Source organism: Hymenobacter sp. UV11, assembly GCF_004684095.1.
GTDB lineage: Bacteria > Bacteroidota > Bacteroidia > Cytophagales > Hymenobacteraceae > Hymenobacter.
In genome coordinates, this window is record NZ_SRII01000017.1 from 1 (window position 1) to 57,671 (window position 57,671).

General features: G+C 47.8%; 50 protein-coding genes and 7 pseudogenes (1 of these 57 running past the window's edge). 42 read left to right on the forward strand and 15 right to left on the reverse strand.

Features of this window, described 5'->3' with window-relative positions; translation table 11 throughout:
- A pseudogene (locus tag E4631_RS22680) lies at window positions 1-346 on the reverse strand (hypothetical protein); the annotation flags it as partial.
- A 246-nt stretch (window positions 347-592) separates the two neighbouring features.
- Window positions 593-760 (reverse strand): annotated as a pseudogene (locus tag E4631_RS22685) (integrase core domain-containing protein); the annotation flags it as partial.
- A 64-nt stretch (window positions 761-824) separates the two neighbouring features.
- Between E4631_RS22685 and E4631_RS22690 the strand changes: the two are divergent.
- Together E4631_RS22690 and E4631_RS22695 are read left to right on the forward strand one after the other, a co-directional pair.
- A protein-coding gene (locus E4631_RS22690; RefSeq protein WP_133656225.1) for an IS3 family transposase occupies window positions 825-1,933 on the forward strand; the annotation gives its coding sequence in 2 pieces (ribosomal slippage) (window positions 825-1,077 and window positions 1,077-1,933; 1,110 coding nt in all).
- 535 nt (window positions 1,934-2,468) lie between these two features.
- The gene (locus tag E4631_RS22695) at window positions 2,469-3,551 is read left to right on the forward strand and encodes an acyltransferase (protein ID WP_135318644.1); all 1,083 of its coding nucleotides are present in this window, start codon (window positions 2,469-2,471) and stop codon (window positions 3,549-3,551) included.
- A gap of 267 nt (window positions 3,552-3,818) precedes the next feature.
- On the opposite strand, the pseudogene E4631_RS22700 reads toward E4631_RS22695, so the two are convergent.
- From E4631_RS22700 to E4631_RS22715, 4 genes and pseudogenes are all read right to left on the reverse strand, one after another.
- Window positions 3,819-4,409: pseudogene (locus tag E4631_RS22700) on the reverse strand (IS630 family transposase); the annotation flags it as partial.
- 13 nt (window positions 4,410-4,422) lie between these two features.
- Entirely contained in the window at window positions 4,423-4,788 is a 366-nt protein-coding gene (locus tag E4631_RS22705; RefSeq protein ID WP_133656228.1) for a hypothetical protein, read from the reverse strand.
- Between the two features lie 79 nt (window positions 4,789-4,867).
- Window positions 4,868-6,772, reverse strand: coding sequence for an acyltransferase family protein (locus tag E4631_RS22710; protein WP_166647972.1), 1,905 nt, complete (start codon window positions 6,770-6,772; stop codon window positions 4,868-4,870).
- A 277-nt stretch (window positions 6,773-7,049) separates the two neighbouring features.
- A pseudogene (locus tag E4631_RS22715) lies at window positions 7,050-7,572 on the reverse strand (integrase core domain-containing protein); the annotation flags it as partial.
- Window positions 7,573-7,802: 230 nt separating this feature from the next.
- Here E4631_RS22715 and E4631_RS22720 point away from each other — a divergent pair.
- A complete protein-coding gene (locus E4631_RS22720) occupies window positions 7,803-8,402 on the forward strand; it encodes a transposase (protein ID WP_133656231.1) in 600 nt (199 codons plus the stop codon).
- On the forward strand, window positions 8,403-8,864 hold the full coding sequence (locus E4631_RS22725; protein ID WP_133656232.1) for a transposase: 462 nt from the start codon (window positions 8,403-8,405) through the stop codon (window positions 8,862-8,864).
- Window positions 8,865-8,995: 131 nt separating this feature from the next.
- Here E4631_RS22725 and E4631_RS26675 read toward each other — a convergent pair.
- From E4631_RS26675 to E4631_RS26685, 3 genes and pseudogenes are all read right to left on the reverse strand, one after another.
- Window positions 8,996-9,579 (reverse strand): annotated as a pseudogene (locus E4631_RS26675) (transposase); the annotation flags it as partial.
- Between the two features lie 317 nt (window positions 9,580-9,896).
- Entirely contained in the window at window positions 9,897-10,340 is a 444-nt protein-coding gene (locus E4631_RS26680; RefSeq protein WP_240735188.1) for a transposase, read from the reverse strand.
- An 83-nt stretch (window positions 10,341-10,423) separates the two neighbouring features.
- Window positions 10,424-10,603: pseudogene (locus E4631_RS26685) on the reverse strand (transposase); the annotation flags it as partial.
- A 333-nt stretch (window positions 10,604-10,936) separates the two neighbouring features.
- Between E4631_RS26685 and E4631_RS22745 the strand changes: the two are divergent.
- The 25 genes from E4631_RS22745 to E4631_RS22865 all read left to right on the forward strand — a co-directional run bounded on the left by E4631_RS22745 (window position 10,937) and on the right by E4631_RS22865 (window position 39,790).
- On the forward strand, window positions 10,937-11,707 hold the full coding sequence (locus E4631_RS22745) for a polysaccharide biosynthesis/export family protein (RefSeq protein ID WP_133656235.1): 771 nt from the start codon (window positions 10,937-10,939) through the stop codon (window positions 11,705-11,707).
- A gap of 37 nt (window positions 11,708-11,744) precedes the next feature.
- Window positions 11,745-14,087 carry a polysaccharide biosynthesis tyrosine autokinase gene (locus E4631_RS22750; protein ID WP_133656236.1) on the forward strand — a complete coding sequence of 781 codons (2,343 nt, stop codon included), beginning with the start codon at window positions 11,745-11,747 and terminating at the stop codon, window positions 14,085-14,087.
- A gap of 104 nt (window positions 14,088-14,191) precedes the next feature.
- Window positions 14,192-15,496 carry a polysaccharide biosynthesis protein gene (locus E4631_RS22755; protein ID WP_133656237.1) on the forward strand — a complete coding sequence of 435 codons (1,305 nt, stop codon included), beginning with the start codon at window positions 14,192-14,194 and terminating at the stop codon, window positions 15,494-15,496.
- Between the two features lie 17 nt (window positions 15,497-15,513).
- Window positions 15,514-16,440: a hypothetical protein gene (locus tag E4631_RS22760; protein ID WP_133656238.1), complete on the forward strand. Its 927-nt coding sequence runs from the start codon at window positions 15,514-15,516 to the stop codon at window positions 16,438-16,440.
- 2 nt (window positions 16,441-16,442) lie between these two features.
- The gene (locus tag E4631_RS22765; protein ID WP_166647975.1) at window positions 16,443-16,949 is read left to right on the forward strand and encodes a DapH/DapD/GlmU-related protein; all 507 of its coding nucleotides are present in this window, start codon (window positions 16,443-16,445) and stop codon (window positions 16,947-16,949) included.
- A 110-nt stretch (window positions 16,950-17,059) separates the two neighbouring features.
- Complete coding sequence (locus E4631_RS22770; RefSeq protein WP_133656240.1) at window positions 17,060-17,893, forward strand: glycosyltransferase family 2 protein; 834 nt, start codon at window positions 17,060-17,062, stop codon at window positions 17,891-17,893.
- Between the two features lie 689 nt (window positions 17,894-18,582).
- On the forward strand, window positions 18,583-19,662 hold the full coding sequence (locus E4631_RS22775; protein WP_133656241.1) for a glycosyltransferase family 4 protein: 1,080 nt from the start codon (window positions 18,583-18,585) through the stop codon (window positions 19,660-19,662).
- Window positions 19,663-20,019: 357 nt separating this feature from the next.
- Window positions 20,020-20,880: a hypothetical protein gene (locus E4631_RS22780; protein WP_133656242.1), complete on the forward strand. Its 861-nt coding sequence runs from the start codon at window positions 20,020-20,022 to the stop codon at window positions 20,878-20,880.
- An 82-nt stretch (window positions 20,881-20,962) separates the two neighbouring features.
- Window positions 20,963-22,093, forward strand: a complete 1,131-nt coding sequence (locus E4631_RS22785) for a glycosyltransferase (RefSeq protein WP_133656243.1) — start codon at window positions 20,963-20,965, stop codon at window positions 22,091-22,093.
- Window positions 22,090-23,070, forward strand: a complete 981-nt coding sequence (locus tag E4631_RS22790) for a glycosyltransferase family 2 protein (protein WP_133656244.1) — start codon at window positions 22,090-22,092, stop codon at window positions 23,068-23,070. Before E4631_RS22785 ends, E4631_RS22790 begins: the two co-directional genes overlap by 4 nt.
- Window positions 23,057-24,172, forward strand: a complete 1,116-nt coding sequence (locus E4631_RS22795) for an acyltransferase (protein WP_133656245.1) — start codon at window positions 23,057-23,059, stop codon at window positions 24,170-24,172. The genes E4631_RS22790 and E4631_RS22795 overlap by 14 nt, the downstream gene beginning before the upstream one ends.
- Window positions 24,126-25,340, forward strand: a complete 1,215-nt coding sequence (locus E4631_RS22800) for a glycosyltransferase family 4 protein (RefSeq protein WP_133656246.1) — start codon at window positions 24,126-24,128, stop codon at window positions 25,338-25,340. Before E4631_RS22795 ends, E4631_RS22800 begins: the two co-directional genes overlap by 47 nt.
- 5 nt (window positions 25,341-25,345) lie before the next feature.
- Window positions 25,346-26,578, forward strand: coding sequence for a glycosyltransferase family 4 protein (locus tag E4631_RS22805; protein ID WP_133656247.1), 1,233 nt, complete (start codon window positions 25,346-25,348; stop codon window positions 26,576-26,578).
- 48 nt (window positions 26,579-26,626) lie between these two features.
- On the forward strand, window positions 26,627-28,021 hold the full coding sequence (locus E4631_RS22810; RefSeq protein ID WP_174805439.1) for a hypothetical protein: 1,395 nt from the start codon (window positions 26,627-26,629) through the stop codon (window positions 28,019-28,021).
- A gap of 90 nt (window positions 28,022-28,111) precedes the next feature.
- The gene (locus E4631_RS22815; protein ID WP_133656248.1) at window positions 28,112-29,245 is read left to right on the forward strand and encodes a glycosyltransferase family 1 protein; all 1,134 of its coding nucleotides are present in this window, start codon (window positions 28,112-28,114) and stop codon (window positions 29,243-29,245) included.
- A 21-nt stretch (window positions 29,246-29,266) separates the two neighbouring features.
- Complete coding sequence (locus E4631_RS22820) at window positions 29,267-29,929, forward strand: acyltransferase (RefSeq protein WP_133656249.1); 663 nt, start codon at window positions 29,267-29,269, stop codon at window positions 29,927-29,929.
- Between the two features lie 303 nt (window positions 29,930-30,232).
- A complete protein-coding gene (asnB, locus tag E4631_RS22825) occupies window positions 30,233-32,053 on the forward strand; it encodes an asparagine synthase (glutamine-hydrolyzing) (RefSeq protein WP_133656250.1) in 1,821 nt (606 codons plus the stop codon).
- Between the two features lie 71 nt (window positions 32,054-32,124).
- Window positions 32,125-33,360, forward strand: a complete 1,236-nt coding sequence (locus tag E4631_RS22830; protein ID WP_240735190.1) for a glycosyltransferase — start codon at window positions 32,125-32,127, stop codon at window positions 33,358-33,360.
- Window positions 33,361-34,014: 654 nt separating this feature from the next.
- A complete protein-coding gene (locus E4631_RS22835; RefSeq protein ID WP_133656252.1) occupies window positions 34,015-34,302 on the forward strand; it encodes a transposase in 288 nt (95 codons plus the stop codon).
- Window positions 34,299-35,186 (forward strand): IS3 family transposase, encoded by an 888-nt coding sequence (locus E4631_RS22840; protein ID WP_133656253.1) that lies wholly within the window; start codon window positions 34,299-34,301, stop codon window positions 35,184-35,186. Before E4631_RS22835 ends, E4631_RS22840 begins: the two co-directional genes overlap by 4 nt.
- A 52-nt stretch (window positions 35,187-35,238) precedes the next feature.
- A complete protein-coding gene (locus tag E4631_RS26995; RefSeq protein WP_133656254.1) occupies window positions 35,239-35,814 on the forward strand; it encodes a putative colanic acid biosynthesis acetyltransferase in 576 nt (191 codons plus the stop codon).
- 92 nt (window positions 35,815-35,906) lie between these two features.
- Window positions 35,907-36,749 carry a glycosyltransferase family 2 protein gene (locus E4631_RS22850; protein ID WP_133656255.1) on the forward strand — a complete coding sequence of 281 codons (843 nt, stop codon included), beginning with the start codon at window positions 35,907-35,909 and terminating at the stop codon, window positions 36,747-36,749.
- Entirely contained in the window at window positions 36,742-37,263 is a 522-nt protein-coding gene (locus tag E4631_RS22855; RefSeq protein ID WP_133656256.1) for a VanZ family protein, read from the forward strand. The genes E4631_RS22850 and E4631_RS22855 overlap by 8 nt, the downstream gene beginning before the upstream one ends.
- 48 nt (window positions 37,264-37,311) lie before the next feature.
- Complete coding sequence (locus E4631_RS22860; RefSeq protein WP_133656257.1) at window positions 37,312-38,553, forward strand: WcaI family glycosyltransferase; 1,242 nt, start codon at window positions 37,312-37,314, stop codon at window positions 38,551-38,553.
- Window positions 38,554-38,731: 178 nt separating this feature from the next.
- Window positions 38,732-39,790 carry an acyltransferase gene (locus E4631_RS22865; protein WP_133656258.1) on the forward strand — a complete coding sequence of 353 codons (1,059 nt, stop codon included), beginning with the start codon at window positions 38,732-38,734 and terminating at the stop codon, window positions 39,788-39,790.
- A gap of 327 nt (window positions 39,791-40,117) precedes the next feature.
- Here the strand turns inward: E4631_RS22865 and E4631_RS22870 are convergent, their stop codons facing one another.
- From E4631_RS22870 to E4631_RS22885, 4 genes are all read right to left on the reverse strand, one after another.
- Window positions 40,118-41,080, reverse strand: coding sequence for a tyrosine-type recombinase/integrase (locus tag E4631_RS22870; protein WP_133656259.1), 963 nt, complete (start codon window positions 41,078-41,080; stop codon window positions 40,118-40,120).
- A 612-nt stretch (window positions 41,081-41,692) separates the two neighbouring features.
- A complete protein-coding gene (locus E4631_RS22875; protein ID WP_133656260.1) occupies window positions 41,693-42,106 on the reverse strand; it encodes a hypothetical protein in 414 nt (137 codons plus the stop codon).
- 189 nt (window positions 42,107-42,295) lie between these two features.
- A complete protein-coding gene (locus E4631_RS22880; RefSeq protein ID WP_133656261.1) occupies window positions 42,296-42,565 on the reverse strand; it encodes a transposase in 270 nt (89 codons plus the stop codon).
- Window positions 42,566-42,769: 204 nt separating this feature from the next.
- Window positions 42,770-44,197: an RNA-binding domain-containing protein gene (locus E4631_RS22885; RefSeq protein WP_133656262.1), complete on the reverse strand. Its 1,428-nt coding sequence runs from the start codon at window positions 44,195-44,197 to the stop codon at window positions 42,770-42,772.
- Window positions 44,198-44,317: 120 nt separating this feature from the next.
- On the opposite strand from E4631_RS22885, the gene E4631_RS22890 reads away from it, so the two are divergent.
- The 3 genes and pseudogenes from E4631_RS22890 to E4631_RS27110 form a co-directional block, all read left to right on the forward strand.
- Window positions 44,318-44,614: a transposase gene (locus E4631_RS22890; protein WP_133656263.1), complete on the forward strand. Its 297-nt coding sequence runs from the start codon at window positions 44,318-44,320 to the stop codon at window positions 44,612-44,614.
- Window positions 44,615-44,641: 27 nt separating this feature from the next.
- The gene (locus E4631_RS22895; protein WP_133656264.1) at window positions 44,642-45,355 is read left to right on the forward strand and encodes an IS3 family transposase; all 714 of its coding nucleotides are present in this window, start codon (window positions 44,642-44,644) and stop codon (window positions 45,353-45,355) included.
- 16 nt (window positions 45,356-45,371) lie between these two features.
- Window positions 45,372-45,560: pseudogene (locus tag E4631_RS27110) on the forward strand (integrase core domain-containing protein); the annotation flags it as partial.
- Between the two features lie 72 nt (window positions 45,561-45,632).
- On the opposite strand, the gene E4631_RS22905 reads toward E4631_RS27110, so the two are convergent.
- A complete protein-coding gene (locus E4631_RS22905; protein WP_166647977.1) occupies window positions 45,633-46,643 on the reverse strand; it encodes an IS3 family transposase in 1,011 nt (336 codons plus the stop codon).
- A 26-nt stretch (window positions 46,644-46,669) separates the two neighbouring features.
- A complete protein-coding gene (locus E4631_RS22910; RefSeq protein WP_133656267.1) occupies window positions 46,670-47,188 on the reverse strand; it encodes a helix-turn-helix domain-containing protein in 519 nt (172 codons plus the stop codon).
- 140 nt (window positions 47,189-47,328) lie between these two features.
- Between E4631_RS22910 and E4631_RS27115 the strand changes: the two genes are divergently transcribed.
- The 10 genes from E4631_RS27115 to E4631_RS22960 form a co-directional block, all read left to right on the forward strand.
- The gene (locus E4631_RS27115; RefSeq protein ID WP_368027863.1) at window positions 47,329-47,532 is read left to right on the forward strand and encodes a transposase; all 204 of its coding nucleotides are present in this window, start codon (window positions 47,329-47,331) and stop codon (window positions 47,530-47,532) included.
- Window positions 47,533-47,740: 208 nt separating this feature from the next.
- Window positions 47,741-48,715: a glycosyltransferase gene (locus E4631_RS22920; RefSeq protein ID WP_133656268.1), complete on the forward strand. Its 975-nt coding sequence runs from the start codon at window positions 47,741-47,743 to the stop codon at window positions 48,713-48,715.
- Window positions 48,716-48,794: 79 nt separating this feature from the next.
- Window positions 48,795-49,649: an ABC transporter permease gene (locus tag E4631_RS22925; RefSeq protein ID WP_240735192.1), complete on the forward strand. Its 855-nt coding sequence runs from the start codon at window positions 48,795-48,797 to the stop codon at window positions 49,647-49,649.
- A gap of 5 nt (window positions 49,650-49,654) precedes the next feature.
- On the forward strand, window positions 49,655-50,935 hold the full coding sequence (locus E4631_RS22930; protein ID WP_133656269.1) for an ABC transporter ATP-binding protein: 1,281 nt from the start codon (window positions 49,655-49,657) through the stop codon (window positions 50,933-50,935).
- 8 nt (window positions 50,936-50,943) lie between these two features.
- Window positions 50,944-52,209 carry a glycosyltransferase family 2 protein gene (locus E4631_RS22935; protein WP_166647978.1) on the forward strand — a complete coding sequence of 422 codons (1,266 nt, stop codon included), beginning with the start codon at window positions 50,944-50,946 and terminating at the stop codon, window positions 52,207-52,209.
- An 8-nt stretch (window positions 52,210-52,217) separates the two neighbouring features.
- On the forward strand, window positions 52,218-53,834 hold the full coding sequence (locus tag E4631_RS26695; RefSeq protein ID WP_133656271.1) for a glycosyltransferase: 1,617 nt from the start codon (window positions 52,218-52,220) through the stop codon (window positions 53,832-53,834).
- A gap of 64 nt (window positions 53,835-53,898) precedes the next feature.
- Window positions 53,899-54,855: a polysaccharide deacetylase family protein gene (locus E4631_RS22945; RefSeq protein ID WP_133656272.1), complete on the forward strand. Its 957-nt coding sequence runs from the start codon at window positions 53,899-53,901 to the stop codon at window positions 54,853-54,855.
- 9 nt (window positions 54,856-54,864) lie between these two features.
- Window positions 54,865-55,788 carry a glycosyltransferase family A protein gene (locus tag E4631_RS22950; protein WP_133656273.1) on the forward strand — a complete coding sequence of 308 codons (924 nt, stop codon included), beginning with the start codon at window positions 54,865-54,867 and terminating at the stop codon, window positions 55,786-55,788.
- Window positions 55,788-56,783, forward strand: a complete 996-nt coding sequence (locus E4631_RS22955) for a glycosyltransferase (RefSeq protein WP_133656274.1) — start codon at window positions 55,788-55,790, stop codon at window positions 56,781-56,783. The genes E4631_RS22950 and E4631_RS22955 overlap by 1 nt, the downstream gene beginning before the upstream one ends.
- Before the next feature lie 428 nt (window positions 56,784-57,211).
- Window positions 57,212-57,671, forward strand: the 5' portion of a protein-coding gene (locus tag E4631_RS22960; RefSeq protein WP_133656275.1) for a class I SAM-dependent methyltransferase. The gene runs 410 nt beyond the window's last position; only the first 460 of its 870 coding nucleotides appear in the window; its start codon is at window positions 57,212-57,214; its stop codon lies beyond the right edge, outside the window.

Sequence of the window (57,671 nt, forward strand, 5' to 3'; positions counted from 1 at the left end):
TTTTTTTTCGCCGCCAGTCCAGCCTCTGCACGGCCCGCCCCACCGCCGACCGGCTCACGGCCGGCGCCCCGGCTGCGAGCAGTTCTCCGCGCAATTCGTCTAGGGTGGCGTCCGGCGTTTGGCGCAGGCAGGCCGTGAGCTGGACCAGGGCCGTTGCGTCCAGGCGCGGGGCCGGGCCGCGGCCGGGGGGAAGCGCCGCCACCTGGCCGCTGGTGCGCTGCCGACGCATAAGCTTGGCCACAAACGAGAGCGAAACGCTAAACTGCGTTGCTGCTGCCGATTGCGTCAAACCCGTTTGGCAGGCCGCTGCAACCCGTTCGCGTAAATCGAGTGAATAGGCTTTCATGCCGAAAAGTAATACAAAATGTGTACACTGACCTGGGAATTGCTCTAAACCTGCTATTAGGGTTTTTGGGTACATCATGCATAAGATGAAGCCCAAATCGGACAAGCTGGAATTCTTCATTGATGAATGTATGGAATACACTCATTACAAAAGCATTAAGCCGATATATGCTGCTATTGCGAGCTTGATAGAGGCCAAAATCATTGTGTAGGCTTCCCCTCAAAGTGAGCCAGTAAAAAGTAGAGGTCAGGCAGCTTGGCGAAACTCAATGGGGGTTAAGAAGTTAAGGGCCTCGTGCGGCCGCAGGTGATTATAATCGTACTGCCAGCTTTGGCATTGTTCCCGCACCTGACGCAGGCTGGTAAAGAGGTAAGCGTTGAGGAGCTCGCGGCGAAAGTGACCTGCTCCCACAAAACTGGACCAGGCTAAAGTAGAGAAATCAGGCACTTGTCGTACCTTAAAACCCCAGACAATTGCCATGAAAAAAACCAAGTTTACGGAGGCTCAAATCGTGTTCGCCCTGCGCCAGGCCGACACGGGTGTGGCCGTCGCCGAGGTGTGCCGGAAGATGGGCATCAGCGAAGCCACCTACTACAACTGGAAGAAGAAATACGGGGGCCTGGGCGTGCCGGAGCTACGTCGGCTCAAGCAATTAGAGGAGGAAAATCAGCAGCTTAAACAGCTCGTAGCTGACTTGAGCCTCGACAAGCAGATGCTGCAAGATGTGCTCAAAAAAAAGCTTTGAAGCCCGTGCAGCGTCGGCACGCGGCTCAACACCTCATCGACGCCTATCGTATCTCCGCCCGGCGAGCCTGCCAAGTAATTGGCTTGCAGCGTTCCAGCTGGTCCTATAAAGCGCATGGTCGGGACGATACCGTGTTACGTCATCGTTTACGCGAACTGGCCCAGGTGCGGGTCCGCTACGGCTGTCACCGGCTCCACACGCTGCTACGCCGCGAGGGCTGGCCTGATAACCACAAGCGTGTACATCGACTTTACTGCTTGGAAGGCTTGAACTTACGCAGCAAGCGCCCGCGGCGTAACAGGGCAGCGGCTCACCGTCTGGAGCGCGTGGCGTTGACGCAGCCGCACCAGGGCTGGAGCATGGATTTCGTGGCCGACAATCTGTTTGACGGTCGTAAAATCCGGGCCTTAACGATAGTCGATAATTTTAGCCGCCAATGCCTGGCCATTCACGTCGGGCAATCGCTGAAAGGCGAAGACGTCGTAGCAGTCATGACCCGCTTGCAGCAGGAACTCGGGGTGGTGCCTACCCGTATTCAGGTCGATAACGGTAGTGAATTCATCAGCAAGGCCTTAGACCGCTGGGCCTACGACCAGCAGGTCACGCTCGACTTCTCCCGACCAGGCAAACCGACTGATAACCCGTATATTGAATCGTTTAACGGCAGCTTCCGGGACGAGTGTTTGAACACGCACTGGTTTTTGTCGCTGACCGACGCGCAGGAAAAAATTGAACGCTGGCGGCAGGAATACAATGGCTTCCGACCGCACAGCTCGTTGCAGAATTTAACGCCCGACGAGGTAATGGCTGCGGCTCTTACTGTCGAGCTTCAGAACGCCTGATGCTCTACTTTCAAGCGGTCTAGAAAATGGGAGCAGGTCATCTGCCCTTGGTCCTGTTAGCGCAAAATGCCCAGAATCTGGGCTTCGCTGAATCGACTCTTTTTCATGAACAGCTAATTTTCATGAACAGCTAAAAATAGAGAAAGTGAAAAGTTACTACTTCTCTCTACTTTTGACTGGCTCACTTACCGGGGGAGCCTACAATTGCTAGGGGCTATAATGAGAACGTGTACTTCATCAACCCCATGATAATGTTCAACGGAGACCGGGTAAGCTTTGTGCGTAGCTACGTCAAAAAGAAGTTAAAGCAAGGTGACCCACAACAATTGTCGATATTTGATGCCATTCCCCCGTTCAGCATAGGATAAGCAAAAGCACCGTTTCGCTGAACCGTAGCTTTTGGTTAGCGAAGTCTAGAAAACGTGATTTCGGTGTTTTCTACATCTGATCACACCGAATGTATAAATATTTACTATATAATATATTATATATTTATGTTGTAAGTTTAAACTAAATCCACTTTAGTAAATCATTTTTGAAAACACATAGAATCCCTGAGCTAGATGGCCTTCGGGCTTTTGCCGTCATGTTTGTGGTTTTACACCACTTGATGAATTTTGCTGGCTTTTTTCCTAAAGTAAGCCCTGCCGTTCACTTGATAGCTGCCGCTTTGGGCGAAGGTGGGGTCCACATATTTTTTGTGATAAGCGGGTTCATCATAACGACGCTTTTGTTGCGCGAGGCAAAAACAAAAGGGGGCGTATCACTAACTTTCTTTTATCGAAGACGTTTTTTTCGCATAGTTCCTCCATATGCTGTTTACTTAATCGTGCTGTTTCTACTATGCCAATTAGGATATATTTACGTTAAGCCAATCAATTTCCTGTGGAGTTCCTTTTTCCTAGGAAATTTGGGACTATTTGGAAAAATTGGCCCAAGTAATTGGTTTGTTAGTCACACTTGGTCCCTTTCAGTTGAGGAGCAATATTACCTCATCCTCCCGCCTATCATGGTGCTTGTCTTTAGGCTTCGAAGGAAACCAATCAATATTTTACTTATTGGCTTATTTGTTTTATGCATGGTTGCCAATAAGTTGGCAAAAGAAGCTTCTGCACATATCCATCCGTCCTTGATTTCACTCACAGCACTCTATTCATTCAGGTACATCATCGTCGGAGTCATGCTTGCATTGCACAAAGACTTTGTTATTAAAACCTTAGTAAAGAAGTCACTATTAATTCCAGTTTCTTTAATAGGAATACTATTGGCTTTGCCCTTTGCGGGGCATGTGCCCGCAACTGTTTCTCTACTGTTCGCTAGCATAGAAGCTATGAGCTATGGCGTTTTAGTGCTGTGGTTTGTAGAAAACCCGGAGAAGTGCGGCATGTTACGCTGGGGCTGGGTTCAGTGGGTAGGCTCTTGTTCGTACAGCATCTATCTATGGCAGCAACTCTTTACGGCCGCACCCGATGCTTACAAAGGGTGGACTATAGCCCAATCCCCATTTGCAATTGTAGCAATCCTTACCTGTTCTGCACTGTCGTATTACTTCATCGAATTACCGAGTATTAGATTAAGTCGGTCGTTCACACAAAAATTCGGACAGGGGTTGCATTAGTATCCGGGCCAAGAGTAATTCTACTACGCGTCCAGCTTAAGAGGGCCGAACAAGAGCTCCTTTTCTTGAACGGCAGAAATCAGTCCAGCACCAAGTGGCCGGCTGGCCCCAATAGAGCGGGGCGAGTTTAAGAAACCCGTCTACGATTCAAAGTTTACGAAACGTGCCGAGGGGACGAGTTTTGTAAACTCCTAGCGAGAGGATGAAATGTGGTCGATGCCATCCTGAACAATAGGGAAAAAGGACTTATAGCGGATTCGCAAACGCTTAAACCACTTTTTGGGCAGGTTTGGTATGGTAGCCACAATGGTCAAACCAGTTTTGGGCGTCCTGGCTGCTAATCCAGTCGATGGCCTCCAGCACGGCTTCTTTCAGGGACTCATCGGAACGGGCGGCGCAGGTGCGCAGCTTGGTTTTGAGCTTGCTCCAGGCCTGCTCGATGGGGGAAAAATCGGGGGAGTAGGGGGGCAAAAAGACCACATCCACGCCGCGCTTGGACAGCCACTCGCGCAGCCCGCTGAGGTGGTGCACGAGCAAGTTGTCGAGCACCAGCACGTCGCCCCGGCGCAGGGTGGGGGCCAGGCACCGGCCGACGTAGAGGGCGAAACGGTGCTTGTTGAGGGGCTGATGGAGCAGTTGCAGGGCCCTAAGTCCGCGCACGGATAGCGTACCAAGGAGGGTGTAGGAGCGGCCCCGACGCAGCGGTACGGCCCCCCGGACGCGTTGCCCGCCCACGGCCCGGCCGTGGGTGCGGACGTAATCCAGGCGCAAGCCCGTCTCGTCCAGAGAATGGAACCGGGCAACATCGGGGCGGGTGCAGACCTGTTCGACCTGGTCCTGGCGGGCCTGGCGTACGCGCTCGGTAACGCGTTCAGCCGCGTGGGGGCTTTTTTTTTCGGCGCAGGTGGTGTTCGTCCAGCACTTGCCAGAGGCAGGTCTGGCCCACGGGCCGGCCGCCGCTGGCCTGCCAAGCCTGGTTTAGCTCGGCCAGCGTGGCGTCGGCATGTTGCGCCACGTAGGCCACGAGCCAGGCTTGGGCGGCGGCATCGAGGTAGCGGGCCCGGCCGCCACTGGCCGGTTTGGGGGCCAGTGAGCCGATTTGTTGCTGCGGGCGAACCAGGCTTTTGACAAAGGAGCGGCTCACGGCGAAGCGGCGGGCAACGGCGGCTTTTTTGGCTCCCGGCTCTTGGCAGGCCGCCGCCACCCAGGTACGTAAATCAAGTGAGTAAGGGTTCATAAATGCGCATACGACAAGTAACTGATAGCGGCTCAACTGTTAATTTACTATATCTGCTTATATAGTTTGTTGGCCTCAATTAATGCTGCTTCTCAGCAATTGAATGCAAGAACCTGGTTGCTATAGAATCTGATAATACTTTATTGACAATCAGATTGGCCCCATACCTGCTAGCGTGATTTGTGTCAAACATGTAAGGCTCATTAATAGACGACAAATCAGGAAGAGTATTCGTGTTAATTATGTTGATGTAATAAGGTCTTAAATTATTGCTTAAAAAATCGTTCATCTCATAGTCATGTTTATTTAAATATTTTCTAGTAATATTTATGTTATATTCCATATTTTTTGCTGCGATCGTCGGATAGGGGATTGTATAGCTTTCGTTTTGACCTATAATAATAGCTTTTATTCCGTATTTTTCTAGATACGCTATAGCTTCTTTCATGCCGTTAAGAACTGCATCTTTTCCATAATCCGAATAGGTGTCGAAATAGGCGCTAATAATAACCCCATCTATTTTATTTGCATTTTTAGGAATAAAATCTTGGTAAACATATTCAAGAATTTTTTGAAGTTGAGGCTTGGAGGAGTTGTGAGGATTAATTGTGGGAAAGGTGGCACCAACAGTGGCTTGTAGTAAATGAATATTTTTATCATACAACATTGTCTTCAATGACTCTGATAGTTGAGCAGCATGGCTATCGCCAATCAGCAAAATGTTCTTTCTGTTATCATCAAAACATAAGCAGTTCTTTTTGTTGAATGATTCTTTATCTGGTTCATTAATAAAACATGTTCCTCTACTTAACTGCTTGTCAATAATATCTTTATGACTTTTTTCATAATCTGCTATTTCTAGTGTTTTCTGTTTGAAAACGGCATTATTAACATTTAAATGTCCAGAAATGGCGGTGGTAAATAATAATATTATTGTTAATGATATCATTGGTTTAATATTAATGAATTTAATATTTTCGATATGTATAAACGACGCATAACCTACAAGTAGTGAAGCTAATATCAATAGAGCTATCGTTTCAAAATTTCTCTCTATTCCGAAATACTGGGCAATAACGTAAACGGGCCAATGCCATAAGTAAACAGAATAGGATATTTTGCCAATAAACTGAACGCTCGAGCTTTTAATAAACTTAGAATTATTATAATTTGCTATTATAACTAAGAAAGTGCCCGTTACAGGCAATAGCGTGTATCCTCCTGGCCAAAATAAGGATTCTTTCAAAAATATAAATGAAAATAAAATTAAAGTATACCCGATGAAGGATATGATTTTCTTATATCTATTATGATTAATAAATCCTTCAGATAAAAATGCTAAACCTCCGAATAACATTTCCCAAGACCTAGTAGGTAATAAATAAAAAGATGCGTTGGCTTTGTAGTTAGTTGTAATGATTGAAGCTACGGCGATACTAAGAGTTAATAGTGTAAAGGCAGTTAAGTATACTAACTTATTCTTGCATATTTTACTTAATATTAATAAGATTATAGGATATAACAAATAAAACTGCCATTCGATAGATAAAGACCATGTGTGTAGAAAAATATTAGTGTCTGAAGATGGTGCAAAATAGGAGTCTGCACTTTGCCAGTATAGTATATTTGACAAAAAAAGAATGCTTCCTGTCGCATTTCGTTGATTAACCTTATAGTCTTCTGGTAAGTATATGAAAAAACATACTATGCTGAGTGCCAAGATGAGAAACAATAATGCAGGCAATATCCTTTTTACTCTCTTCTCAAGATATCTCCAATAAACAAAATCATTATTATCAATTGAGTTTATTACAATTTTGCTCATCAAGTATCCGGAAATAACGAAGAATACGTCAACGCCCGCGAATCCTCCAGAAAAAAAATTGAGCTTATAATGGAAAAGAAGTACCCCGAATATAGCAATTCCTCTTAATGTGTTTATATCGTATCTGAAGCCTGCAGTGGAGCCAGTATTGATTGGCATAAAGTATTTTGATAAGGTCATAAGCGGGCTCCTTGCGAGAACGTTAGCTGCAAAGTTGTTGGGATGGGTTATGGTCCAGCAAAGCAAACTGGCAAAATGCGTGTTAGCAATTAATTGCCCACAAGGGTAAGTTACTTTGGTAGTGTGAATAGGTTAGCTGGTGCATTATGGTCTACATCAGGCACAAAAAATACGACCAAGGATTCACACACTTGTGAAGGATGACCTCCTCCTGACTGACCTCCTCCCAAATACTGAGCCGGTTGAAAGTAGAGCATTAGGCGTTCTGAAGCTCGACGGTAATGGCGGCAGCCACTACCTCATCGGGCGATAAATTCTGCAACGAACTGTGCGGCCGAAAGCCATTATATTCCTGGCGCCAGTGCTTGATTTTCTCCTGTGCATCGGTCAACGATAGAAACCAGTGCACATTCAAGCACTCATCGCGGAAGCTGCCGTTAAACGATTCAATGTACGGATTATCTGTCAGTTTGCCGGGCCGCGAGAAGTCCAGCGTGACGTGCTGGTCATAAGCCCAGGGGTCGAGCGCTTTGCTGATAAATTCGCTGCCATTATCGACCTGAATGCGCTCGGGCACTAGGCCCAGCTCTTGGTGTAAGCGTTGCATCATGGCCACCACATCTTCGCCTTTCAGCGACTGGCCTACGTGAATGGCCAAGCACTGGCGACTACAACTTATCGACTATCGTTAAGGCCCGGATTTTACGGCCATCGAAGAGGTTATCGGCTACGAAGTTCATGCTCCAACTCTCGTATGATTGTATGGCCTCAAGGTGAGGCTAGCCAGACAAGGAGACGGGGACATCATCCAACTCTAAGCGCGGGGCCCTGGTGGCTTTGACGCTGAGCACCAGAAACGGTGCCCCGTTTCCCGTTTTGCCTGAAGACTGCACAGTATGGAGGGAGCTGCCGAGTCGCAAGGCGAGGAGCATCCCGCATTTGCACGAGAAAAGTTGCGGTAAAACCTAGCCTGGCTACGTCTATTTCCCCTTTTTATTCCTGTTCGCGTATGGCTGCGCTCCCTTCCCCCACTGCACCCCTTAAATGCGTCGTCGGCATCGACATTGCCAAAAATAGCTTCGTGGCCTGTGTGGGCCACGCGACCCTTAACCAGCAGCTGCACTTCGGCAAAGAGACGACCTTCGCTAACTCGACAAGCGGCTTCGTGGCCCTACTCAGCTGGGTAGGCAAACAGCACCTTAGCGGTAGCCCACTCTGGTTCGTGGTGGAAGCCACCGGCGTTTACTACGAAGAGTTGGCTTACTTTCTAGCCGATAACCAGCAGCTGCTGAGTGTACTACTGCCCAATAAGGTGAAGCATTTTGCCCGCAGCACCGAACTCAAGAGTAAGACCGACCAACTGGATGCGCGTTTGCTTTGCCGCCTGGGTCTGGAGCGGGCGCTGCCGGCCTGGCGGCCGCCCACGCCTGCCCTGCGCCAGCTGCGTGCCCTGGCCCGTGAACGGCAAGTGCTGGTGCGGCAAGCCGCCCAACTCAAGATTCGGGTCCACGCCTACCAGCATAGCTATCAACCGGATAGCCGGACCTTAGCACGGCTAGCAGCTCAGCAACAACTACTGGTCAACCAACTCAAGTCGCTAGACCAGTAGTTGGCTGACCTGCTGAAAGCGGAGCCCGAGCTGGCCCGCAAACTAGGCCACCTGACCAGTATTCCCGGTGTCGGGCTGACCACGGCCATCGTAGTAGTGGCCGAAACCAACGGCTTCATCCTGGTGGAAAACGAGCGACAACTGGCCTCCTATGCCGGCCTGGATGTGGTGCAGCGTCAAAGCGGGCTCTCGGCCCAGGCTACGCGCATCTCGCGCCGAGGTAATGTGCGTTTGCGCACCGCTCTGTATCTGCCGGCGGTCAGCAGCTTACGCTATAATCCGCAGCAAATGGCCTTTTACGCCCGACTGCGGGCACGCCAGCCTAGTGGCAAGCCGGGCGTAATTGCCGTCATGCGGAAACTGCTCGTGCTCTGCTACTCGCTTTGGAAGAATGATTGCGTCTATGACCCGCATTACCATCCGGCGCACCTGGCTGAAAACGAAGTAGCCCCGACCGCGTGAACGGGCCGAGGCTACACAGGATGAACCCGAAGGTTCTCCTTTTGAAAGGCTAAAACTACAGAAATTTTACCCAACAGGCAACCCTTTTATCACAGTATCTGGTGCAGCCGACCCAGTGGCAGACGTTCTAGCCGATGAGCAGCGGCGCGATTACGTCGGGGGCGCTTACTGCGTAAGTTCAAGCCTTCCAGACAGTAAAGTCGATGTACGCGCTTGTGATTGTTTGGCCATCCCTCCCGGCGCAGCAGGATATAAAGGCGCTGACTCCCGTAGCGCACCCGCACTTGCGCCAGTTCGTGCAAGCGCTGGCGTAAGACCGTATCATCTCGACGGCGGGCCTGATAAGCGAAGCTGGCGCGTTGTAAGCGTAGCACTCGGCAGGCCCGGCGAGCCGAGATGCGGTAGGCGTCGATGAGGTGTCGAGCCGTGTGCCGACGCTGCACGGGCCTTAAAACTTTTTTTTGAGCACGTCCTGCAACATCTGCTTGTCGAGGCTCAGGTCAGCCACGAGCTGTTTGAGGTGCTGATTTTCTTCCTCCAACTGCTTCAACCTGCGCAGCTTAGGCACGCCCAAGCCGCCGTACTTTTTCTTCCAGTTGTAGTAGGTAGCCTCGCTGATACCCATCTTTCGGCATACCTCCACGACGGTTACGCCCGTGTCCGCTTGGCGCAGGGCAAACACGATTTGGGCCTCGGTAAACTTGGTCTTTTGCATGGTAATTGTCTGGGGTTTTAAGGTACGACAAGTGCCCGATTTTCTCTACTTTAGCTTGGTCTAGTTTAGTGGGAGGAGGTCAATACTTACTCCACCTTATCGACGGGTTGCTCTGCCTATTCGAACAAGAATACAACCGCTCCCGGCTTCAGCCCGCCGGTCATTCTGATCAGCACTTCATATGTAGAAGCTGTTTAGGAAGTAGGAGGCGGGGCAATTTTACGCAGTAGCAGTACGGTAAAGGCTAGCCAGTGCAGGGCTAGCCAATTTTGCAAGCTGGTTTCATAGCGCACGAGTAGGGCCTTGAAGCCGTCGAGCTAGGCGTTGAGGCGCTCGATGGCCAAGCGTCGGCGATAGAGTTCGGGGTCGAGCGGCGTGTCGTCGTCGGTCTGCCAGTCGGCCGAGCGCCGGTTGCGCGGGATGTTGGCCTCGATACCGCGCCGCGCGTAGGCCTGCCGCAAGTTGCTGACATCGAAGGCCTTGTCAGCGTTAAGGAACAGCCCTTCCAAGCGTAGTTCGGCCGCTTTGAGCAGGTCGCACAATTCCGCAAAGACGCGCTCTAACTCGAACGTATCGTGCTGGTTGCCCGCCTGGGGCGTAGCCACGGCCAGCGGCAGGCCTTGGTTGTCGGCCAAAAACAGGGCTTTCGTGGTACGCCCCGCCTTGCGGCCCTGGTAGCTGATGGCTGCCCCGCCGTTCTTGGCCAGCGTGTGGCTGCCGTCGAGTTGGACGCTGGAGAGGTCGAGGGCACGCCGATGCAAGCGTAAGCTAGTGAGCCACAGATTTTCCAAGCATCCTGCTTGCCCCAAGCGTGAAAGTGGTAGTACACCCCCTGCCAACTCAGCGGCTCGCCCGTGAACAAGGCCTTGACCGGTAGCCAGCGCCATTGGCAGCCGGTTTTGAGCTTGTAAAAGATGGCTCCCACCACTTCGGCCGGGTCGACGGCAGAGCGGCGGCCACCCATGCGGGTGGGGAGGTGAGGCAGGAGCCAGCGGGTAATCATATCTTTGCTCAGGACTTCCATGAGGGAGGGAAAGGAGATGGGTCGCACCTCAAATTTCCCGCTTTTGTGTGAGTCTTTTCTGTTTTGCGCTCGACGGACTACTTCCTAAACAGCTTCGTAGTATATTAGCAGCCGGTGAGTCCTGCCTTTATAAGAATTTAACAAGTCTTATAAAAACTATGCTGTTCGACCTAACTGATTTTGTTACCACGACTCATTGTTTAATAAACATTTACTCTGATAATAAATGCTGGCAGGGGCTGCTTAATGAATTGTTGTAAGCGTCAAAAAATCAGCGTAACAATTGGTAGAGTTTAAAATAATTTTTGATACTAAATAGAGCACAGGCCAAAAATGAAAAGCATTTTTTTTCAACTCCTCGTTTTTTTAGCATTAAGTTCATGTGCCCCGACCAGAAGCCTAGTTTACTTCAAAGATTTGAGGGATGCTGATTATAAGGAGGTAATTAAAAACAAAACCGACCCAGAAATTCAGCCGGACGATTTATTGAGCATCTCGGTCAGTAGTCTGAATCCAGAATCTAATGTCCTGTTCAACAACGGTGTTCTGCAGACAGTTGGTAGTACTTCGAGTGCTGTGGCCACTCCCCGCACCAGTGATGGCTACTTGGTCAATACCGATGGTACTATAAATTTTCCCGTTTTGGGGAAAGTTACAGTAGCTGGACTGACGAAAGACCAAGTAACGGAAAAATTAACGCTGGAGATAAAGAAAAGCGTTAAAAACCCAATAGTGAATATTCGGCTTATAAATTTTAAGGTTACAATAGTCGGTGAAGTGGCTCGTCCATCCACCTTTAATGTTCCGAGTGAAAGAATCAATTTAATAGAAGCACTGGGTCTTGCAGGAGACCTTACCGCTTACGGGAAAAGAAACAATATCTTGGTCGTAAGAGAAAAAGATGGTACCCGAAGTACCTTCAGGATTAATTTGGAAAGTAAGGATGTATTTAATTCGCCTGTATTCTACTTACAACAAAATGACATTGTTTATGTGGAGCCTGTTAAATCACGGATTCAGCAAACTAATGGTGTTACTTTTTACCTTCCCTTTGTTTCACTAGTACTTACTATTGTAACCGCGTTAATCGTATTTACAAAATAGAGGTATATTGATTTTAAGCTAAAAAAGTGTTATCTCTATGACAAACGACGAGTTATTTCCATTGAAAACAGAACAACCTGAGACAGCTGATCTAAAAAGTGTTTTGCTTTCCTATGCCCGCTATTGGTATTTATTTTTGATTGCAGTCGCCCTTTGCTTAGGAGCTGCTTTTATATATTTGCGCTACTATACTGTATCAGTATACAGTGTATATAGTACGCTTTTGATTAAGGATGAAAAAACCGGGCAAAACTTATCAAATGCAGACGTGCTTAATGATTTAAGTACTTTCAAAGCAACCAGAAACATTGATAACGAAATTCAGGTACTACGGTCAAAAAGTTTAATGACCAGGGTAGTTACAGAATTAGGATTGTTTACTAAATACTCTATAGAGGGAAAAGTTAGGGATACAGAAATATATGGGAATGAATTACCTATCAAAGTAATATTAGGTAAGCTGGAACCAACGGCCGGAGGTGTAAATTTTACGGTTCGCCCAAAGTCAGTCGATACTTTTGAGCTAGACGATTATTCGGGGCATATGTATAGCTACCATTTTGGAGAGCAAATACAGAAACCTTATGGTACATTTTCCATAATTGCAGGCGGCGCAAATAAATGGTTGGGTACCAAAATTATTGTTCAGTTCCAAGACATTAATCAGGTAGCTAATTATTATAATTCTGCTATTGGGATAGCTCCGGTTAATACGCGTGCCAGTGTATTGAACTTGACCCTCACAGACCCTATAGCTGGCAAAGCCAAGGATGTTCTAAATAAGTTAATGGATGTTTATAATAGGGAAGCGATTGAAGAGAAAAATCTGACAACAGCTAATACCCTGAAGTTCCTTGATGACCGGCTTGAAAAACTTGCCTATGGATTATCTGGTACTGAGAAAGTCGTGGAGAAGTTTAAGAGTGCAAATCAGTTGACCGATATCACCACCCAAGCCTCAAACTACACATCTCAGGCAAATAGTTATGACAAGCAGTTGTCGGAATGGGCGATCCAAATTGACGTATTGGAATCAATAGAAGGGTATTTAGAAAAGAATGCTGGAAACTATTCGGCGGTTCCCAGTACGTTAGGTATTAAAGATGAAACTTTATTGGCGCTGATAGGAAAATTTAATGAACTGCAGCAAGAGCGTAAACGAATGCTCCGTACTACGGAGCCAAGTAACCCGATTGTGCAGAATATAAATGAGCAACTGGCCAGCTTGCGGATAAGTATATTAGAAAACCTGCGGAACATCAAAAAAGGCCTTCAAATTACCAGTAATAGCTTAAAAGCAAGCTCCGGCCAGTTTCAATCTAAGATAAAAAAGGTGCCTGGTATGGAAAGGGAGCTGTTGGAAATAAATCGGCAAAAATCCATAAAACAAAACATTTATTCTTACCTACTACAAAAGCGCGAAGAAGCAGCTTTATCGCTGGCAGCCACCACTGCCATCGCCCGGGTCATTGATCCCGCTACGGGCGGTGATTACCCGATCAGCGCTAATAGTCGAACGATCTATTTGATGGCACTACTGCTGGGATTAGCAATTCCTTTTGGGGGAATATACACCAATAATTTGCTCGATAACAAGGTGCAGTCACAGCAGGATGTATCTGCAATGACGCCTACCCCTATTCTGGGGGAGATTTCTCATAATAACTCAAATGAATCGGTAGTAGTCACTAATGGCAATCGCAGCCCTATTGCTGAGATGTTTCGTCTTATTCGTACTAACCTCCATTTCGCGGCAGTTGGCCGGAAAAAAACTGTTTTTCTGATCACCTCGAGTATGAGTGGAGAGGGTAAAACTTTTTTCAGTATTAACCTCGGTGCCAGCTTAGCTATAACGGACAAGCGTACCCTTCTCCTTGATTTGGACCTGCGAAATCCTAAAGTCGCACAAAGACTGGCACTGCCTGCTGGGCCGGGCATTACGGACTATCTTGTTTCGAGCGATATATTAATAAGCGATATCATTCGGGAGTCGGAGCAGGTGCCAAATTTATTTATTATCAGTTCTGGTCCTATTCCTCCCAATCCTGCTGAATTATTGCTGAGCTCAAAGTTTGCTCAACTCATTGAAGAACTAAAGGAGAACTTTGATTATATAATCATGGACACTCCTCCAGTAGGACAGGTAGCAGATGCTTTTACATTTAGTGCATTCGCCGATATAAGTATCTACTTGGTTAGGTACAATATGACTATAAAGTCGCAGTTGAAAATTATTCGTAATATTTATAAGAGCAAGTCGTTGATTGCTCCTATGATTGTTTTAAATGATGCAAAGCAATCAAATGGAAATAATTACGGTTTCGGATATGGGTATGGTTATCCAGTAAAGGAAAAAATGAAAAAGAAAGCCACGGGGTAAAGCGTCGAAATGCCTCCCAATGTAACCATATCATTAAACTGCATAGTAGCAGGTGAATCTAGTTATGGCTTCGAACGATAGCCAACTAAAATAAAGCGTACTTAATGGGACTTACCATTCACCAAATTAAAACAAACCCGAGATATAGTAAAACGTTTCAATGGGCGAAACTCATTGCTATTACCAGTGGTACTCAGGTTTTGGTTCAAATAGCTGGGTTGATTGGTGGTATTTTAATTATACGTTTAATTCCGGTACAAGAATACGCCTATTACACAATTGCGAATGCTATGCTTGGTACCATGACGATATTATCGGATGGTGGCATTTCCACTGGCGTTATGGCTCAGGGAGGTAAGGTATGGCAGAACCGAGAAAAACTGGGCGTAGTACTATCGACAGGGCTAGATTTAAGGAAGAGGTTCGCTGCGGTGTCGTTTCTGATATTTACTCCAGCGTTGTTGTATTTGCTATTGCATCAGGGAGCCAGCTGGCTCACCAGTATCGTGATTGTACTGGCTTTAATCCCTGCTTTCTTTGCAAACTTGTCTGACTCGCTTTTGGAAGTAGTTCCTAAATTACACCAGGACATCAAATCATTACAGGTAAATCAATTTGTGGTAAGCGTAGGTAGACTGATACTAACCTGTCTAATGATTGGCGCTTTTCCCATGACAGCAATTGCCTTGCTTGCCAATGGTTTGCCAAGAATCTATGGTAATGTAAAGTTGAAAGTGCTGGCTAATAAATTTGCTTTATTGGACGCTGCCCCCGGCACTCAAGAAAGAAAGGCCATTCTGGAAACTACAAAAAAGATATTGCCAGTTGCTATTTTCTACAGTTTTTCCAGCCAGATAACTATTTGGCTTTTGTCAATATTCAGTGATACCTCAAGCGTAGCAGACATGGGGGCTTTAAGCCGGCTGACGCTTTTTACCTCATTTATTTCAGTTTTATTGTCACATTTAGTGTTTCCTAGGTTTGCAAGGATACCAGCCGAACGAATAAAATATATTGCCATATTCTTTTCGACTATTCAAGGGTTATTAATCTCTTTGTGCTTTGTTATAACAGGTATTACCTGGGCGTTCTCTCCATTGCTGTTAAAAGTATTAGGTACAGCTTATACTAACTTATCTCATGAGTTAATCTTAAGTATTTTTTCTGCCTGTGTAGCCCTATTGGCAAGTTGCGCGGGAAGCTTATTAAACAGTCGAGGATGGATAATTAACCCTTTTATTGTAATTGCCATTAATATTATTAGCTTTATTGTTTCTGTTTTCCTATTCAACTTTAGTCATTTGACGGGCGTGCTTTATTATAATATATTAATGAATTCTATTTTCTATGTTTTTATTTTGGTATATGCTGCTTATAAATTTAGTAATTTAAATAAAAACCCTAATTAAAAACGTTTTTTCATTCTATGAAAAAGATAAAGGGGCAAGGTACTTTGGTGAAGCTATTAGCTTCTAAAATTGCTGATTCGCACAGGAATGAGTTTGGAAAGCATATTAATATTATGGGCAACTTAGGGCAATTGGCCAGTTCTGTGGCTAAAAGTAAATGTCTCGACATACAAATTATTTCGTTTTCTTCAACCAAGGATTTTAACGAGCAAATTTTTTCGATTCTATCCTTTATTAGATACGTTGGCACGCCTGCATCATGGATAATCTATTCGGATGGAACGCACATTAATACTCAAATTCAATTAATAGAATCTGCCTTTTCATTTATAAAGATAATCAAAACTTCCTTTGATAACACCTACTTTCAAGCTAATGTAAAGCCAAGCTTACTTCCTTACTTGGATGAGTTAATTCATTATTGCCGGACTGCTCCTTTAGGTAAGCGGCTCTTTTTGTACTTGAACTTCGAAATAATCAAGCCAACTATTTTTCTTGACTCTGACGTAGTATTTTATGAAAAATCATCTTGCTTAGAAAGATTATTAGGTGAAGACAGTAATGGTTGGTTTTTACCAGACGAAGTTTGGGGGACGCTAGATAGCCGCTATACGAAAATTACGCCACCTCAGCATTATCAAGTGAATGCTGGTTTTTTTATAGCTAACCGCAACTTTACTGAGGTTTCACAAGGCTTATCTTTTTTAAAAAGTCTAGGATCTGACTACGAATATTTCAGCGAGCAAACGGTTATACATATTGTATTGCATGCAAATAAATTCATGCCACTTGACCCAAGGACTTTTATTCTTAATAACGCAGACCAATTCGATTTCCTTAATCTACGACCTTTTAAGCAAATAGCGTTAAGGCATTATACGAGTCCAGTCCGACATAAAATGTGGCAGACAGAATGGCGAACACAACTCGGTATAATAAAGTAACCATGTTAACAATTATTTTTAAGCTCATTTCCTTTGTGCAAAGAAAATATGAGCAGCGTCGCAAGTATATACTCAAGACAAGATTTGCCACATGTGGCAACAATGTTGATATCCATTTGAGTTGCAATATCTTAGCACCTGCTTACTTAAGCATTGGTAATAATAGTTCTGTTGGTGCTTATACTACTATTTTCGCAGGTTTTGGCGTGAGTATAGGCAAAAATTGCCTCATATCCACTAACTGCGGCATCTCTTCTGTCAACCACATCCAAGAAGCGTACATTAGATACGAGGGTGATTCCGCGGAAGCAACGGGCTCCAAGCCTGTCATTATAGGAGATAATGTTTGGCTAGGAATGAATACCTGTGTATTACCCGGAATTACAATTGGCGACAACTCGATTGTCGGTGCTGGAAGTGTAGTAACTAAGAATATCCCCTCAAATGAGATTTGGGTTGGTAATCCAGCTCGGTTCGTTAAAAAACTAGATATGCCTGCTCAGCAATAACGCTCAATGTTCTGCAACGGGTTATTTTCTTGAGTGAGTTGTTTTACTAGAATTAGATTGGAGAAATCCTTTTTTATAAAAATCCTGGTCATTCTCCTTAATAAGCGAATATGATATCAATAGTCATTCCTACTTGTAATCGCAATGATTTACTAAGCAAATGTCTTGATTGTCTTAGCCCGTCATTCCAAACCGCAAATGCTTTCTCTTATGAAGTAATAGTGACCGATGATAGTATTGATAACAGAGCCAAAAAGCTGGTTGCCGAAAAGTACTCATGGACTACTTGGATAGAAGGGCCAAAGAGGGGACCCGCTGCAAATAGAAATAATGGTGCACGTAACACTAGTGGGGAATGGTTGCTATTCATTGATGATGATTGCCAGCCTAACCCACAACTCCTGAAAGAGTACTCTGATGCAGCAAATAGCAATATGGAGGTACTAGTATTTGAAGGGAGCATTTCTGTTGATAGACCACAGCGAAGTTTTAACGAAGAATCCCCAATAAATGAAACCGGTGGTTATTTATGGTCTTGTAATTTTATGATAAAGAGAGAAGTGTTTTTTCATAATCTTGATGGATTTGATGAAAAATTTCCTTATCCTGCCATGGAGGATGTGGATCTTCACTATCGATTAAAAAGGTTAGGGATAAAACCATTATTTTTGAAGTCAGCTTCGGTAGTACATCCATGGCGAGAGCAAAAAAAAGTTCTTTCAACAACTTTAAATAGGTACAAATCGACATTGTACTTTCTGGATAAACACCCTGAGATGAAAGCTGAAATAAATAGCCTATATTATCTGAGAGTATTTTATCATAGATTTATAAAAGAAAATATTATTAATTGTAGAAAATACCGGCTCCGAGGTATATTATTAAAGTCAGAATCGGATTTTATGCATTTACTATTTTCAATTCACTTGTTATTTAGAAGGTAATTTATTTAGGAAGCAATGGAAATTAATTTTGACTTAATTATTGCTAGCTAATACAGTTAAACAGAATTCATTTCTTTAATAGCTGAAGGCCATACCTTAGTGTATTGTAATGAAATGGGAAGTAGCAAAAAGGGGTTTGCTACTATTCTGTATCCAGCATTAGCTTGCTCTGGGTTAAAATCCTCAGAGGGGCAGCTAAGCTAAGGGTTGCACCAACTGCTGATAACGCACGAACTTGCTGAATGCTAAATATGAATTGGTATCCCACGGCGTAACGTCCCTTCTATGTTCGTTCTACCTGTACTTATTGCACGGAGCAGCCAGTCAGTTACCTTCTAGACATCTACTAAGTTTCTTGATTATCCAGCTCAAGCAAACCGGAAACAAAATGCTTTGTCTGAAAGTGGCTGGTCCATATTTAACACCTAGTCGAAGACTCCCCGGACCAGCTTTCTGATCCTAGTAAGGAGGCTTGTCACCACATAGCTGAGTGATAGATCGCTATTACAACGCCCAAAACTCTAGTCCATCCATCATTAAATACCCTTCAAAATCTAGGTTATCGTTATGTCTGGTTCAACCCAGCTATCTTACATGCTTGCATAGTACATAGCAGTACAATTTTTTATCACTCGCATGCGCCTCTTTCAGCACGTGTTTTGAATTTGTTGTAAATTGAATTCGCCAAGATGAATAGAGTAATAATCCATGTTTCCGAAGTTGACATCAATCCTCAAGCCGGGATGGGTCGTGTGGAATATCATTGGAAGGAAGCATTTCAGGACAATGGGTTTGTTTTTATACACATAGGGCCTAAGGAAGTTGGTCGATTATGGCATAAGGCTTTATTCCCAATGAAGGCGTACAATTATTATAAGAAACTCGGCATTGTCCCGGACGCGTTCATTGTTCATGAGCCTGCTTCTGGGTATTTTGTTGATAATGAGATACCTTGTTTTGTAGAAAGCCATGGAATAGAGCGAAGGTATTGGGAGCCTTCTAAAAATAATTTAATTAGTAATGAAAAGGTATCCTTAAAATCAAAAATACTTTATCCTTTATGGCGGCTCTCTGGTTGTGATAAGGGGCTCAATAGAGCGAAGAAACTATTGCTCATTAATAATGATGATAAGCAATTTGCAATCAATTATTATCATCGACTTCCTGAAGATATTCTGGTTTTTAGGAATGGCATCACGCCATTGCGATTAAAAAATGTAACTGGAAACATAGGCAAGTTTACTGTTCTATTTAATGGAAGTTGGATTGATAGGAAAGGAAAAGCAATTTTAATTAAATCTGCTGAGATTCTTTATATGAAGAAAATTGCTGTTTATTATTTATTGATTGGTACTGGCGCTGGTACTAATGAAGTACTTATGGACTGGCCTAAGTATTTACGCCCTTTCGTTACTGTTGTGCCGCGTTTTCATGAAAATGACGAGCTTAAGTATTTAGAAGAATCTTCCTTGTTTGTATTGCCAAGCTTTTATGAAGGTCAACCATTAAGTCTGTTACAGGCGATGGCTGCCGGTAAATGCTGTATAACAACTGATTGCTGTGGACAAAAGGATCTAATCATTGATAACGATACTGGGCTGCTTTTTATGCCGGGTGATTATGTCAAGCTTTCTTTGCTAATAGAACAATGTTATCATAATAAATCGCTGACTGATACAATAGGTAACAACGCAATGAACTATATCCGTGAATTTACATGGGAAAGCGTTTCTTCAGAAGTTGTTCAGTATGTGCTAGCAAATTTATAAAAAGTTAAATTTATGATAGTGTAATGCGTTTGCATTCTGGGGCCTAATACTTGTGCCTAGATGTTATATAGTGTTTAAATAAAGTCGCATTGATGAATAATTATATACAATGAAATCAAGCGTTGTTTGTAACTAGCAATTATATAAAATGTTTTTAACAAATTTGTTGCCAAACAATGAGTAACTCTCATGCAGAACTGTTGAATTTATAATGTTAGATAATTGATAAAAGCATTTTAAATAGACTCTAATGTCATGAAGTTCATGATTTTTAAGACATATTCATTTGTCATTTATTAACACATGAATATGTCTTAAAAAATCGTTCCTTTTTCACTATCATACATACATTAAATAATGAAGCTTCAGCGCATTATATCTCTAGCAAATAAAAATAGTGAGCTTCAGTTTCTTGCGATGTGCAGATCTTTGAGAGCAACTGGCTGTGATTTGCCGATTTGGGTCATCCCCTACAATGATAAGAAATTCGAATTACCAGAAAATTGTATTTGGTGGGAAGTTTTGGAGATTACAACTTGGATAGATAAAAATAGGTTGTGGCCAGCTTTTAAGAAAATACAATGCTTTCTAACAGAAAATTACCAATATGTTGATAGCGATGTAATATTCTTAAAAAATCCTGCTTTGGTTCTACAACCATTAAGCGGCTTTATTACATCATGTACTCATTGGAATAATCCCAACGAAACTTTAACTTCCGAAACAAAGATTTATTTTAAAAACAAATCCACTTTATGGCCGAAATTAGTTTTCAATAGTGGGCAATGGGCTTGCGATACCCAACTGTATAACTTGTATAAATTAATATCTTTTTGTGAAACAAACTATAAAGATACCCTTTTCCACAAAAATTATTTATATAAAGATCAAGCTGGGATAAATTTGTTGGTCAACTATACTAACATTGAAATAACAAATCTGACATTACCACCTTTTAATATGGAATCAACGTGGGCAGGGGACTATTTAGAAGAAGCATCTTTCAGACGCTTGGACGGCTGGAGAGAAAAACCATACCTGATTCATTGGGCAGGGACACCTGTAACTAATTATGATGGGATAAACAGTTACTTTTTTCAGTTTCTCACTGAATCAGAAAAAACACTGTTTTCTTTATCGCCGGTTAAAATTGGTTACGGTAGAACAACCTTGAAAGCAAAAGTTAAGATGATTTGCAAAATTATCTTAAATAAATAGTTGCTATCTATATCCTTTTAAGCGCAGTAAGTAGGATAGCTTTTTAAGTTACCATGCTGGTAATTACATTATATAGCTAAACATGAAAATTGTTTTTTTGTGCGGCTGTCTCGAGCCCGGGCGGGACGGTGTGGGCGATTACGTGCGTCAGTTAGCGATGGAACTCTTACTGCAGGGGCATCTAGCAACTTGCGTAGCTTTGAATGACCCATGCATCGAACAGGAGGTTTCAACCTCACTTCCTCTGTCTGCGGGTGCCTTGTCTTTACTTAGGCTACCTTCTGCATGGTCAGCAATAAAACGATTTAGAAAAGCACGGCACTGGCTAGCGCATTTTGATCCCTCATGGGTGAGCCTGCAGTTTGTACCTTATGCATTCCATGCGAAAGGATTGCCATTATTCTTGCTGAAGCATTTGCATGGTATCATTCAAGGGCGACAGGTGCACTTGATGGTGCATGAAAGCTGGATTGGTGCAGAGACGGGAAGCTCTGTAAAGCATCGGCTTTTATCGGTGCTGCAGAAAGCAATTATAATCAGGATTATCAAAGGCATACACCCTGCCGTGATCCATACTCACTTGCCATTTTATAGCACGCACATTGCACAATTGGGATGGCGCGTTTTACCCTTACCGCTTTTTTCTAATATTCCGGTAGTAAAGCGTTCCAATAACATGGCAAATGCCATTTTCCGGGTGGGCATTTTCAGCCAAGCGGACACGAGCAGGCCTTTTCTTGACTTTCTTATCCGATTAGAAGAAAGTTTGGCTCTTTGTAATCAGGTCCTTCAGATTTTACTTATCGGAGGGAATGCTAGCAAAATGCGGACACTGGGGGACTTTATCGAAGAAGTAGATAGTCTGCGGAATAAAGTTCATTATACTGGCTTCCTTGAACCAGCGCAAATATCAGAAGCCTTGCAGAGCTGCAGCTTAGGCCTGACGCCTGTTCCTCGCCACGCCTTGGGGAAAAGTGGCAGCGTGGCTGCTTTTCTGAGTCATGGTATCCCTGTCGCGGCTCCTAATGTGCACAACGGCTACAGTGCCAATGATATCGGATTTTTTTCGCCTAACTTGTGCTCCTTTATTCTGCTAGAGCCAGACCTTGAGCATTTCAGGATCATAACTGCTTCGTTACCCGAAGAAAGTGAGATTAAAATTTCTACTGTTGCTCAAGCTTTTTTACGTGACTTATATACTCAGACAATATGAATGAAATAGATATAGCCATCATAATTAATTCGTTTAATCGACTTTCTCTGTTACAGGAGTGTCTAGAAATATTAAATAAATGGATACCTGAGTCGACTTTTAAAAACCGGTGTGCGGTAGTTGTATATGAGGCTGGCTCCACTGATGGGAGTATTGAATGGTTGGAGAAAGACACTATCAAATTGCATTTTCCCATAAAAGTGGTACTACCGAATCCCGGTGATGACACCTCTTTTGCGGCAGGGCTCAACGCCGGGGTAAGCTATGCTGAGGCCAAGTTCTCCGGTCTCAAGTACTTGTTGTTTTATGAAACTGACAATCAAATTTTGGGGCCAGCGCCGCTTTCGCAGGCACTACTGCAATTGGCGACGAGAGAGAGACTCGGAGCCTGCGGATTCACGGTGCGTCGGCATGACGGCAGCCCAGCAGGAGTAGGGCAACCATTCCCTGAGCTGTTAAACTTTGCATTAGGGAACAACATCGTACACCACTTGCAGTTGGAGGCAATTCCATACCGTTGGCAAAAAAGCTCTGACGGGATAGAATTCAGCGAGGTGGATGTCGTTTATACCAGCCCCTTGCTTGTGCGCTTGGACGCATGGAAGGTATCCGGTGGGCTGGATCCCGACCGTTTTCCGTTCTCCGACTGTGACGTAGACTGGGCCCGTCGGTTGCGAGACCTAGGCTGGCGCATGGGGGTAGTTCGCTCAAATGAGGTTATTCACGATAACCGCGATGCCCTCTCTGGTTGGTCAAAGTCGCGCGCGTTGCAAAATAATCGGGGACGCTTGCGGTATTTTCAGCGGCATAGTCCGCTAGGGCTTTTCGCCGTGTGGCCAGGCTTGCTTCTGCTTCGACACCTAGTGGAACTAGTCGGTACCAAACTCGTGGTCAAGGAGCCTACCCGTCGTGCTCAATTGAGTAGTCAATTTCTTGGGCTTTTAAAGTCCTGCCCTCGCAAATATGAGTCATCCTAAGCCTCGTGTCCTTTCTGGAGGAACCAGCGTTTTGCTGGATACCTTACGGCTGGGAGCCTCCTTGGTCGTGGTGTTTAACCATGCGCTGGGTATGTGGTTTCCTAATCTCACTGTTAATCCGAACGAACCGGGCAATACGGCACACTCAGCCGTAGTAGTGTTCTTTGTACTATCGGGCTACGTTATTGCGCATACAACTACGAGCAATAACAGAGGTCCTTTGCATTACGCCCAAGCGCGATTGAGCCGGCTTTGTTCAGTAGTATTCCCAGCGCTTGTGCTAACCGCATTTACTCAGTTAGTGGTAGCTTGGCTTAACCCTGAGCTTATCACTGAGTACACCCGCGGTTTATCATGGCCTCGATATTTTATCACCGGTGGTTTTTTAAATGAAATCTGGTTTATATCGGCAGCACCACCCATTAACGGACCATTGTGGTCTTTGAGCTTTGAATTCTGGTATTACACGATTTTCGGACTGTGGTTTTACCGGCAGCACACCTTCAAAGGCCTCCTTCTGCCACTAGCGGCCTGCTTGGTAGCTGGACCTAAAATTCTATTGATGATGCCCTTGTGGCTTGCCGGGGTGATGGCCTACCGGCTTCCTAGGCCACAGGTGCGAGCTGAGACAGCGTGGTTACTAGTTAGTGCTGGACTGTTAGGGGCGGCAGGCATGGCACTCTATCTGCCACCCTTCCCCTACGGCATTGGTCCTCCACTCTTCTTTGCAGGTCAGTTTTTATCTGACTGGTTTACAGGTCTGTTTATTTCTTTGGCTCTCTGGATTCTGCCTTCCGCTAATCCCTCGAAAGTCTCAGGTAGTTGGATAGACAAGTTCCGAAAGGTAGCAGACCTCACTTTCCCCATCTATGTGCTGCACTATCCCCTTCTTATCTTATGGCAAGGCATTTTTAAGCAGCGCCCGTACGATGCTGGTCAATTAGCTGGAGCTCTTGTCATGGTCCTGCTTGTTGCTGCAGCCATAGGGCTAGTGCTGGAAAGGCAACGGCCGGTTTGGGCTAAGTTTTTCAAGTGGTTATTAAACCGTGCATACCATGCCGTCAACCCTACAAACTATTACCCAGGGCAAAGCTCTTCCTAATGGAAGGGGAGGTGCTCTGGGCTCCATCTTGGTCTATGCGACGCAGCACATGCCGACGGGTGGTATTGAAAGCCACCTTCGGGAGTTTTGCCTGAACCTTGCCGAATCAGGGGCAGCGGTTGACTTGGTCATTCGCAATTCCGAGATGCTTCCGGAAACAGAAGTGTTCTTTCGGAGCATCTGCAAGCGTGTGTACCTAGGTAAATCCAGCAGTTCGCTTAAGCAGTTGTTCTGGCTGTTTTGGATAGGACTGCAGCGGCTTACCAAGTGTTACGATGCGCTTTATACTAACGGGCAGGGGAACAGCGTCAACTTCTTTTCTTGGTTTTTGCCGCGTCGCCGCCGTTGGGTTCACCACCATCACACCGCTGGCGATAAAGCAGACCAAGCGACGTGGACCAGCGGCTATCAACAGGCCCTGCGCAACGCCGATTCCCTCGTTGCTTGCTCTAGCCGCAATGCCACGGATATGGAGGCCACCCTCGTGCGTCCGGTACAGAGCATTCCCTGCTTTTCCAGAGAAATAGCAATAGCAGGTGTATCTGCAACACCCGGTCATACCCTTCGCTTTGGCTATTATGGCCGCTTGATTCCGGAAAAAGGCATTGATGTGCTATGCCAGCTCAGCGAGGACCCTAGTATGAGGGGCATCGAGTTTCACATCTGGGGAGAGGGACAAGCTTATCCTTCTGATTTTTTCGGGCGTCATCCCCGCATTCTTTACCATGGCCCCTTCACGAGCCGCGATGAACTGCAAGCGGTTTTAGCCAGCCTCGATGCGTATCTGCTTCTTTCTACCCACCCCGAAGGCTTGCCTATTGCTTTGCTGGAAGTAATGAGTGCGGGCTTACCCTGGGTGGCCACTGACCGGGGCGGCGTGGCAGACATTGCCTGTGACCCGATGGCCACTCGGGTTATTCCATCCACTGCTTCTTACAGTGAGGTGAAAGCCGCGATACTAACCTTAGCCGTGGACATTCAGCAGGGGCGCGTATTACGCAGTGCACAGAAAAAACTATATGCCGAAACTTATTCAGCCGAGGTACTGGTGAAGCGTTGGCGAGAAATCTTAGGGCTGGGACCCGCATGCCGTTTTACCCCTGTTATGCCTTCACTTCCCCCGGAACTTGCTCAAGCTCTTTACTCCCACAGTGAGCCTACGGGTTAGCTTTTATGAAGATTATTCTCTCACACCCCACCGGCAATGCTAATGTTCGGGCAGTAGCGACTGGCCTGCTCCAGGCAGGTATACTAACGGGCTTTCACACAACGGTCGCCACCTTTCCAGGCACCTTCCTGGACCGTCTCAGCTCTTTTTCTGCACTAGCCGAGCTCAGTCGACGACGATTTGACCCAGCATTAAAACGGATAACGCGGTTATGGCCATGGCGGGAACTTGCGCGCTCCATTGCGTTGAAAGCCGGTCTACCGAACTTAACGGCTCACGAAACAGGGTTGTTTTCGGTTGATGCCGTTTACCAGAGCTTCGACCGGCGGGTAGCCGCCAGCCTGGGCTGCACTCCCCCAGAGGCCGATGCGGTGTACGCGTACGAGGATGGCGCCTATGCTTCTTTCCTAAGGGCCAAACAGCTTCGTATCCAATGCCTGTACGATTTACCGATTGGCTATTGGCGTGCTGCCCGCAGGCTTTTAGAAGCGGAAAAAACTCGATGGCCTGAGTGGGCCGCTACGCTAACAAATTTTGAGGATTCCGAAGCAAAGCTTGCCCGCAAGGATGAAGAACTGCGCTTGGCCGATAGAATTTTTGTGGCCAGTCAGTTTACGGCCGAAACCCTAAACGATTTTCCCGGCGTTTTAAGATCCGTAGAAGTAATCCCGTATGGTTTTCCCGCAGTAGGTGAGCCACGCCAGTATGCGGACCTAAGTGATGGCAGGCCCTTGAAACTTCTTTTCGTGGGTGGTCTCTCGCAACGCAAAGGAATTGCCGACCTCTTTGCGGCAGTAGCAACGTTAGGATCCCAGGTTGAACTGACTATTGTAGGGCGCAAAGCAACTGACAATTGTCCCGCGCTGAATGCGGCCCTGAGCCGCCACCACTGGATTGAGAGCCTCCCACATGCAGAGGTGCTGAGAATTATGCGTGAACACGATGTACTTGTGTTTCCCTCACTTTTTGAAGGATTTGGACTGGTTATTACCGAAGCGATGTCACAGGGTACCCCGGTAATTACAACCAACCGTACGGCCGGTCCCGACGTGATCCAGCACGGTCACAACGGATGGCTAATTGAGGCTGGCACTACGGCAGCCCTGCAGACGGCTATTGAGCACTTGCTGCACCGGCCGAGCGTCATTGCCGAAGCAGGGCGAGCAGCGATGGAAACGGCCCGCCAAAGACCATGGTCACGCTACGGCCAGGAGTTGGCCGCCGCCCTGGCAAAGTAGGAGTCCTATACAATTAAGAAATTTATCTCTCGTCTTCCTCTCCTAACCATGCGCTTATCCCCGGAGAATGCAGAAGATGCCATGCAACTCCCTCTTGCTTTAAGAGCGTCAGATTTGGCCAGTAACGACATCATTAATTGGCTAAAAAGAGGCGTTTGGGCTTACTTTTTCCTGCTCATTTTTGAGGGTGCATTGCGCAAATGGATACTGCCTGGCCTAGCGGCTCCTCTGCTCATCGTACGCGACCCCATTGCTTTGTGGCTGGTAGTCGTGGCTTGGCGACGAGGGCTGCTTACCGCCAACGTTTACCTAACTGGAATGGTAGTGATTGGCATCATCGGCATAATTACAGCTACCCTGCTGGGCCACGGCAGCCTACTTATTGCACTATATGGGGCCCGGATATTGCTTCTACACTTTCCGTTGATGTTTGTCGTAGGACGTGTTTTCACCCGTGAAGATGTAATTAAGATGGGTAAGGCAACTCTCATGATTGCTATTCCGATGGTAGTGCTTGTTACGCTACAGTTCTACAGCCCTCAGTCTGCCTGGGTTAATCGAGGAGTTGGGGGTGATATGGAAGGGGCTGGATTTAGTGGATCAATGGGGTTCTTTCGTCCACCAGGCACCTTTTCATTTACAAATGGAAATACAAATTTTTTTAGCTTTGTTGCTCCCTTTGCCTTTTACTTCTGGCTCGATACGAAGGCCATTAACAAGCTGCTTCTGATAGTTGCTACGCTAGCTTTATTTTTTGCCGTGCCCCTGTCTATTAGCCGTGGGTTGCTTTTTCAGGTAGCCATCTCTCTGTTATTTGTGCTTGTTGCCAGTACCCGTAAGCCGGAAAATCTTGGCCGGCTAGTTATAGCGATAGGGGCGGCAGGACTCGTTTTAGGTGTACTGAGTCAGTCTAGCCTCTTTACAACGGCGAGCGAAGCATTCACTGCACGCTTTGAAGTCGCCAATGAGTCAGAAGGTGGGTTGGAAGGAGTGATTTTAGACCGCTTTTTAGGTGGTCTTATCAGCTCACTTACTAACTCTTCTTCATCGGCGCTTCCTTTTTTTGGTTACGGTCTTGGGATGGGTACCAATGCAGGGAGTAAGCTTCTTACCGGAGACGTAAAATTCCTGATAGCCGAAGGAGAGTGGGGTAGGATTATTGGTGAATTGGGTCCTTTGATGGGGTTAAGCGTGATACTGCTCCGAGTAGGACTGGCTATAAAAATCGCACGGGCCATCTATAAAAAGTTAACCCGAGGCGATCTGCTGCCGTGGATGCTGCTAAGCTTAGGATTGCTGAACGTTGCCCAGGGTGCTTGGGCCCAGCCTAGCTCCCTTGGTTTCTGCACGTTGATTGGAGGATTGATGATTGCTTCATTAAGATTGCCTAGACCAGAGCCACTAGTAGCCAAAGCTCTACTACAAATCAGTTACCACGATTAATAAGGTGCTAACCCAGATTAAATATGCTTGACACTATAAGGTCCCTAAAAAAATTAAGTTCTTCCGCAACTCGATGCGCCACACAATAGTATGCGGATAATTTTAATTGGTAATTACCTCCCTGATCAGCAGGAGAGCATGCAGCGATTTGCTCAGATGCTGGACACAGGATTTCGTAATGCTGGTTTTAGAACAGAAATCTGGCGACCTAATGTAGTCTTTTGCGTTGGGCCCCAAAGAGCAAATGTTGGCATTAGAAAGTGGCTAGGGTACGTAGATAAATGGTTGCTTTTCCCATTAGTCTTGCGCTGGCGCCTGAGTAGTAAGTCTGAACATGCTGAAGAAACTAGGTTTCATATCTGTGACCATTCCAACGCGCCTTATCTCAATCACCTGCCAATTAACCAAACGAGCATTACCTGTCATGATGTTCTGGCTATCCGAGGTGGATTGGGATACAGCGATGCGTATGTGCCAGCTTCCCCCTTTGGCAAACTATTACAAAGGTGGATTCTCACTAGCTTAACTAAAGCGAAGCGCTTAGCAGCTGTTTCCCATTTTACTCTTGGTCAACTGCAGGAACTAACTTCCAGCCGGAATGCTGATCAAAGAAAATGGCGAGTGATTCATAATGCTTTTAATGCTGAGTTCTCGCCCATGGCAGCTACGCAGGCTCAGTTCTTGCTCGAACAAATCAAATTCGATTTTTTAACCCCGTATCTGCTGCACGTAGGTTCCAGACTAGTTCGCAAAAATCGTTTTCTGCTGCTCGATATGGCGGCATTACTAGGCGAGCGGTGGCAAGGCAACATTTGCTTTGCCGGTGAACCGGTTGATTTAGCTTTGTGGAAGCATGCTGAGTCTTTAGGTTTGCGCGAGCGGGTTATTTCTATGGTAAAGCCCGATCATGACATACTGGTGGCGCTTTACAGTTTATGCTTTACGTTTGTATTTCCGTCCTTCTCTGAAGGGTTTGGTTGGCCGGTTATTGAAGCGCAAGCATGTGGGGCACCCGTAATTGCCAGTAATGTTGAACCAATGCCGGAAGTGAGTGGTGGAGCAGCATTGCATGCAGATCCTGCTAATGCCCAGGAATTTGCTGATGCGTTACTAGCATTAATGGATAACTCTGCCCGAACTGCACTCATCCAAAAGGGTTTTGCTAACTGTCATCGCTTCGATGGCGAAAAGATACTGGCTGCTTACATTAAGCTGCTACAATAGGCCAAGCCAACTTCTGTTATAATGTTCTTGAAAATTATTGTCAGCCTGCTTCCTTGGCCTTTAAGACGAAAGGCGCTGGAGAAACTTTTTGGTTATGAAATCCATCCAACGGCTAGCATTGGTTTAGCATGGATTTTCCCCAATAAGTTAATTATGAAGGCCCACGCCAGGATTGATCATTTCACGGTTGCTATTCACCTAGATTCCATTCGCATGGAAAGGGAATCCTTTATTGGCCGCAGCAATTGGATAACTGGTTTCCCTACTAATAGCAGTTCTCCTCACTTCAAACATCAAACGGGCCGTCAAGCGAGCTTGGTCCTCTATGAATCTTCTTCTGTAACGAAGAATCACCATTTTGACTGTACCAATACGATTGAGATTGGTCGTTTTGCTACCATCGCGGGTTATCAGTCGCAGTTTCTGACTCATTCTATTGATATTTTTGAAAACCGGCAGGATAGCGCGCCAATCTTAATTGGTGCTTATGCTTTTGTTGGAACCAACTCTGTTATACTCGGAGGGGCTCATCTGCCTACCTATTGCGTTTTAGGTGCAAAATCATTGCTTAATAAATCCTATGTAGAAGAGTGGACTCTTTACGGAGGAGTGCCAGCTAAAGAACTACGCAAGTTGCCAAAGAGTGCTAAGTACTTTACTCGAACTGAGGGCTTTGTTTTTTGATTAGTTCCCGTTTTAGATCGTCGAGTTAGCTAATCAAGTGCAGGCTTAGGCGCCCGGTTTTTATTTCTGCCGCCTAATCCTTGATCTAATGATCGTCGAGATAGCTTTTGGCTCGGTCCCCAGCACTGGTTACCTAACCAAAACTACCGGGATTTTAGCAACTAAATTGCTTATATTCACAGGACGGTTCCAAGACTAATTTGCCTTGATAGTATCGCTCGAGTATTCGCGCCCAAGACAAATACCGTAGTTTTGAACAAATTCTTATATATTTCTATAATATAGCACCTTTTTTTCTTAGCCATGTGTGGAATAATTGGACAGTTCTGTTTTGAAGAGGGAAGGACTCCCCTTCCACAACTTGCTTTACTTCACCACAGAGGGCCGGATGGCAGCGGTGAATGGATGAATAAAAAAGGGAACATTTATTTAGGCCACACAAGACTCGCAATACTTGAACCGACACCAGCAGGTAAACAGCCAATGGTAAATGCCTCAAAGCGGTTTACAATTACGTTTAATGGGGAAATATATAATCACCAAGAATTACGTGATTTACTTCCCGGCATTAACTGGAGGGGTAACTCAGACACGGAAACATTAGTGGAGCTGTTGTCCGCAATGGGATTAGCTGGACTCAGCGCTTTAAAAGGCATGTTTGCGTTTGCTTTACATGATAATGAAGATGACTCTGTGCTATTAGTTCGTGACCGCTTAGGCATCAAGCCCTTATGGTACCGGAAAGATAGTGCCTCGATTCAATTTTCATCAGAAGTCAGAGCCTTGTTAAAGCCAGAGAAGACGCAACTTACTAATGCTGCTTTAAGCGAATACATAGGCTTTGGCCGGCTGCCTGAAACGGGAGAAATTATTAAAAACATTCATACCGTTTCCCCCGGAGGATGGCTTAAAATAACGGGAGGTGATAATTCATCAAATTGCTGCATTAAACAAGGCAGCTGGTGGCCAGATGACAAGGGGTTTAAGTTAAAGCCTAAAAACCGGAAAGATTGTGTAAGTCAAGTCAATAAGCTCGTTACGACTGCAATAGAAGAGCACCTCATTTCAGATGTAGGTATTGGGGCTTTCTTAAGTGGAGGTATTGACTCCAGCATTGTGACAGTAGTAGCGGGTAAGCTACTAGGCTCTAGGCTGCAAACATTTACAATTGGGTTTCCACAGAAGACTTTTGATGAGCGCTCAATAGCAAGATTAGTGGCCAAAAAAGCAGGTTCTGAGCATACCGAGTTGGAAATCAGTCCTAATACATGTCTCACTTGGGTGCAAGAAGCGGTGGTAAACCTTGATTTGCCTTCAGTAGATGCTATTAACACCTATATCGTCTCTAAAGCAGTAAGGGACTGTGGGCTGAAGGTAGCTTTATCGGGACTTGGGGGGGATGAGTTGTTCGGTGGCTACCCAAGCTTTCGGAGCATTCCATGGCTTCGGCTGCTTGATATGCCACCTTCGGCTTTCAGTCAGCTATTGATTCGCACTTTACCAAGTAATGTAAAGCAAAAGCTCGGGGGGATAACAGATTTCTCCGCCCTTAATTTAACAAGTGCCCGCCGTCGTTTCACTTCCATCAGTAGTCTTAAAGAAATGGGATTTGGCAGCGGTGTTCCTGCTATTCCTCCAGCCCCATCAACCCTAGACGTGATGGGGATGATATCCTGGGCAGAAATTCACAGCTACATGGTCCCAATGCTCCTTCGGGATAGCGACCAGATGAGCATGGCAGTAGGTCTTGAAATCCGGGTTCCTTTCTTAGATCACAGGCTGGTAGAAGCAGTTTTAGGCTGGCCGCAGAAGTATAAGTCGGGGCCAGGAATCAAGTCATTGTTGGTAGAAGCTTTTCGGGCTGAACTTCCGCAAGAAGTATACAACCGACCTAAGCAGGGATTTTCCCTGCCAATGGATGAATGGTTAAAAGGGCCATTATCTGAGTTCTTGAACGAAGGAATTATGGCTGCCTCCGACTTGCTGTCGCTTTCTGAGCCCTCACAGCTGCTTGAAGCGTTCTACAAAGGAACATTGCACTGGACCCGGATATGGAAGTGGAGTGTATTAGGGCATTGGCTGGCTAACCAAAATAAAACAGTCAATACCGCGGTGTTAGCTTAATAGTAACTCCAAACAGAATAGACAGTAAAATAATAAACCTTGTTGTGAATGTATTAAGAGTTATAGCTAGCATGGATCCCTCCCATGGAGGACCTAGCCAAGGTATTCGCAATTCTATCCCCGAATTAGAGAAGATCCAGGTACATAATGAGGTAGTATGTCTTGATAGTCCAGAGGCCTTTTTCTTGGGAAAAGATAGCTTTCCAGTTCACGCCTTAGGGCCCAGCAAAGGCCATTGGAGTTATAGCCTAAAACTTCTTCCCTGGCTTTTAGAGAACATAGGGCGTTTTGATGCAATAATTGTGCATGGAATTTGGCTTTATCATAGCTATGCTGTTACCAATGCATTGATCACCTATAAGAAGATGCATGCTCAGCACAAACTCAATGAAAATAAAGTCCCCAAACTATTCATTATGCCTCATGGCATGCTAGATCCCTATTTTCAAAAAGCGTCTAGCCGAAGACTGAAAGCCATACGAAACTGGGTCTACTGGAAATTCATAGAGAAAAAAACTATCAATACAGCAGATGGGATACTCTTCACCTGTATGGAAGAACTCCAGCTGGCTCGCTTAACATTCAGTCCTTATAAACCGAAAAAAGAACTCAACATTGGCTATGGGATAGCGGAACCACCGGCCTGCTCAGCTGCTATCCAAAATGCTTTTCTGGAGTGCTGTCCTGAAATAAAAGGTCGTCCCTATATTCTCTTTCTTAGTCGTATTAATGAGAAAAAAGGGGTAGACTTATTGCTTAGGGCATATAGCGCATTACTAAGAAAAAACGCAGAAGTTATAGCTCCACTCACAAATAAGCGCTCTGCGACTCGAGAATTATCTCTTGGGGTGTTACTTTATGAGCTGCCAGTTTTAGTGATTGCAGGTCCCGGGCTGGAAAGTACATATGGCCAAACCGTTAAGCAATTGGCTGCGGAGTTGCCAGCCTCTACTGTTTTCTTTCCCGGGATGCTGACCGGCGCTGCCAAGTGGGGTGCTTTTTATGGCTGTGAGGCCTTTGTGCTGCCGAGCCACCAGGAAAACTTTGGCATCGCCGTGGTTGAGGCATTGGCTTGCGGTAAGCCAGCTTTAATCTCCAACCAAGTCAACATATGGCGGGAGATTGAAGCTAGTGGCGGCGGCCTGGTGGAAGACGATACCCTTCCCGGAACTCAACGTCTGCTGGAGCGTTGGCACGCGCTAACCGAGCCGGAGAAACTAGCAATGAGTGTCCAGGCACAGGCTGCCTATCAGGACCGCTTTGCAGTTCGTTCGGCAGCAGAAAAAATGGCAGCAGCTTTGCAGTGAACGTCTGAATGCGAACAAAGCATTAGACATAGTTTAGGTAAAGAGCTTCAGGGACTTAGAAGGGGTTAAAGCAGCAGGAGTGATCTACGCAAATATTGAGGTGTATGGAAATTATAATCAATGACTTACCATGTTACCGACGATTTAAATTGGCAGATGCTCGGCATCGAATGCGCTTACTTGCCGGCAGCTCTGCACTTCGTACGCGTGCTTGCTCATCTATAGCCGGTCAAGTTGCGCTGCAACAATGACTAAGCTCTTTTAAGCAATGCCTCAAGGGAATAATGGAGCAAAGCCTAAACAATTGCCTTAGACTTTATTCATTCTAATAATTATATATAGATTATTATATTAAGCATTTTTGATGGCTCGTTTCTCTGAAAAGCTCTTGATGCCCAACTCTTAAGTAGCTTGCAGCAAATACGGCATCTCCTGACGGAGTGAATGAACAACTATGCTAACATGCGCCTGCACTTAACACTTAGTTTTTAAAGCCGTGTGTTCAAACAAGACACCTAGCGCCAGTTGACTAGCCCGCTTCAGAGGGGCACTTACAAGAGGCGTGCAGAGAGTTCTGATCACCTCAGAACGCCCTATGAAAAAACTGAGGTGGTCGGGTAAAAATGGACACGGAGAAAGTAACTTTCCCTTGTCATGGAAGCAGAAAAACCAGCCGGTAGACGGCAGCGAACGAAGTATGATGCGGCCTTTCGGAGCGAGGCGGTTCGCCGCGTAAGCCAGGATGGGCAGACGGCGGCGCGGGTCGCGCAGGCGTTGGGCAAGTGGGTGCGGGCTGCCCGCGCCCAAGCCACTCGTCCAGCGGGTAGCGACGTGCTGGCGCAAGAAAATAAGCAGCTACGAGCCCAACTGGCCCGTGTGGAAATGGAGCTCGATATGTTAAAAAAAGCGCTGACGATATTTTCACAACCGACGGGCCGATGAAACGCTTCGCTTTCATTGCTTTACACGCTCCCTGCTGGCCCGTGCGCGCGCAGTGCCGCGTGCTGGATGTCAGCCCCAGCGGCTACTACGCGTGGCGCAAGCGCGTGCCGGCTAGGGCCGAGCCGGCGCTGCCCGCCTGGCAAGTGGCGGCGCAGCGGGTCTTCTCCGCCCATGCCGGCCACTATGGGCAGCGCCGGTTGCGCGCTCAGCTGCGCCGCGAAGGCCATCAGGTAGGCCGGCAGCGGCTGCGCGACTGGCTCATTACCAGTGGCTTACGGGCCCTCTGTACGCGAGTCGGCACGCGGCCGCCGCGCACCACCCAGGCCGACCCACAGGCCATCGCCACCGCTAATAAGCTCGCCACCTGGCCCGCGGCCGCGGCCCCGAATCAAATTTGGGTCGGCGACATCACCTATCTGGCCCTGGCCACGGGGAACTGGGCGTATCTCGCCTGCTGGCGCGATGCCTTATCCCTGCGCGTGGTGAACTGGCACGTGAGCGAATCGCTGCATACAGACTTGATTCTGACCGCCTTTAACCGGGCGGTTACCGTCTGCCAGCCCCCACCCGGCTTGCTCGTGCACGCCGACCGCGGTAGCCAGTACACCAGCGAGGCGTTTACCACCTTACTGGACCGCACCCAGGCCATTGCCAGCCTGAGCCGGCCCGGTAACCCCTACGACAACGCCCTGGCCGAGAGCGGCTGGAGCACGCTCAAAACGGAGCTGCTGCCTCGCGGAGCCTGCTTTGCCGACCTGGAAGAAGCCCGGCTAGAACTGGCCGAGTACTTCGACCACTACTACAACACCCAGCGGCTGCACTCCGCCCTGGGCTACTGCACCCCGCTCGAAATCAAACTCCACTATCTTTTTAACCTACCTTAGCTCACTGTCCATTTGCACCCGACCACCTCAAACATTGCCTTCAGCTTTCAGAATGAGTATTAATGTAGACACACACAAGGAACCTTCCTTTTCTTTACGAAACCGCCTAGGAAGAATTTCTTGGCAGTTTTTCTCTCTCTTATTATTTCGCTTCTCGCCTAAACCTTTCCACGCGTGGCGTTCATTTCTGCTCCGCTGTTTTGGCGCCAAGGTGGGCCAGGGAGTGCATGTGTATCCGGGGGTAAAAATATGGGCCCCATGGAACCTTGAGCTTTCCGACGAGTGTGGCATTGCCAGCGGTGCTACACTCTATTCTCAAGGCAAGATATGCATTGGCCGTCGCGCAGTAATCTCACAGGGCGTACATCTAGTTACGGGAACTCATGATTATTCCCAGCCAGGGTTTCCGTTGGTCACCGCACCGATCAGTATTGGAAACCAAGTTTGGATTGCGGCGGAGGCATTTGTCCATCCCGGCATCACCATTGGGGAGGGTTGTGTAATTGGCGCTCGCTCGGTCGTAACCAAAGATATGCCCAAATGGATGGTCTGCACCGGACATCCCTGTGTACCTATCAAACCAAGAACATTCGCTTGTGAGACAAAGATGTTAACCACTGACCGGTAAAAAACACCCACGGAGAAATTAATACTTATTGCAATTCAGAGCTAGTTTTCCAGAAGCTCATTTCAAGCCCGGTCCGTACGACAAGTCCTATAATGATTTCAGTCATCATACTTACCAAGAATGAAGCAGCAGATCTGCCTAATTGCTTAGATTCTGTTAAGTGGTCTAATGACGTACACATTCTTGATTCGGGTAGTACTGATAAAACCCTGGAAATTGCTCGCCACTATGGCGCTAAAGTCACCAGCAACCCATTTGAGAGTTTTGGGAAACAGAGAAACTTTGCGCTAGAGCACTTGACCATTCAACATGACTGGATTTTATTCTTAGATGCTGATGAAGTAGTGACCAGTGAGTTTAAGCGATCTGTCTTTAAGGCAGTGAGTGAGGCTCCAGAAATTGTGGCAGGCTTTTATTGTTGCTGGAAGATGATATTAGAAGGTAAATGGCTTAAGCATTGTGACAATTTTCCTAAGTGGCAATTTCGATTATTACGAAAGAACCGGGCTAAGTTCACGGACTTTGGTCATGGACAGAAGGAAAAAGATGTGGACGGCTTAATAATGTATATCAAAGAGCCTTATCTCCATTACGGCTTTTCCAAAGGCTGGGCGCATTGGCTTGATCGTCATAATCGGTATTCCAGCCAAGAAGCCGCTGCAAGAATTCATGATTGCCCGCCCATTAAGCAGATTTTTGCTTCGCATACCAGCATCCGTAACCCGGCATTGAAGTCTTGGTTGAGCAGGCTCCCTGGGTGGCCATTGTTGCGTTTTATTCAAGCATATTTTCTGAACCTAGGGTTTTTAGAAGGAATACAAGGGCTTATATATTGCATTAATATCTCTTATTATGAGTTTCTTATTCAAATTAAAATGAGGAACATCAAAGCAGAAGAAATAACGCCTTTTGATCATACCTCTAACAATGTATAGATTATTCAAAAATAATAGTAGCTATTTGCAAAGTATATTAATTAGAGTTTCATGGCCGGATCTATTTAAGAATAAATGTTTCCAAGGGCTTTTGTTCTTAGCTTATGCTATACCACTCAGCTATATTGTCTTCTTTGCCAAAAGAAGAAGATATCTTTCAGAACGATATCTTAATATTATTCCTTTAAAAAATTCAGTATATTACTTCATTGCTATCGATTCAAATTCTAGCAAAGAACTTTTAAATTTTTATTTAAACTTATTGGGAAACATTTTTTTACTCATGCCCTTGGTGGTAATAATTAAGCTGCACTTTAAAGCGATAAAGTATCAGAATATAATTTTAATATGTACTGGAGTAAGCTTATTTATCGAATTAATTCAGTATGCGTTGAAAAGAGGGGTGGCTGATATTGATGATATTATACTTAATGTCTTAGGTTCAATTATAAGTCTTATGATTTTACAGTTAGTAAAACATTTAATTATTGGGAAAAGCAGTGTTGGACAATAACGCTTTCCTTAAATCAATGTATCTTACCGGTATAATGCAATTGTGTTTATGAAAAAAAGGATTCTATTGATAGGCTATAATTTTCATCCTGAGCCTACTGGTATTGGTAAGTATAGTGGTGAGATGATTCATTGGTTTGCTAAAAATGGTTATGACTGTACTGTAATTACAGCCTATCCTTATTATCCCTATTGGAAAGTGCAAGACCCTTATTCAAGGAACAAGCTATGGTATAAAACAGAGCAAAAGTTCTTTAACGCTAATGGTTCAATAACTATACACCGATGCCCGATGTACGTGCCAGCTAAGCCGTCAGGCATGAAAAGGGTGCTTTTGGACTTCTCATTCCTGGTTTCTGCCGCTTTGAAATTGTTGCAGCTTTCATTAGGCAAAAAGTTCGATCTTGTATTTGTAGTGGCTCCATCATTTCAATTCGGCCTGTTAGGCATTCTGTACAAGAGACTTCGTCAGTCAAAGTTCCTCTACCATATACAGGATATGCAAATTGAAGCGGCTCGGGATTTGCAATTAATCAAATCTAAAAAAATACTTAGTCTCTTATTTAAAATTGAGAAATACATTTTTAATACTGCTGATATTATCAGCAGCATAGCAGATGGTATGGCCCTTAAAATTGAGCAAAAATCCAATAAGAAGGTATTGCTATTTCCTAATTGGACGGATATCTCTCTATTCTATCCAATTGCAGACCGCGCAACTTTAAAAGAAGAGTTTGGCTTCAAATCTACAGATAAAATTATCTTGTATTCAGGTGCTATTGGTGAAAAACAAGGGTTAGAATCCATTTTATATACGGCAAATACTTATAAAGCAGAGCTTAATATAAAATTTATTATTTGTGGTTCCGGACCTTATAAACAGCGATTACAAGAATTAGCAGCTGAATTAAACTTATCTAATGTTGTATTCCTGCCTTTACAGGATTTTGAAAATTTTAACAGATTTTTAAATCTTGCTGATCTACATTTGGTGATACAGAAATCAAGTGCTAGTGACTTAGTGATGCCTTCTAAGCTCACCACTATCTTATCAGTTGGCGGTTTAGCTTTAATAACTGCTGATAGTGGCTCGGACTTATACAACTTAGTGAGGGAACACAATATTGGGTTAGTCATAAAGCCAGATGATCAAGATGCTTTAAATAATGGCATACAAGAAGCAATTACAATGGACAACGAACGGGTCATTCGCAATACTCGCAAGTACGCAGAGACATATCTTTCGTTAGAAGGCATCATGAATAAGCTTAAAACCAACGTTGGTCTATAGAATCACATGTTACTCAGCAAGAAGGAGCGTTCTATACTTAAGCGCATACTGTTACTAACTCTCACAGTATAGCGCCAAGAAGTTAATCACCTATTGGCCATTATTTAGTCTACTGTTTAATTAGTAATTCTTGGTATGGCTCAGCAACTTCAACTCTCAATGCCAATTCAGCTTATTTATGCGGGAACATAAGGCTAACCTTGATTTGCTTCGAGCTACTGCAATTACAGTAGTTTTTATTTACCACATTAGCCAGTACGTTACGAAGGTTCCTGAATCTCTGCATAAAGTATTTGCATTGGGTAGTTATGGAGTTGACCTTTTCTTTGTTTTAAGTGGCTGGTTAATCGGCGGTATATTTTTCCGTGAATACACTATGGCTGGTCACGTTAAACTGGGAAACTTCTGGGCTCGCCGTTGGCTGAGGACGATGCCGCCCTATTATGCAGCACTACTCATGAGTTGGTTGGCTGTTTACTACTCTCGCCATCAATCATTTGATCCTAGGTATATTTTCTTTCTACAAAATTATAGCAAATCCGTCCCTTTTTTTAAAATCAGTTGGTCACTTTGTATTGAAGAGCATTTTTATATAGTACTGCCATTATTATTATATTTATCATTAAAATTTAAGCAGGTTGTTCCTGTTTGTATTGCATTGATTGTGTTTTCGATATGCATGAGGTGGCAATATGCAGGCAGTGAATATCCAGCGTTTGGCTATCAACTAACTGCTACCCATTTGCGATTAGATGGGCTATTACTTGGCGTATTATGTGCTTATATGTATAATGTCGAGCCACTTTCTTGGAAGCGATTCAGCTTATGGCTCTTTAGGCTAGGCCTTGTTGGTGGTATTATCAGCATCGTATTATACTTCCTAGATAGTCGATTTATGTATAGTATAGGCATCCTGTCTTTATCTGTGTTTTTTGCAGGCGTGCTGTGTAAATCTGTTAATGAAGCAGACTGGTCTGTATCACGCTCTAGTATTGTCTCAAAAATAGCTCTGTCTTCATATTCGATCTATCTAGTACACGCACTAGCTATAAACTTATCTGATCATTTTATGCCTGGAGGGCAAATAAAATTTATTGGGGTCGCTTTACTTTCAACTGGTGGTATGAGCTTTATTTTCCACTTTTGTATTGAAGAAGTTTCAAAGCGGATTCGGAACAATTTATTTCCTAACCGAGTTGCTGTAACTCTTGCTAATCAAATACCTATCAACAAGTAAAAAATAGGTCACTGCAAATTAGCGGCACTCCTAAATGTTTGAAATCGAACAATTACCAAAAGGCACTTCTTTGGCATAGGTTCGCCTTGGGCCAATATATCCTTCGCTGAAGTAACTAAAAACAGACTCAGTATCTACTTCAGAGGAGAGCACGGTCGTTTAGTGTGGGGTAGTGTAAGTCGAAGTCCACTACCTTTTCAAATTATCTCAACTCGGTGTCTATACGCACGCGACCACCTCAACTATTACACTCAAGTTGGGCTGACGCTCAGCGTCAGCCCAAGTGCCCGCATCAGGTAAAACAGTTTAGGTAGCAAACGCATTCTCCTAAAGCCCTAGCCTTTGCGCAGCGTTGTGCTGGCGTACATTGTCGAGGCGAGTATAGCGGCGAATCATCTCGCTTGTCTTATGCTTGGTCTGATTCATGACTTCCGAATCATCTGCACCAGCTAGTTTGGCCACTGTGACAAAGGATGCGCGCAATGAGTGGGCCGAGTATTTGGGCCCCAAATAACGCTGCACAATCAAGTTCAGGTGTTTATCCGTTAGCCGCCGCTCGGTGAGCCGCTCGCCCTTGCGAAAGGACACGAATACCGGTCCCGTGGGGCGGTCCAACCGCTGCACCCAGCTTTGCAGCGTGCGAATCGGGCACAGCTTGAAATCTGGTGAATAGAAGATGGCCTTTTCCTCGGCCGCCCCCAGTTGGTTAGTTTTGCTCTTCGCCAAGTTGACAATTAGTCCTTCCTCGGAGAACGCCAAATCCTCCACGTTCAGCGCTGCCAGCTCCGAGCGGCGGAAGGCCCCCGTAAAGCCCAGCAGCAAAATCACCCGGTCCCGCAGGCCGGCCAGTGTTTTGCCGTCGATGCTTTTCACCGTGCGTTTGAAAGTAGCCAGTGTGAAGGCCGGGGCCTGTTTTTGCCGCACGCCTTTGAGCCGGGCAATGCCGTCCATCAGCACCTTGAATTTCTTGTCATCCGTAGGCGAGTCCGCGCCGCGCAGGGCGTGGGCTTTGGAAACTGCCGCGCAATGGCGCTGAATAGTCGACACCTTCTTGCCGGTTTCGGCCAGGTGGGTCACGAAGCCCGCGAGCGTATCCACCGAGGCCGGCAATGGGTCGAGTTCGTGTTCGGCGCACCACCACCCAAAGCGTTTCAAATCCCCGGCGTAGGCCTTGGCCGTATTCGCCGCGCCGCTCAGCCCGGCCTCGACGTAGCGAGACGTATGCTCGGCCAGGTGCGCCAGCGCGGCCGAAGGGTTCGCGGGGATGGCAATTACAGCACCGTTTTCCATGCGACCTATATAGTAAGGAGTGAAACGCCAATTTTAGCACTCAAAAGCGAAGGTAGCAATAAGGTCCGATAAGTAAGATTTATCGGACCTTATGAATTAATGAATAGTCTTCGACAAGTTAAGAGCTATGAGGTCTGAACTCATATTGCCCGTGTCCAACAGGATTCACCGGGTAAGTAGTCCAAGATGAAATTGTAACTATCAAGACCAACTATTATTTACTGTTTGGCTGGGATTGTTTCCGCTCTTTGAGGCTAGAAGATGCGTAAACATTGAAATAACAGCCGCTATAATGTCCGCGTCAGAATTCTGGGCATTTGGTGAGGTCTAAAACAAAATAGACATTAAACGGAGATCATATTTAATGTTTGCTTAGAAAGGAGTAAGCTTGTACTTCTACTAAATTAGGTTGACTACGCCAAAAATCTGCATGAGCTATCCCATAAATTCAGACCGCAACAAGCCTTGGAACACGCTGCCAGCATTACCATTGGAACAGGAGCTGGTGGAAACAATTGAAATCCTGAGTCAGTTGGTAAAGGCCTGAGCCGCGCTGGGACGGCTGCAGGATCGGAGTGCAGTTGAGGTGGTCGGGTAAGAATGGACATCGAGCTAAGGTAGGTTAAAGAGGTAGTGCAATTCGATTTCGAGCGGGGTGCAGTAGCCCAGGGCGGAGTTCAAGCACTGGGTGTTATAGTAGTGGGCGAGTCGCTCAACGGCATCGCGCCAGCAGGCCAGATAGGCCCATTGTCCCGTCGCCAGGGCCGGATAGGTGATGTCGCCAACCCAGATTTGATTCGGGGCCGTAGCGGCGGGCCAAGTAGCTAATTTGTTGGCGGCAGCCACCACCTGCGGGTCAGCTTGGGTGGTGCGCGGCGACCGCGTGCTAGTGCGGGTGCAGAGGGCGCATAAGCCGCTCGCGCTGAGCCAGCCGCGCAAACGCTGCCGGCCCACCGCATGGCCTTCGCGCCGCAGTTGGGCGCGTAGCCGACGTTGGTCGTAACGGCTGGCATGGGTGGTTAACACGCGCTGGGCAGCTAGTTGCCAAGCAGCAGGTGCCGACTCGGCTGCCAGCTTGGGCACCCGCTTGCACCAGGCGTAGTAGCCGCTAGCACTGACACCCAACAGTTGGCACTGCTGTCGCACGGGCCAACAGTGGGCACGTAAGGCAATGAAGGTGAAGCGTTTCACGACTCGTCGGTTATGAAAATATGGTCATAAACTATTGCCCTCCATTCCGGCGCAGGCCAGCTGCGCCCGCAAGTGCTTGTTTTCCTGCTCTAGCGTTTCGTTGCCAGCGGGACGGGCTGCTTGCGCCCGGGTGACGCGTACCCAGGGCCCGAGCAGCGCCTCGCTCATGCCGAGCGCCTGAGCTACTCGTATTGCCGTCTGACCGTCCTGCGTTACCCGACGGACCGCCTCGGCCCGAAAGGCCGCATCATATTTGGTTCGCGGCCGTTTACCGGCTGGTTTTTCTGCTTCCATGACAAGGGCAAGTTACTTTCGCCGTGTCCATTCTTACCCGACCACATCAGAATAGGCATTTCATATCGAGTCGCTTTCCCGTGAAGAAAGGTATCTACCTCTGGTATCCTGATATCCTGCGGCCAAACCGCGGCCAAACCGCGGCCAAACCGCGGCCAAACCGCGGCCAAACCGCGGCCAAACCAACGTTCTTTATCTACCGTGTTACCTTATCCGATACAATCCCAGGCCTGGAGCTGCCTCGATAATAGCCGCCGCCAACAACGTTTGAAAATCCCGCCGCACCGTGCGCACCGGCGCTGGCAATTGCTCCGCGACCTGACTAGTAGTCAGCGGGCCATTAGCAGCCAGCAGCCGGGCGATGGCTTGTAGCCGGGCCGTGGCCTTCGGCATCAGCAAAAGCTTAGCAATTCGGGCTTGCGTTCCCAGTCGGTCGAGTGCTTCAGTAACTGCGCCGCTACCCCCCGGCACGGGCACTACTGTCCGAAATACATCCTCCTCGATAAATTCCGCCTGCCCACCCGGCCGGTACGCCGCCAGGTAGCGCGTCACGTTGCGCACGCCCGAACCTAACTCTTCTACCCGCCCCAGCTGCAAGAAGAACTTGGCCAGCGTCGGGTTCTTCGGAAACGGCTGAAAGCCCCGCGGGTCCAGCGGCCCATGTCCCACCGGGTGATTGGCGTTATCTATCTCCACCCGGTCGGCGTATATGATAAACCGCGATGGCCGCCCGTTCAGGTACTCGCGGTGCACCAGCAGGTTAGCTACCACTTCCCGGAAAATCTTATCCCGCAGGCTCACCCGCACCGTGCCTTCCAGGTAGAACGGGTCGGGCAGGTGCTTGGCCACGAAATCCATCAGGTACTCGTAAGTCTCCACCAGGTTAGTGCGCAGATCCAGCCGGTCGTCATAGCGGTCCATATCGTGGCGGCGTACCAGCGCATCAATCCGGTAAGCGGGTAACACCGACAGGATAACCTCGTCACGCCCCAGCAGTAGGGCCGCCGCCTGGGTATAGCCCTGCACCCCGGTCAAGGGGTCGGTCTGGTACAGTCCCGCGCTGCGTAGCAACTCCTCGTCGTCGAGTAGCAGCCACGGGTGGTCGGTCCGCCGGCTGCGCACCAGCGCCCGCACCTTGTCCAGCAGCCCTGGCTTGAAATCCTCCAGTCGCAGGTAAGGGAAGATACGTCCCTCCGAATAGTAGCTGCTCTTGCGGACGTAAAACTGGCTGACGCGCCCCTCATCCGTCACCCGGAAATCACCCTCGTGCCCCCGGTCAAACACGACTCCGCCCGAGCGGTGCACCTGTGAGCTTTGCGGCACGTACACGTGCAGCAGGAGCACCGGCCCCAGCCGTACCGGGGTCAGTTCTAGCAGAAACGGCGGTTGCAGCTTCGTCGGGTTATTGCTCAGCGCCACGAAGTCGCGCTGCAGCTGGTCGGCCGCTGCCTGATCCACGCCCAGCGGCGCGCCATCATTGCCGGCCTCCAGAATCAAGTGCCCGCCCTGCCGGTTCAGAAAGGCGCACACGCTTTCAAATACGTCCCTGGGTAGCGCGTGCCGGGCCTGCTTGAACTCGATGCTGATGCCTTCGCCCTGCTGTAATAGGCTTTTTAACGCATCCGTAGTCATATCAGCACAAAGATGTTCACGGTTGACGTTACGGGCGCGGTTTTGTTGGTTGCTCAATCCTCTTGGTAGTGAGGTGGTCTAATAAATCTGGACAGAATAGGGTCTTATCTTTCCAACGTCATGAAAGACAGCCATCCACCTGCTAAACGTCGGCGTTATGATGCCGCCTTCCGGGCCGAAGCCTTGCGTTTAGCGAGCGAAAGCCGCTCGACGCAATCTGCCGCCCGCGCGTTAAACATCAATGCTAAGCTGCTTTACAGGTGGCAAAAAGAAGCGCTTACGCCCGTGGCCGCCGCCCGTGGTGCGGAGCTAGACCCAGCCACCGCTGCCGAACTGCGCCAGTTGCGGGCCGCCAACCGGCGGCAGGCCCAGGAGCTAGAGATTTTAAAAAAAGCCATTGTTAGTTGCCTGCTATGAGCGCAGGCTCTCACAGACACCGGACCAATGAGCCGTTACCGCTTTATCGAGGCGCAGCAGGCATCCTACCCAGTCCGTCAACTTTGTCAAGTGCTCAGCGTGCCGGTCAGTGGATATTATGCGTGGCAACAAACTCAACAACAAGCGATAAAGCAGGGTGCACCTGCTTGGGAAACTGCGCTAGTTAAGGTCTTTGGCGTTCATAAACGGCGCTATGGCACGCGGCGCCTGCAGGTCGCCTTGCGCCAAAAGCGCTACCACATCGGACGCTACCGCCTGCGCGCGGCCATGCAGCGGCGGGGCCTGCACGCGCTGCAACCCAAGGCCTTCACGCCGCGCACGACCGACTCGACCCACGGGCTACGCTGTGCCCCAAACCGACTACTCAACCAGCCCAAGCCGACCCAGGCTAATCGGGTCTGGGTCAGTGATATTACCTATCTACCCTTGGCCAATGGTGACTGGGCCTATCTGTGCGCCTACCAGGATGTGGCCAGTAAGCGCGTGCTGGGCTGGCACGTAATGGCCACGATGCCTGAGGAATTGATTGTTACCGCCTTGCAGCGAGCCTTTTGGGCACAACCGCCTGCGCCGGGCCTGCTTGTACACTCTTACCGGGGTGGGCAGTATTGCGGCAACGCCTACCGGCAGTTGCTCCACGACCACGAGGCCGTGCGTTCGCAGAGCCGGCGAGGCGATTGCTACGATAACGCCCAAGCCGAAAACCGACTAAAGGTTTAGGTGTCTCTGGTCCCGCCTTAAAACAGAGGTGCTCGAACTACGCGAGCGGCCCGTTTTTGCCGACTTAGCCGACGCCCAGGCCAGCGTGGCCGACTATTTTGACTACTATAATCACGAGCGTTTGCATTCCAGCATTGACTATCAGCTACCCTATCTTGCTCATCAACAGCTTCTTCAACCTAACACCCTAAACTGTCCAGCGTAATCAGACCACCTCAGAATGCGGCCAGACCGTGGCGCAAATCGTGCGCGAGCATGGGTTAAGCGAGGCGACATTTTACGTCTGGTGTCTCGTCCGGCTGTAGCTATACAGATGAAGTTGATAATCCGGCCTGCGCTTTACAGGCCGCGCTGGTAATCCGGATGGGACTTTACAGCGAGGGAAGATAGCTGGTAGGATTTCTCTGGCCGCCTGGGTTAAGGTCGGGGTAGCGGCTGGCTGATAGTAGTTTTTCCAACGCCGGACCAGCAGCCCCTCTCGCTGGTGTGTTTGGTTAGGTGTGAGGAAGTCACAGCTACTGTGGGGACGTAGCTCATTGTATGCCTGCACAGCTCGCTGGACGAGTTCGTCAGCCTGGGGAAAGCCCAGTAGTGTGCCGCCCAGACCGAACTCGTCTTTCAAAATACCATTGACCCGCTCGGCTACGGCGTTTTCGTACGGGTCACCACGTTGGGTCATGCTTAGGGCAACCCCGTGGCTTTCCAGGAGCTCCACGTAGTCGCGGGCGGCGTATTGCAGGCCCCGGTCGGAGTGGTGAATCAGGGGCCGTTGGGGCTGAATGCGCGCGGCAAGCGTTTGGTGTAGCGCCGTCAGGGTGCCGCGTACCGACAGGTCCGGGTGCAAACAAGCGCCCACGATTTTGTGGGAATACAGGTCCGTAATCAGGCTCAGGTAGGCCCAGCCGGTGAGCAGGCGAACGTAGGTGATGTCGCTAACCCAAACTTGCTCGGCGCGGGTAATCACCAACTGGTCAAGCAGATTGGGCCGGCGTAGCAGGATGGGGCAGGTCTGGGTCGTGACGACTCGCCGTTTCCGCCGTCGAATGAGCAGGCCATGGCCCGCCAGTAAGGCAAACAGGGCGTCACGGCCCAGCTGGGAAGCGTATTCGCCTAGCCGAGGCACGAGCAGATAATAGAGTTTGCGCGTACCCAGACGGGGCAGGTCGCGTCGAATATCAGTCATCAAGGCCAGTACCAGCCCTTCGAGTAGGGCCTGGGCAGTGGCCCGGCGCTGGTGGTCGTAGAATGCGTTTCGGGTCTTGCCAAACAGTCCGCAGATGGTCCCCACGCCTAGGCGAGGATATTTCTGGCGTATTATTTCGCCGGCCTGGCACCAGCCTTTTTTCGAATATCGATGTGGTAAGCTGCCTCTGCTTGGTCAATGAGGGTGTGTAAGGCTTCGATTTGCCAGTGCGCTTGCCGCAATTGAGTTGCCAACTCCGCCGCCTCGTTCGTCCCGGCAGTTGTTTTCAGCGGTGGAGGTGGTCTGGTCATCTCCTGCGCTTGGAAAGCGGTCGCCCAGCCACGCAGGGTACTTTTCAGCCGCAGGTCATACTTGAGTAGGGCTTCTTCCTCGCTGAGCTGGCCATCGAGTAGCTCGCGCGCAATTTGGTGTTTCTGGGCAGAAGTGAAAAGCTTACGTCGCATGTGAGCATATACGACCGTGCCGTACTGCTGAAGCCATCCTTTCAACGTACTCAAACTCATGCCTAATTGCTGAACGACGTCGCTTTGGGGGACACCTGATTCCACTAACTGCACTGCTTGGCGCCGGAAGGCAATAGGATAATGCGCATTCTTGCCCAGATGTCTGGGCTGGTTAGGTTGACTCATGCTGCTCGGGATTGGTGTAAAGCCCTAGCCGGACGAGACAGTTATGGCCGTCCTGCGCAGCTACGCACCGACAATGGTCCCGAGTTCATTAGTGCTCGCCTGCGCGAATGGTGTGAGCAGCAGGGCATATTCTACATTGGATTCAGCCCGGCAAGCCAACTCAAAACGCCTACATCAAGCGCTTCAACGGCTCGTTTCGCCGGGAGTTACTTGATGCGCACTTGTTTCGCTCGCTAGCCCATGTGCGCCAGCTCGTCGAGGAGTGGATGCACGACTACAACACCCAATGGCCCCACCAAGCCTTGAATTTTATGACTCCCATTAAATTTAAACAAGCTGCTTAACCTCTGTCTACCACTGGCTGATTGAATGGGGAAGCGTACAATATTACTTAACAAGCCCCGCTAAACTGTCCAGCTTTTGAGGAATAGTATAAATCAACTAAATTTCGGAAGAAAAAGTCTTAATATGGCTTGCTAAATATTTTAACTAGCATATGAATTTCTTAACAGGGGTAAGTTCCGTCCAGTACTGACTGCATCCAGAACAATCATGCGAATCCCAGCCTATCCCCCTGTAATAGTACCGTTAGCAGATGATGTTAAACGCCCTTTATGGTCGGTCATGATTCCGACATATAACTGTACTTCTTATCTAAAAGAGGCATTGATCAGCGTCTTACGTCAGGATACTGGTGTAGAGAATATGCAGATAGAGGTGATTGATGATGCCAGTACCGACGAGGACGTTGAATCAGTAGTAGCCCTAATAGGTCATGGCAGGGTTCAGTACTTTCGACAAAAAAATAATGTAGGCAGTCTTCATAATTTTGAAACGTGCATCAACCGTTCACGAGGTCATTTAGTCCACTTATTACATGGTGATGACCGAGTTGCTTCCGGCTTCTACGAGCAATTCACTCGCGCCTTTCAGCATTACCCTGAGGCTGGAGCGGTTTTCAGCCATTACGCTTTTATTGATGAGGCTGGGCACCGGACACACCTGCCCTCACTTGAATTAGGAGAGGGTATATTGCCGGACTGGCTGTTACGCATTGCAGAATATCAACGCATTCAATATGCCTCTATCGTCGTAAAACGCGAAGTTTACGAAAATCTTGGGAGTTTTTACGGGACAACCTATGGGGAAGACTGGGAGATGTGGGTGCGAATTGCTCGCTATTATCCCATGGCTTATATCCAGGAAACCCTTGCTGAGTACCGAGGACATGCTAATTCAATATCTTCACAAAAGGCCAGGACCGGCCAGCTGATAGCCGATTTAATGCAGGTTATAGCGCGCATTCAGGAGCATCTACCGGAAAAAGACAGAAGAAGAATTTTAAAGTTGTCCGGCAAGTATTATGCTCATTTAGGAATAGGAGCGTCTTATCAAGCGTTGCAAGAAACAGGAGACTGGAGCTTAGCTCAATCGCAGATAAAGCAATGCCTAACGTTGAGTAAACATCCTTATATATACTATTATTTATTCAAGTTTTATCTCAAATACATCCTTAGGATGCCTTAAAATTTACCTTAAATGCACCTTTGAGATGCCTTAAAAGCAATATTTATCTTAAATAAAGCTGACTTATCGCTACCGATTTATGCCCATAGAGGAAAGTAACTGGGATTGGGAAATCGTACCTCAAACCAGTTGGTGGGGGACTAGTCTGGCTGAATTCTGGCAGTATCGCCACTTGGTGACTGGATTAATTCGAAAGGATTTTCTTTTAAGCTATCAGCAAACCGTTCTGGGACCCTTGTGGGTGCTGCTCCAGCCAATCATGACGATGGTTACTTATGTGCTAGTATTTGGAAAAGTAATTGGCGTTTCCACTCAGGGCACACCTCCAATCCTGTTCTATCTCGCGGGTATCGTGCTCTGGAACTTATTCAACGACGCTTTCGTCGGCACCTCCACCACTTTTCGGGACAACGTCCACATTTTCAGCAAGGTCTATTTCCCTCGTTTGATTATGCCGTTTGCCCAGGTGAGCGGGCAGCTGTTACGCTTCTCCATACCATTTTTGCTGTTGATTCTGTTAATCGGGTTTTACTGGGTGTTCACCCCTTGGCCGGGTCTTTCAACTGCGCCGCTTTTTCTGGTTCCGCTGGTTATCGTCCTAGTTGCGGCCATCAGCTTTGCGTTAGGCTTGATTTTCTCCGTAATTACAGGCAAATACCGGGACATCACCTATGTGGCGGGGCTGGGTATCCGCCTATTGATGTTTTTGACGCCCGTTATCTATCCGGTAAGCTACTTGCCGGAGAAGTGGCGCTGGCTGGCTCAGCTGAATCCCCTGACTACCTTATTTGAAGTCTTTCGCTTAGCCTTGCTCGGAAAGGGCATGGCAACAGTGCCACAGTTCCTGTACAGCTTCACCTGCACTTTGGTCTTGCTGATAGTTGCCCTGTTGGTCTTCAATAAACAGGGAGACAAGCTGATTGACGTAGTTTAGGGGCTATGGCAGCGACTGTTATACAAGTAAAGGGATTGTCGAAGATGTACCGACTGGGAACAACCGGTACGGGCTCACTGCGGCAGGACCTCCAGCGATGGTGGACTGTTTCTGTCCGCAAAAGAGAAGACCCTTATTTTCAGGTACCTAGTTCGGTCTCTCCAACTGCCCAACAACAGGTGCTATGGGCCTTACGCGACGTTAACTTCGAAGTGAAAGAAGGGGAAGTATGGGGAATTATCGGGAATAATGGCGCCGGCAAATCCACGCTCTTAAAAATCATATCCCATATCGTGCGCCCCACGAGTGGCGTTGTGAGAGGCAAAGGCAAAATCAGCAGTCTTTTGGAGGTTGGCACCGGGTTTCATCCCGAGCTGAGTGGCCGGGAAAACATCTTTCTCAGCGGCTACATTCTGGGCATGAGCAAAGCCGAAGTCCGCGCCAAATTCGATGAAATTGTGACTTTCTCCGGCCTTGAAGGCTTTTTGGATACGCCCGTGAAGCGCTACTCATCAGGCATGTACGTGCGGCTCGCATTTGCAGTGGCGGCCCACTTGGAGCCAGACATTCTCATCCTTGACGAGGTGCTGGCCGTAGGCGACACGGAATTTCAGAAAAAGTGCCTGAGTAAAATGCGCGAAGTTTCGCAGAATGAGGGGCGAACTATCCTCTTCGTGAGCCACAGTATGCCGGCGGTTCTCAAGCTATGTCAGTGCGGCCTGTGGCTGCAAAATGGCACCGTCAGAGAAAGCGGAGAGGCACACCAGGTCGTGAATCACTACTTGTTGAGCACCCAGCTCCAGCGAACGGAACAAAGCTGGGCAAACCCCGAAAAAGCGCCGGGCAACGACTACATACGCTTTAAATCAGTCGAGCTAGTTCCGCATTTAGTGCTTCCGGATGCGCCCTTGGATATTCGGGCGGCACTGACCATCCGGTTTCGATTTTGGAATTTCACCGAGCAAACCTTAATCAGCACGAATCTAGTGCTGTTTTCTACTGCCGGCGAATGCATTTTTGATGTTCCCTCAACTGCCCTCGTCTGCCAGAAGGGCCTTGTCGGCGGCGAATGCACCATTCCGGGAAATTTTCTCAACGACGGGTCGTACTACATCTCGCTGTACGTGGTTAAGGACACCGATACGTCCCTCTTCGATTACGAAGAAGCGCTGGCCTTCGAGTTAGAAGACTACCGCGGCGACATAAGCTGGTACGGCAAATGGTGGGGCGCCGTGCGGCCGCAGTTTCCCTTTCAACTCACGCAGCCCGAGTTGGCCTCGCAGTAAAAGAAGCCGTGCACTCCTACCCGACCCATCTCATTACTCACGTCCACCTAGAGCACCAGCAGGCTTTCCCCTCGCTCACACATGAACGACAGGGCCACTACCTGTTATTTTGGTGGAAAGAAATTGCGCTGGGACACTTATTCATTGCACCAGACCATACGCTCACTGAGGAAGCATATTGGCTAGCGTTGGCTACAGCTATTGCCCCCGCTATTCAGCAGTATGCCTCCAAGCAGCATATCGGCGATGCACCGTGGCAACTGTGGCTGGTTCAAAGAGAAGCTAAGCGCTGGATGGCGTGGATGGAGGTTATTTTTTCAACCTGGCTCCCTGCGGTTGTGCCTGAGCAGGTATCGGTTACGGTAATTATTTGCACGCGTAACCGAGCTTTGCAACTGCGTCGATGCCTGCAAATGCTGCACGCGCTAAGTTGTGCTCCGGCCGAGATAGTCGTGGTTGATAATGCACCCAGTGACACCCGCACCCAAGCGGTTGTCCAGGAGTTTGCGGGGGTAGTGTACATCAGGGAACCCCGGGAAGGGCTGGACATTGCCCGCAATACCGGCATCCGGGCTGCCCACTGCCCGGTGGTCACTTTCGTCGACGATGACGTGGTTGTGCACCCCATGCTACTGTATCGCGTCTGGGAAACGTTTCAAGACCCCACGACGGCGGCGATGACGGGCCTTATTATTGCCTTGAGCCTGCAAACGGAAGCCCAGCTGATCTTTGAACAGTGCTGGAGCTTTAATCGGGGATACGTTGACAAGGTGTATACTCCAGGCTATGTCCGCGCTGCTACCAGCCAGGTTTCCCAGGTCGGCGATATAGGAGCGGGTGCCAACATGGCTTTCCGGAAGTCAATCTTTGAGGAGGTCGGGTATTTTCATGAGCTGCTGGACGTAGGAGCCGCCGGTTGCAGCGGAGATGCGGAGATATGGCATCGGATTCTACTCCGGGGGCACTTCATCCGCTATGTTCCCCGCGCCATTGCCTACCATGAACACCGCCGAGACATTGCCGGCTTAAAACGCCAACTCTATTACTACATGCGGGGTCATGTTGTCGCGGCCCTCATCCAGCATAAGCAGCACCCACAAGCCGATTACTCACGCTACCTGTATCTAAGGCTTCCCAAGTACTATGCCCACCTTATCAAGGCTGGATTACCGTTCTTTCGCTTTCGCAGCCAGACGCTATGGTCTGAGTTAAAAGGTATAGTCTCCGGTTTCGCGTTCTACTACTGGAAGCAGAATAGGATGCCTAAATTATAGTCTTCGGCATGACCAACAGATCGACTACGGTCTACCCGTTAATTTCCGTAATTATCCCCTGCTATAATCACGGAGTCTACTTAGCAGAAGCGCTGGCCAGTATCCAGCGACAGGAATACCCCGCTGTCGAAGTGGTGGTAGTGGACGACGGCTCAACCGATGATACCGAGGACGTCGCACAACGTTACCCGTGGGTCCGATACATTTACCAGACCAATCAGGGACTTTCTGCGGCTCGAAACACTGGAATAGCTCATAGCACAGGCCAGTACTTGGTATTCCTGGACGCCGACGATTGGCTCCTACCGGAAGCGTTAAAAACCAACGCACAGTGGCTGCAACAAAACGCAGCCCTGGCTTTCGTATCCGGGGGTCACGACAAAGTATTAACGGCAACGGGTAAGGTTAGCGACGATTCACAGGAGGTTGCCACCGACCATTACCTCCAACTGCTACAAGGGAATTACATTGGAATGCACGCCGCCGTGATGTATCATCGCTGGGTGTTCGATGAGTTTGCCTATGACACCTCCCTAGACGCCTGTGAGGACTATGACCTTTACTTGCGAATAGCCCGAGCGCATCCCATCGCGCACCATACCCAGCGAATTGCCGCCTACCGATTGCACAGCACCAACATGTCCGGCAACGTGCCGTTGATGCTATCTACGGTACTTACTGCATTGAGCTCGCAACAGCCACATTTGCGAACGCCCCGTGAAAAGCAAGCATACGTGCAGGGCCGAGCCATTTGGAAGCACTACTATGGTCAGAAGTTATATGACCACCTCAGCGTGAATGAACGAGCAGCGACCAAGGCAGAGCTATTAATGCTACTGGAAGTAAAACCCTTCTTATTAACTCGCTATCTTTCAGACCTAACCGCCGCCAAGTTGAAAAAGCTCCTCAAAAGGTATATTCCCAATGCCGGGCTGAAGCTGCTGCACAAGGCCGGTATGTATAAGAACTTTCTTCCAGCGGTTGGCCGGGTAGCTACGGGAGACTTCGCCCGGCTTGCGCCTTTTAGCACTGAGTTCGGCTATGACCGGGGTGGGCCCGTGGACCGGTACTACATCGAGAACTTCCTGCGGGGAGCGGCAGCGGCCATCCGGGGCCGCGTTCTGGAAATTGGTGACAATGAGTACACCCTACAGTTTGGCCAGGCAGTTACGCAGAGTGATATCCTGCACGTGGATGTCAGCAACCCGTACGCCACGTTCATAGGCGACCTGAGCCATGCGCCTCACCTGCCGGATAATGGGTTTGATTGCATCGTCCTCACCCAGACCCTGCACTTAATCTATGAGTATCGGAAAGCTTTGGTCACCTGTCATCGCATCCTGAAGCCCGGGGGTACGCTGCTGCTTACCGTACCAGGCATTACCCCCATTGACCATGGCGAATGGAAAAAGACCTGGTATTGGTCATTCACCGACAGCGCCTTACACCGATTACTAGCCGAAACTTTTCCGGTTGAAACGACTGAAATACAGTCGTTCGGCAATGTCTTTATCGCGTCTGCTTTTCTATATGGCCTAGGCCGCTCCGAAGTAACCAAAGAACAACTGGACCACTACGACCCCCAATTTCAGATTATCAACGCTGTAAAAGCCGTGAAGGCCTAGTCTTGTGATTCGAAAGCTTCTCTCTACTATCCATATCCTGCCAGAACCCCAGGCGTGCGTACTCATGTACCACCGCATTGCCGCGCCGACGTCTGATATCTGGAACATCGCCGTGGAGTCCGCTAATTTTGAGCAGCACGTCCGGGTACTTAAAGTCTCGTATCACGTCGTTTCCACGACGGAGTTAGTAGAATCGATAGCTCGCCAGACGATAAGAAAGAACAGCGTGGCTTTGACGTTTGACGACGGCTATGCGGATAATTTCTTAGTTGCCAAGCCAATTCTGGACCATTACGGGCTGCCTGCCACATTTTTCATCACGTCCCATTATACGGACCAGAAAGAAGAATTCTGGTGGGATGAGCTTGAGCACCTAGTGCTGTTTTCGGTTCACCTCCCATGTCTCTTCTCGCATACAATTAGCGGTCAGTTCATTGAGGTCTCTTTAGGAGCCGAAGCCAGCCTAAGCCCCAATGCCCAGCAGCAACACCAGCACTGGGATGCCAGCGAAACACCGCCCACCGCACGGTGCGCCCTATTTCTTCGCCTCTGGCAACTGCTGCGCCCCCTCCCCTATCTGGAACAGCAGCTGCACCTGCAGCGCATCCGACAATGGGCCGGCGCCATTCCCAGCCAACGGCTCGCTTACAGAAGCATGTCACTGAATCAACTGCAATCTTTAAGCAGTAGCCCATTGCATGAGCTTGGCATACATACAGTATCTCACCCAGCGCTGGCCTCCCATTCGCCTGATTTTCAGCGGCAAGAATTACTGAGTAACCAATCTTTTTTGGAAAAGGCCACGGGTAAAAAGCCGAACGTTATTGCCTATCCCTACGGCAGCTACAATCAGGAAACAATCGAGGCCGTAACGGAGGCAGGATGCAAGGCGGCATTTACAACGGAAGAAAGAACAGTCAACCGTTGGTCGGACCGCTACCGTCTCGGCCGCTTTCAAGTACCCAATTGCACCGGAGCTACATTTACGCAGCGCCTGCAGCAGTGGCAGAAAAGAGATTAACCCGACTCCATGGCCCTTACTGCCCTTCCGCTTGTCACCGTCGTAATTGCCTTCTTAAACGAAGAGCGATTCCTTACTGAGGCAGTTGAGAGCGTGCTGAAGCAGACTTACTCGCATTGGGAGCTTATGTTGGTAGATGATGGCTCTACCGACCAAAGCACGGTCCTGGCGCAATCGTACGCCAAACTGCTTCCTGACAGAATTCACTACTGCGAGCACGAAGGCCACTGCAACAAAGGCCTGAGTGCCAGCCGAAATCATGGAATTCGCAAAGGTAATGGGCATTTAATTGCCCTGCTCGACGCCGACGATGTCTGGCTACCCGACAAGCTCACCAGACAAGTAGCCGTCTTTCGTAACCACCCAGTCATCGCTCTAGTTGCGGAAGCTTCACTGTACTGGTATAGCTGGAGTTTATCGGAGAAAGCGGACCGCGCCATACCAGTCGGTGTACCTGCTGACCGGGCTTATGTGCCTCCTCAGCTTTTATTTGCTATGTACCCCTTAGGCTCCCATTCTGCACCGTGCCCATCGGGGTTGATGTTTAACAGGGAGGCCTTTGTAGCAGTGGGAGGATTTGAAGAGTCTTTTGCGGATAACTATCAGCTATACGAAGACCAAGCCTTTCTCAGTAAGATATATTTAAGAAAATTTGTTTATATATCATCCGACTGTAATAATCTATACCGCCAACGCCAAGGATCCATTGTGCAATCAGTGAAGGAGAATGGACATTATGATGACGTACGGGGATATTTCCTGCAATGGTTTTTAACCTACCTGAAGCAAGAAGGCGTCGCCAACAAGAAGTTAATTAAGCTGGTAAGACAGTGTCTCTTGCCTTATCACCACCCAATTATTTATCGCTTCCTGAAAGTGCCTTTGGACAGGGCGCTCAGTAAGGCTGCGAGGCTAATACGGCAATATGCGTGATGGATGCTCCTAAAATGTCCGTTATAATGCCGGTCTATAACGCCCAGCAGTTTTTGGCTGAAGCAATAGATAGTATTCTGCTGCAATCTTTTACCAATTTCGAATTCATCATTATAGATGATTGCTCTGGTGACTGCAGCCCCAGCATTGTTCAATCGTATGATGACCCTCGAATCAGGTTTTACCGGAATGAGCAAAATCTCGGAATCAGCCACACCCTAAACAGAGCTATCTCATTAGCAAGTAGCGACTTAATTGCCCGCATGGATGCGGATGACCGGAGCCACCCGCAACGACTGCAAATACAGTACGATTACCTGCAGGCGCACCCGGCGTGTGCAATGGTCTCTTGCTTCGTCAAAGTAATTGCCGAGGATGGCACCTTTATTCGCCAGGATGCTTTCGACAATGCTTTTTACTATTATAACCTAACGTTTATCTGCTGGATTTACCATTCCACTGTTGTTTACCGAAAACAAGCCGTTCAACAGGTTGGGCTGTATACGGTGCCTTACTCCGAAGATTTTGAGCTATTCTGGCAGCTTTCCAGACGGTTTATCATCGCCAACCTATCAACCGTATTACTGGATTATCGGGAAACAAAGCAGAGCTTACACCAGACAATCAGGAAGCAAGAGTACTTGCAAGCGCAACAGGAACAGGTACTGCGCAACATACGCTACTACACCAGCGACTCCTTTCCCATTAAAGAGAGCCACATCCAGTGCTTACAGCATAATTTCCAGCCTTTACTCGCAGAGCAAAGCGTCAAAAGCATCATGAAAGCTCTTGAGAAATTGAATTTTATATCCCATTGCATCGCGGCAAGAAGCAATATCAACCTTGATAGGAGCGCCATAGAAGATGCCGCCGCTCATAAAAAGGCATTCATTGTTTCATTCTACGCCAAAAATTTATCAAAATCCAAAGGCATTTGGCTACTAATACGCTTAAAATCTTTTCGATTAATATTATGGGAATTTTTGCACATATAACTTATATTACTAAACGACTATGGACTGTATGTATACGGCCCATAGCCGGCCGCGTGGGAGGAAGCTCAGGCCAAGAAAGCTCGTTGCTGGGTTGTGCAGTGCATTCACTCCTGGATCAACCACTTCCGCCACCTGCTGATTCGTTAGGCTAGAATGCCCGGAAACTACCTGGCCCTACTCCGTATTGCCTGCGCCCGAATCAGGTGGTACAAGTATCTTTTTGGCTGAAGCCGTTTGCCTATTCGGAAAGACGCTTAGTGAGTAAGGAAACTCTAAATTTTAAGCGATAAATTGGTTAAAATAGTTTTGAAGGCTTACCTTAGTCAAATCAGGGCAATCTAGAAACTTGGTTTACAGGATTTTGATTTATTTAATTTAATTATTTGAATTTTTAATACTTAATTATTAACTATTAATACATCCAGCCGATGATTGCTCAGCTTACTCCGTTTCTTCATCCCGGTGTCGATGTTCATGAGCGGGAGCATTATGTCGAGATACCTATTCGCTCGACCACAGCAGGCTTACTGGCTAATGTTTATTACTTTAACCACTCAGAATGGGCCGAAGAATACCTGACGTATTGCCACCGCAGCGAGTCATTCCGAAGCCGTTGGCAGGCGGCACTGGGTGATTGGACCGGTAAAATAGTCGTTGACATCGGCTGTGGGCCAGGCAACATCTTCGCCACGCTGCAAGGCAAGCCGGAACTGCTAATTGGCATCGACGTGGCTCCCAAGTCACTGGAGCTAGCGAAGAATTTAGGGTACACCACTGTGCTGGCCGATGCTACTTCCTTGCCCTTTGTGTCCGGCTTTGCCGACGTGGTGATGCTCAATGCGACTCTGCACCACTGCGAAGACATGGAGGCTATTCTGGCGGAAGCAG

Excerpts from the sequence above, each read along its gene's own strand:
- E4631_RS22765 (WP_166647975.1), top strand. The coding sequence starts at position 16,443 with ATGTTAACAATTATTTTTAAGCTCATTTCCTTTGTGCAAAGAAAATAT.
- E4631_RS22775 (WP_133656241.1), top strand. The coding sequence starts at position 18,583 with ATGAATAGAGTAATAATCCATGTTTCCGAAGTTGACATCAATCCTCAA.
- E4631_RS22880 (WP_133656261.1), bottom strand. The coding sequence starts at position 42,565 with ATGGAAGCAGAAAAACCAGCCGGTAAACGGCCGCGAACCAAATATGAT.
- E4631_RS22955 (WP_133656274.1), top strand. The coding sequence starts at position 55,788 with ATGGATGCTCCTAAAATGTCCGTTATAATGCCGGTCTATAACGCCCAG.
- E4631_RS22910 (WP_133656267.1), bottom strand. The coding sequence starts at position 47,188 with ATGAGTCAACCTAACCAGCCCAGACATCTGGGCAAGAATGCGCATTAT.
- E4631_RS22855 (WP_133656256.1), top strand. The coding sequence starts at position 36,742 with ATGTATAGATTATTCAAAAATAATAGTAGCTATTTGCAAAGTATATTA.
- E4631_RS22870 (WP_133656259.1), bottom strand. The coding sequence starts at position 41,080 with ATGGAAAACGGTGCTGTAATTGCCATCCCCGCGAACCCTTCGGCCGCG.
- E4631_RS22780 (WP_133656242.1), top strand. The coding sequence starts at position 20,020 with ATGAAGCTTCAGCGCATTATATCTCTAGCAAATAAAAATAGTGAGCTT.
- E4631_RS22790 (WP_133656244.1), top strand. The coding sequence starts at position 22,090 with ATGAATGAAATAGATATAGCCATCATAATTAATTCGTTTAATCGACTT.
- E4631_RS22810 (WP_174805439.1), top strand. The coding sequence starts at position 26,627 with ATGCGCTTATCCCCGGAGAATGCAGAAGATGCCATGCAACTCCCTCTT.
- E4631_RS22860 (WP_133656257.1), top strand. The coding sequence starts at position 37,312 with ATGAAAAAAAGGATTCTATTGATAGGCTATAATTTTCATCCTGAGCCT.
- E4631_RS22745 (WP_133656235.1), top strand. The coding sequence starts at position 10,937 with ATGAAAAGCATTTTTTTTCAACTCCTCGTTTTTTTAGCATTAAGTTCA.
- E4631_RS22750 (WP_133656236.1), top strand. The coding sequence starts at position 11,745 with ATGACAAACGACGAGTTATTTCCATTGAAAACAGAACAACCTGAGACA.
- E4631_RS22885 (WP_133656262.1), bottom strand. The coding sequence starts at position 44,197 with ATGACTACGGATGCGTTAAAAAGCCTATTACAGCAGGGCGAAGGCATC.
- E4631_RS22945 (WP_133656272.1), top strand. The coding sequence starts at position 53,899 with ATGTACCACCGCATTGCCGCGCCGACGTCTGATATCTGGAACATCGCC.
- E4631_RS26995 (WP_133656254.1), top strand. The coding sequence starts at position 35,239 with ATGAGTATTAATGTAGACACACACAAGGAACCTTCCTTTTCTTTACGA.
- E4631_RS22710 (WP_166647972.1), bottom strand. The coding sequence starts at position 6,772 with ATGCCAATCAATACTGGCTCCACTGCAGGCTTCAGATACGATATAAAC.
- E4631_RS22720 (WP_133656231.1), top strand. The coding sequence starts at position 7,803 with ATGGCTGCGCTCCCTTCCCCCACTGCACCCCTTAAATGCGTCGTCGGC.
- E4631_RS26695 (WP_133656271.1), top strand. The coding sequence starts at position 52,218 with ATGACCAACAGATCGACTACGGTCTACCCGTTAATTTCCGTAATTATC.
- E4631_RS22835 (WP_133656252.1), top strand. The coding sequence starts at position 34,015 with ATGGAAGCAGAAAAACCAGCCGGTAGACGGCAGCGAACGAAGTATGAT.
- E4631_RS22770 (WP_133656240.1), top strand. The coding sequence starts at position 17,060 with ATGATATCAATAGTCATTCCTACTTGTAATCGCAATGATTTACTAAGC.
- E4631_RS22820 (WP_133656249.1), top strand. The coding sequence starts at position 29,267 with ATGTTCTTGAAAATTATTGTCAGCCTGCTTCCTTGGCCTTTAAGACGA.
- E4631_RS22760 (WP_133656238.1), top strand. The coding sequence starts at position 15,514 with ATGAAAAAGATAAAGGGGCAAGGTACTTTGGTGAAGCTATTAGCTTCT.
- E4631_RS22840 (WP_133656253.1), top strand. The coding sequence starts at position 34,299 with ATGAAACGCTTCGCTTTCATTGCTTTACACGCTCCCTGCTGGCCCGTG.
- E4631_RS22890 (WP_133656263.1), top strand. The coding sequence starts at position 44,318 with ATGAAAGACAGCCATCCACCTGCTAAACGTCGGCGTTATGATGCCGCC.
- E4631_RS22925 (WP_240735192.1), top strand. The coding sequence starts at position 48,795 with ATGCCCATAGAGGAAAGTAACTGGGATTGGGAAATCGTACCTCAAACC.
- E4631_RS22785 (WP_133656243.1), top strand. The coding sequence starts at position 20,963 with ATGAAAATTGTTTTTTTGTGCGGCTGTCTCGAGCCCGGGCGGGACGGT.
- E4631_RS22830 (WP_240735190.1), top strand. The coding sequence starts at position 32,125 with ATGGATCCCTCCCATGGAGGACCTAGCCAAGGTATTCGCAATTCTATC.
- E4631_RS22705 (WP_133656228.1), bottom strand. The coding sequence starts at position 4,788 with ATGAACCCTTACTCACTTGATTTACGTACCTGGGTGGCGGCGGCCTGC.
- E4631_RS22805 (WP_133656247.1), top strand. The coding sequence starts at position 25,346 with ATGAAGATTATTCTCTCACACCCCACCGGCAATGCTAATGTTCGGGCA.
- E4631_RS22800 (WP_133656246.1), top strand. The coding sequence starts at position 24,126 with ATGCCGTCAACCCTACAAACTATTACCCAGGGCAAAGCTCTTCCTAAT.
- E4631_RS22920 (WP_133656268.1), top strand. The coding sequence starts at position 47,741 with ATGCGAATCCCAGCCTATCCCCCTGTAATAGTACCGTTAGCAGATGAT.
- asnB (WP_133656250.1), top strand. The coding sequence starts at position 30,233 with ATGTGTGGAATAATTGGACAGTTCTGTTTTGAAGAGGGAAGGACTCCC.
- E4631_RS22815 (WP_133656248.1), top strand. The coding sequence starts at position 28,112 with ATGCGGATAATTTTAATTGGTAATTACCTCCCTGATCAGCAGGAGAGC.
- E4631_RS22950 (WP_133656273.1), top strand. The coding sequence starts at position 54,865 with ATGGCCCTTACTGCCCTTCCGCTTGTCACCGTCGTAATTGCCTTCTTA.
- E4631_RS22755 (WP_133656237.1), top strand. The coding sequence starts at position 14,192 with ATGGGACTTACCATTCACCAAATTAAAACAAACCCGAGATATAGTAAA.
- E4631_RS22930 (WP_133656269.1), top strand. The coding sequence starts at position 49,655 with ATGGCAGCGACTGTTATACAAGTAAAGGGATTGTCGAAGATGTACCGA.
- E4631_RS22795 (WP_133656245.1), top strand. The coding sequence starts at position 23,057 with ATGAGTCATCCTAAGCCTCGTGTCCTTTCTGGAGGAACCAGCGTTTTG.
- E4631_RS22850 (WP_133656255.1), top strand. The coding sequence starts at position 35,907 with ATGATTTCAGTCATCATACTTACCAAGAATGAAGCAGCAGATCTGCCT.
- E4631_RS22865 (WP_133656258.1), top strand. The coding sequence starts at position 38,732 with ATGCGGGAACATAAGGCTAACCTTGATTTGCTTCGAGCTACTGCAATT.
- E4631_RS22895 (WP_133656264.1), top strand. The coding sequence starts at position 44,642 with ATGAGCCGTTACCGCTTTATCGAGGCGCAGCAGGCATCCTACCCAGTC.